This window comes from Sphaerisporangium fuscum, from assembly GCF_018531465.1.
GTDB classification, from domain to species: Bacteria; Actinomycetota; Actinomycetes; order Streptosporangiales; family Streptosporangiaceae; genus Sphaerisporangium; species Sphaerisporangium fuscum.
This window is the reverse complement of the sequence record NZ_JAHDTF010000056.1, coordinates 1-40,822: the sequence shown is the minus strand read 5'-3', so window position 1 is coordinate 40,822 and position 40,822 is coordinate 1. Positions and strand designations below refer to the sequence as shown.

At 72.8% G+C, this 40,822-nt stretch carries 24 protein-coding genes; 8 read left to right on the top strand and 16 right to left on the bottom strand.

The features are described 5' to 3' along the window. Positions 1 to 111: 111 nt before the first annotated feature. Both KIK05_RS44520 and KIK05_RS44515 read right to left on the bottom strand, forming a co-directional pair. Positions 112 to 1,299, bottom strand: coding sequence for a hypothetical protein (locus KIK05_RS44520; RefSeq protein WP_250564493.1), 1,188 nt, complete (start codon positions 1,297 to 1,299; stop codon positions 112 to 114). Between the two features lie 177 nt (positions 1,300 to 1,476). Further along, the gene (locus KIK05_RS44515; protein ID WP_214416980.1) at positions 1,477 to 2,151 is read right to left on the bottom strand and encodes a YoaK family protein; all 675 of its coding nucleotides are present in this window, start codon (positions 2,149 to 2,151) and stop codon (positions 1,477 to 1,479) included. A 111-nt stretch (positions 2,152 to 2,262) separates the two neighbouring features. Between KIK05_RS44515 and KIK05_RS44510 the strand changes: the two genes are divergently transcribed. Further along, on the top strand, positions 2,263 to 3,522 hold the full coding sequence (locus KIK05_RS44510) for an NsdA family TPR-like regulatory protein (protein WP_214416979.1): 1,260 nt from the start codon (positions 2,263 to 2,265) through the stop codon (positions 3,520 to 3,522). A 16-nt stretch (positions 3,523 to 3,538) separates the two neighbouring features. Here KIK05_RS44510 and KIK05_RS44505 read toward each other — a convergent pair whose 3' ends face one another. The 3 genes from KIK05_RS44505 to KIK05_RS44495 all read right to left on the bottom strand — a co-directional run bounded on the left by KIK05_RS44505 (position 3,539) and on the right by KIK05_RS44495 (position 8,839). Then, positions 3,539 to 6,328 (bottom strand): helix-turn-helix transcriptional regulator, encoded by a 2,790-nt coding sequence (locus tag KIK05_RS44505; RefSeq protein WP_214416978.1) that lies wholly within the window; start codon positions 6,326 to 6,328, stop codon positions 3,539 to 3,541. A gap of 209 nt (positions 6,329 to 6,537) precedes the next feature. Further along, complete coding sequence (locus tag KIK05_RS44500; RefSeq protein WP_214416977.1) at positions 6,538 to 8,301, bottom strand: 2-isopropylmalate synthase; 1,764 nt, start codon at positions 8,299 to 8,301, stop codon at positions 6,538 to 6,540. 187 nt (positions 8,302 to 8,488) lie between these two features. Then, entirely contained in the window at positions 8,489 to 8,839 is a 351-nt protein-coding gene (locus KIK05_RS44495; protein WP_214416976.1) for a hydroxyisourate hydrolase, read from the bottom strand. Positions 8,840 to 10,012: 1,173 nt separating this feature from the next. On the opposite strand from KIK05_RS44495, the gene KIK05_RS44490 reads away from it, so the two are divergent. The 3 genes from KIK05_RS44490 (at position 10,013) to KIK05_RS44480 (ending at position 14,431) form a co-directional block, all read left to right on the top strand. After that, positions 10,013 to 13,102: an AfsR/SARP family transcriptional regulator gene (locus tag KIK05_RS44490; RefSeq protein WP_214416975.1), complete on the top strand. Its 3,090-nt coding sequence runs from the start codon at positions 10,013 to 10,015 to the stop codon at positions 13,100 to 13,102. A gap of 140 nt (positions 13,103 to 13,242) precedes the next feature. Beyond that, positions 13,243 to 13,740, top strand: coding sequence for a MarR family winged helix-turn-helix transcriptional regulator (locus tag KIK05_RS44485; protein ID WP_214416974.1), 498 nt, complete (start codon positions 13,243 to 13,245; stop codon positions 13,738 to 13,740). 235 nt (positions 13,741 to 13,975) lie between these two features. After that, complete coding sequence (locus KIK05_RS44480) at positions 13,976 to 14,431, top strand: SPW repeat protein (RefSeq protein WP_214416973.1); 456 nt, start codon at positions 13,976 to 13,978, stop codon at positions 14,429 to 14,431. A gap of 47 nt (positions 14,432 to 14,478) precedes the next feature. On the opposite strand, the gene KIK05_RS44475 is transcribed toward KIK05_RS44480, so the two are convergent. Genes KIK05_RS44475 through KIK05_RS44445 form a run of 7 tightly spaced genes read right to left on the bottom strand, consistent with a single transcriptional unit; the run spans position 14,479 to position 21,988 of the window. Next, entirely contained in the window at positions 14,479 to 16,503 is a 2,025-nt protein-coding gene (locus KIK05_RS44475) for a helix-turn-helix domain-containing protein (protein WP_250564492.1), read from the bottom strand. A 56-nt stretch (positions 16,504 to 16,559) separates the two neighbouring features. Continuing rightward, positions 16,560 to 17,351, bottom strand: coding sequence for a 3-hydroxybutyrate dehydrogenase (locus tag KIK05_RS44470; RefSeq protein ID WP_214416971.1), 792 nt, complete (start codon positions 17,349 to 17,351; stop codon positions 16,560 to 16,562). An 11-nt stretch (positions 17,352 to 17,362) separates the two neighbouring features. Next, positions 17,363 to 18,367: a branched-chain amino acid ABC transporter permease gene (locus tag KIK05_RS44465; RefSeq protein ID WP_214416970.1), complete on the bottom strand. Its 1,005-nt coding sequence runs from the start codon at positions 18,365 to 18,367 to the stop codon at positions 17,363 to 17,365. Next, the gene (locus KIK05_RS44460; RefSeq protein ID WP_214416969.1) at positions 18,364 to 19,227 is read right to left on the bottom strand and encodes a branched-chain amino acid ABC transporter permease; all 864 of its coding nucleotides are present in this window, start codon (positions 19,225 to 19,227) and stop codon (positions 18,364 to 18,366) included. The genes KIK05_RS44465 and KIK05_RS44460 overlap by 4 nt, the downstream gene beginning before the upstream one ends. 19 nt (positions 19,228 to 19,246) lie before the next feature. Continuing rightward, positions 19,247 to 20,491 (bottom strand): ABC transporter substrate-binding protein, encoded by a 1,245-nt coding sequence (locus KIK05_RS44455; protein ID WP_214416968.1) that lies wholly within the window; start codon positions 20,489 to 20,491, stop codon positions 19,247 to 19,249. 23 nt (positions 20,492 to 20,514) lie between these two features. Next, positions 20,515 to 21,243 carry an ABC transporter ATP-binding protein gene (locus KIK05_RS44450; protein WP_214416967.1) on the bottom strand — a complete coding sequence of 243 codons (729 nt, stop codon included), beginning with the start codon at positions 21,241 to 21,243 and terminating at the stop codon, positions 20,515 to 20,517. Further along, positions 21,230 to 21,988, bottom strand: coding sequence for an ABC transporter ATP-binding protein (locus KIK05_RS44445; RefSeq protein WP_214416982.1), 759 nt, complete (start codon positions 21,986 to 21,988; stop codon positions 21,230 to 21,232). The genes KIK05_RS44450 and KIK05_RS44445 overlap by 14 nt, the downstream gene beginning before the upstream one ends. Before the next feature lie 404 nt (positions 21,989 to 22,392). Between KIK05_RS44445 and KIK05_RS44440 the strand changes: the two genes are divergently transcribed. Beyond that, positions 22,393 to 23,784, top strand: coding sequence for a tannase/feruloyl esterase family alpha/beta hydrolase (locus KIK05_RS44440; protein WP_214416966.1), 1,392 nt, complete (start codon positions 22,393 to 22,395; stop codon positions 23,782 to 23,784). Positions 23,785 to 23,827: 43 nt separating this feature from the next. On the opposite strand, the gene KIK05_RS48620 is transcribed toward KIK05_RS44440, so the two are convergent. After that, complete coding sequence (locus KIK05_RS48620) at positions 23,828 to 24,490, bottom strand: helix-turn-helix transcriptional regulator (protein ID WP_284681627.1); 663 nt, start codon at positions 24,488 to 24,490, stop codon at positions 23,828 to 23,830. 356 nt (positions 24,491 to 24,846) lie between these two features. Next, the gene (locus KIK05_RS48615; RefSeq protein WP_214416965.1) at positions 24,847 to 26,790 is read right to left on the bottom strand and encodes an ATP-binding protein; all 1,944 of its coding nucleotides are present in this window, start codon (positions 26,788 to 26,790) and stop codon (positions 24,847 to 24,849) included. Between the two features lie 129 nt (positions 26,791 to 26,919). On the opposite strand from KIK05_RS48615, the gene KIK05_RS48610 reads away from it, so the two are divergent. Next, on the top strand, positions 26,920 to 36,597 hold the full coding sequence (locus tag KIK05_RS48610; RefSeq protein WP_214416964.1) for a LamG-like jellyroll fold domain-containing protein: 9,678 nt from the start codon (positions 26,920 to 26,922) through the stop codon (positions 36,595 to 36,597). 57 nt (positions 36,598 to 36,654) lie between these two features. Here the strand turns inward: KIK05_RS48610 and KIK05_RS44425 are convergent, their stop codons facing one another. Next, a complete protein-coding gene (locus KIK05_RS44425; RefSeq protein WP_214416963.1) occupies positions 36,655 to 37,287 on the bottom strand; it encodes a response regulator in 633 nt (210 codons plus the stop codon). Then, positions 37,284 to 38,477, bottom strand: coding sequence for a sensor histidine kinase (locus KIK05_RS44420; RefSeq protein ID WP_214416962.1), 1,194 nt, complete (start codon positions 38,475 to 38,477; stop codon positions 37,284 to 37,286). The genes KIK05_RS44425 and KIK05_RS44420 overlap by 4 nt, the downstream gene beginning before the upstream one ends. A 170-nt stretch (positions 38,478 to 38,647) precedes the next feature. Here KIK05_RS44420 and KIK05_RS44415 point away from each other — a divergent pair, with 170 nt between their 5' ends. Beyond that, positions 38,648 to 39,748, top strand: a complete 1,101-nt coding sequence (locus tag KIK05_RS44415; protein ID WP_214416961.1) for an ABC transporter permease — start codon at positions 38,648 to 38,650, stop codon at positions 39,746 to 39,748. Next, complete coding sequence (locus KIK05_RS44410) at positions 39,745 to 40,452, top strand: ABC transporter ATP-binding protein (protein ID WP_214416960.1); 708 nt, start codon at positions 39,745 to 39,747, stop codon at positions 40,450 to 40,452. Before KIK05_RS44415 ends, KIK05_RS44410 begins: the two co-directional genes overlap by 4 nt. The last annotated feature ends 370 nt before the right edge of the window (positions 40,453 to 40,822 follow it).

Below are 40,822 nucleotides of genomic sequence, written 5' to 3'. Positions count from 1 at the left end.
ACCCCCCGGCGGCGCTCGCGCGGCGCCGCGCCCGCCCGCTCATGCGGCCTCCGCCGCCCGGGCGGGAACCGGCCGGCGTGTCGCCGGCGTCCGCGCGTCCCCGTCCCCCGCTCATCCGGCCTCCTCGATACGGCCGACGGCCTTCTGGTACTCCGCCACCGCCACGGTGGAGCGGCGCAGGTCGCAGGGGGCCGTCCAGAGCAGGTCGCGGGCCGCGCCGTACAGCCCGGCGAGCGCCATGTCCTCGGCGTGGCCGAGCCGGGCCGCCTTGGCCTGGTAGGCGATCAGCCGTCCGCGCAGCTCGTCGCGGCGGCCGATGAGCCCTCCGATGGACCGGGCCGCCTCGTCCGCCTGCGCCAGCGCCTGCTCGACGCCGCGCTCCAGCTCGGCCAGGCGCTCGGCCAGCTCCAGCCAGCGGCCGTCGAGCGTGCCGAGCGCGGCCAGCCGGTCGCGCAGGGCGGGCGCCTGGCCGGGGAGATCGGGAAGGACGGGTGAGGCGATCTTGACGAGGACGCGGTCGCGGACCCGGCGGGCCTCCTCCTCGGCCTCGGCCACCTGGTCGATGCGCCCGGACAGACGGGCGGCGCGCTCGGCGTACTCCTGCCTGATCCGCCCGGCCTGCTCCAGGACGCCGCGGCGCGCGGCGACCGCCCGGGAGAGGGCCTCCAGCTCGCCGCCGAGCCCGCCGGAGCCGAGGGGGTCGGCGGTGACGGCGCGGCGCAGCCGTTCGGCCTCCCCGTCGAGGCGGTCGAGCTCGGGGTCGGACATGCCGAGGTCGGCGGCGAGGGCGCGCGCGGCGCGGCGGCCGGCGTCGGCCTCGTCGAGCGGCGGCAGCAGGGCGCTCCACGCGGCGTCGGCCGCGGCGACGGTCTCTGCGACCTCGCGGTACGCCTCGTCCATGCGGGCGAGGACCGTGTCGAGGGTGACCCACTCGCCGACGGGCCGCAGCAGGGAGCGCTTCTCGACGGGGACGTCGTCGGGCTTCAGCTCCACCGACGGCCCGGCGATCAGGTCGGTGAGCCGCCCGAGGTCGGGCCGGGAGGCGGCGCGCAGCTCCTGGGCGTGGTCGAGCACGCGCCGGTAGGCGTCGAAGAGCCACCACAGGGCGGCCAGCCTGGCCTGCGCCCGTTCCCAGCGGCGGCCGGTCTCGCCCGTGGGGGTCATGCCGGACAGGAGCCGGTGGGCCTGGTGGCCCTCGAGGTCGAGGAGGTCGCCCGAGATGCGGTCGCGTTCCTCCATGCGGCGGCGCAGGGCGTGGTCGATGCCCTCGAGGCTCATCGGCCCGGCGGCCCCACGCATGCCCAACCCCTCCACGCCTCCCCTGTGCGGACCAGACCGTCTACATACACATTCTTTCCACATTTCAGGGACTCGCGTGCCGCCCGGCGGGCCCGGTATGGCGGGTATTCGATCACATACCGATCACGCCCTCGTCACGGAACGAGTCGCCGGTGACGTCATCGCAGGTAGAGGGGGCTATGCGGCCGGATGGGCGGCGTAGGCGACGGCGGTCAGGGTGGCGCAGGCGGCGACGAGGAGGAGCACCCACGGGACCCCGGCGGGGCCCAGGAGCAGGGCCCCCAGGCAGGCGCCGAGTATCAGGCACAGCACCGACACGGCCCGGCGGGCCTCTCCCCGGGCCGCTCCCCCGGCCAGGGGCGACTCGGCGGCCAGGGACGCCAGGGTGCGCGTCATCACGGTGGTCGTCAGCTCCGGCACCTCCAGCAGCCGCACGGTGGCGTTGCGCGACCCCATCGCCGCCGCCAGCAGCGCGATCACCGCGTAGCGCTCCGGCGCGGTGGCGAGACCCGCCACGGCCGCGACCACCGCCGCCACGCCGAGCGCCGCGCCCTCGCCCGACGCCGCCACCACGAACCGGGCCCGGCGCGAGCGCAGGCGCAGGTGGACGCGGCCGGCGAGGACGGCCCCGGCGAGGAAGCAGCCCAGCGACACCAGCGAGGCGACGGCGGAGAACCCGGGGGCTCCGGCGGCGGCGAACCCGAGGACGAGCACGTTCCCGGTCATGTTCACGGTGAAGACGTGCCCCAGCGCGAGGTAGCTGACCGCGTCGATCGCGCCGCTCAGCACGGTCATGACCAGGAGCGCCGGGGGCAGCGGGTCGCGCCCGGCGCGTCGGAAGAGCGGCGTCATGACTTCTTCCTCCCCTATTCATCTGGGGGATATCGAGGACGCCGGCGGCGGCGAAGGATGAAAGGCGGGCGGGAAGGCCTGAGGCTCACCCGCGTGCCCGAAGGAGGGGCGATGATCGACATAGAGATCCCGCTGTGGGCCGCGCGGCTGCGGGCGTTGCGGCGGGGCAAGTTGTGGACCCGGCAGGATCTGGGCGAGAGGCTCACCGCCGCCGCGGACGAGGACACCCGCGACCGCCTGCCGTCCGGCGCCGATCTGGCCGAGACGGTCCGCCGGTGGGAGGCGGGCGAGCGGCGGCCCGACGAGCGGTGCTCGGAGCTGTTGTGCCGCGTCTTCGAGACGGGTGAGGCGGAGCTGTTCGGGGACACCGGCGAGCCGGCCGGCACGGCGCTGTGGCACCACGTGACGGGCGTGCCGCTGATCCCGGGCCGGTTCACCCCCGAGGAGGAGGAGAGCACCGGCCGGGCGATCGAGAACCCGGCGCGGGCCGACGAGCGGACCGTTGACTACTTCGGCGCCGTCCTCGACGCCTGCGGCCTGTCCGACCGTCCGCCGGCGCACCTGGTGCGCGCCCTGTCGCCGGTGTTCGAGGTCCTGCAGAGCTTCCGCGCCGACGCCCGGCCGGCCGTGCGCCGGGCGCTGGTCATGCTCTCCTCGGAGGACGCCGAGGCCATCAGCCGCATGGAGTACGAGTCGGGCGACCTGGATGAGGCGCTGCGCTGGTCGGACCGGGCCCGGCGGGAGGCGGAGCGGGCGCAGGAGGAGCGGCTGGTGGCGTACACCCTCGCCGGCCGGGCGGGCCTCACCGGGCCGGGCAGCGACCCGGAGGAGGTCGTCGAGATCGCGGTGGCCGCGCGCGAGCGGCCGGTGCGCGAGCACGCCGCGCCGTCCCCCCGGCTGGAGGCGATCACCCGGCTGCGGGAGGCGCAGGGCCACGCGCTGGCCGGCGAGGAGGACATGTGCCACCGCCGCCTGGAGGAGTCCGCCGAGCCGCCGGGGGCCGAGCCGGAGGAGGGCGGCAGGTGCGCCTTCGACTACTCCCCCTCCCTGCACGACGTGCTGGCCGCCGAATGCATGCTCGACCTCGGTCACCTGGAGGACGCGATCGAGATCCTGGAGCGCGAGCTGGGCGCGGCCCGGTGGGGCCGCGCCACGGCCTACGACCTCGCCCGCCTCGCCCACGCCTACGCCGACGCCCATGAGAGCGAGCGTTCGGCGCAGGTCGCGCGGCGGGCCCTCGGTCTGGCCAGGCAGACCGGCGCGGCGCGGGCCCTGCGCGAGCTCCGCCTCACGCGAAGCGGCCTGCTGTCGGGTCACCGCCCCCGCACTGTGATGGCGAGGGCGCCGTGGGGGCCGCGCTCGGTGGCCTGAGGCCGCCGGGGCGGTCTCAGGCCGGCGTGGTGGAGCTGCCGAGTTCCAGCGTGGACGGGAGCTCCGCGCGGCTGGTGATGTCCAGCTTGCGGTAGGTGCGGGTCAGGTGCTGCTCGACCGTGCTCACCGTGACGTACAGTTTGTCGGCGATCTCGCGGTTGGTGTACCCGGCGGCCGCCAGCACCGCGACCCGCCGTTCGGCGTCGCTGAGGACGGCGGTGACGTCGGCGGTGTCGGACGCGGCGGGTGGCGCGGCGGCGGTGTCGCTGTTGCGGCTGAGCGTGCGGGCGAGCGGTTCGGCGTGGCACTCCTGGGCGACCGCGCGGGCCCGCCCGCCGATCATCCCGGCGCGCCGGTACTCGCCGAGCGCGTGGAAGGCCTCGGTGAGGTCGACCAGCACGCGCGCCAGCTCGTACCGGTCGCCGCCCGCCTGCAGCAGGTCGCCGGCCTGGCGCAGCAGCATGGGACGGTGCCGGGGCTCGCTGATGGCGGCGAGCAGCCGCATGGCGATGCCGTGCACGCGCGGCGCGCCGTTCCCGCAGCGCCTGATCTGGTCCTCCACCAGCCGGCGGGCCTGGTCGGGCCTGCCCAGGCGCAGGCACGCCTCGGCGGCCTCGGTCCGCCACGGGATCAGCCACGGCACGTCGAGGTCCCAGCGTCCCATCAGCTCACCGCAGCGCTGGAAGTCCCGCAGGGCGAGCTGGGGGTGGTCGGTGGCCAGGCTGTAGCGGCCCCTGGCGTGCAGGTAGTGCAGGCCCCAGCGGGTCTGGAACATCGCCTCGGGCACGGGCTGGTCGAGCAGCTCGTTGACCGCGTCGTGGTTGCCCATCGCGGTGGAGGCGATCACCAGGCTCGACAGCGGTCCGCCGACGGCGACCCCCCAGCCGCTCAGCGGGATGGTGTCGAGCGCGAGGCGGCCGTGGAACTCGGCGCCGAGCATGTCGCCCTGGCGCAGCGCGATCTCCGCCCGGATGGCCGACAGCCGGGCCTTCCTGCTCGGCGCGTGCCGGGAGGAGGCCTCGTCGATGAACATGTCGCACCAGGGGGCCGCCTTGTCGGGCCGCCCGCCGTAGGTGAGCGCGAGCAGGGCGCTCTCGACGGTGTCCATCGACATCTCGTCGAGCCGGGCGGTGCGCAGGATCCGCTCGACGACCGTGACGATCTCCTCGCGCGGGCCGCGGGTCAGCACGGCGGCCAGAGTGATCGCCGACTCCAGGCGCCGGTAGGCGGCGACGGTGAGGATGGCGGCGCGTGACTGCTCGGCGGTGACCTGGGGCAGGTGGGCGAGGAACGGCGCGTACGAGCAGCGCAGCCACGGGCGGGTGACCACCAGCTCGGTGACGGTGTCGGCGTCCAGCTTGTCGGCGGGCTTGCCGAGGTGCTTGAGCACCTCCTGGGCCTCCTCGAACCTGCCGTGCCACAGCAGCGCCTTGGACAGCACGACGGCGTCGGCGCCGCGCAGGTGCCCGCGGTGCAGCGCGTCGGTCAGCTCGGGGAAGCGCCCGGCCGGCGTGCTGGGGTTGATGCGCCACTCCGCCCGCATGAGCGCGGTGGTGATCCTCACTCGCTGCTGCTCGTCGGGGCAGACCCTGCGGGCCAGGCGGAGGTACTCCACGGCGGGCTCGACCCGGCCCTCCCGCAGCGCGTGCCTGGCGGCCTCCTCCAGCACGTCGACGGCCCACGGCTCCTCGACGGGGCCGGCGTGCAGGAGGTGGTCGGCGATGACGCCGGCCTGGCCGCCGCCCTCGTAGGCCAGCAGGGCCGCGCGGCGGTGCAGTTCGGTGCGCTGATCGGCGTCCAGTTCGGCGAGCACGGCGGCGCGCGCGGCCTCGTGACGGAAGCGGCCCGCGGCGAGGACCCCGGCCGCTGCGAGGGACTGCAGTTCGCGGGAGACGTGCTCGGGGGTGACGCCGAGCAGCCGGTCGAGCGAGTCGGGACGGCCGAGCACCCCGAGCCCGCAGGCCACCCGCAGGACCTTGGGGTCGGCCCGGTACAGGCAGGACAGGACCGCCTGGCCGTACCCCTCGCCGGGGACGAGCTCGGACGGCGGCTCGCCCAGCGCCCGCATGGCCGTCTGGTAGTCCTCGACGAGCCCGCTGACGAGCAGCGGGTTGCCGCCGCTGTAGGAGTACCACTCGCCGGCGAACCGCTCGGCGGGCTCGTTGCCGAGCTGGGCGGCCACGACGCTCATCACGCCGGCCTGCGAGAGCGGGGAGAGCTGGACGCGGCGGCAGTGGGGCTGCCTGACCAGCTCGGTCAGGAACGACGCCTCGGCGTGACGGGCGTGCGTGGAGTGGCTGAACACCGCGACGATGGACGCGAACCGCACCCGCCGGGCGAGATAGGCCAGGCAGAGCAGGGAGGCGCGGTCGGCGTGGTGGACGTCGTCGACGACGATCATCAGGGGGTAGCGCTCGGAGAGCTCCAGGAGCACGGTGCACAGGGCGTGCACGATCTGGGCGTCGACCTGCCGCAGGGTGTCGGCGTCGGGGCCGGCCGAGATGGTGGTGCGGGCGCCTTCGCTGAGGAGCGCCATGGCGCGGTCGCGCTCCTCCATCACCAGCGGGGCGTCCTGGATCAGCTGGCCGAGGACGCCGAGCGGCAGGTCGCGCTCGGCGAGCGAGCCGGTGGCTGAGATGGGCAGGGCGCCGAGCTCGGCGGCCTGCTCGGCGAAGGAGTGCAGCAGCCTGCTCTTGCCGGTCGCGACGGGTCCGCTGACCAGGGCGACCCGGCCCTTGCCCATGATCGCGCTGGCTAGTAATCCCTCCAAGGAGGCCAACGCCTCATGCCGATCGATCAGGCTCATCACGAGCCTCCCTTTTTCCCGACGAAAAACCCATGCCGCCGCGGATCAGAAAAGCGGCCGATAGCCAGCCGAGGGGCACGGGCCCGATGAATCGGGTCCCGTCCACCGTTTTCTGAGCTGAGCTCGCCGCACGATCGTGGCGCCTTTCCCATTAGCCGGACTTGTCCGCTTTGACGATCGTCACGCTAATCCGCGCCACCTTCGGCTCTTTATCGCGCGGCTATCGCCGGCGTGCCGGACGGGCGGGGCGCGGGCACGCCGCACGTCGCCGTCGCGAGGTACACGCGGGTGACGGCGGCGCGCACGGCCGGCAGGCAGGCCGCCGCCGCGTCGGGCCCGGCGCCCGCCCCCCACGCCGTCTCGCCGTCCACGCGGCACTCGGCGTACACGACCACGCGCTCGTCCGCCTCGCGGCCGGCGGCCGCCGGGGCACCCGCGGCGTGGTGGACGGCCCGCACCTCCACCCCCCAGTCGGCGAGCGCGTCCGCCACTCCGCGCACCAGGGCGGCTCTGGCCTCGCCCAGGTCGAACGGCTCGCCGTCGACGTGGAGCTCGGCCGTGACCAGCCGCCCCGCGAACACCAGCGGGACGGGCAGGGCGGGGTACTCGAAGTACTCCCGGGCGAACAGGCCGCCGATCTCCTCCGGCGCGATCTCGCCGCCCTCGGCGTCCGCCCGCGCCTGCACCACGCGGGCGAACTCGGCCTGCATCGCGCGCGGCGGGTTCATGCCGTGCCGCGCGCTCAGGACGTACGCGACGCCGCCCTTGCCCGACTGGCTGGTGATGCGCACCACCGCCTCGTAGGCGCGTCCGACGTCGCGCGGGTCGATGGGGAGGTAGGGCACGTCCCAGGGGAGGCCGGTGGCCTCGGCTCCCGCCCGGTCGCGGGCGTCGAAGCCCTTCTTGATCGCGTCCTGGTGCGACCCGGAGAAGGCGGTGTGGACGAGGTCGCCGCCGTAGGGGTGGCGGGGGTGGACGGCGATGCCGTTGCAGCGCTCGACGGTCCGGCGGACGGCGTCGAGGTCGGAGAAGTCGACTCCGGGGTCCACCCCGTGGGTGAGCAGGTTGAGCCCGAGGGTGACCAGGCAGACGTTGCCGGCCCGCTCCCCGTTGCCGAACAGGCAGCCCTCGACGCGCTCGGCCCCGGCCAGCAGCGCGAGCTCGGCCGCCGCGACGCCCGTCCCCCGGTCGTTGTGGGGGTGGACGGAAAGGCAGAGGTGCTCCCGGCGCGAGAGGTTGCGGTCCAGCCACTCGATCTGGTCGGCGAAGACGTTCGGCAGCGCCCGCTCGACGGTGGTCGGGAAGTTGAGGATGATCTCGCGCCCGGCCTCCGGCTGCCAGACGTCCATCACCGCCTCGCAGACCTCCAGCGAGAAGTCGAGCTCGGTCTCGTTGAACAGCTCCGGGGAGTACTGGAAACCGAGATCGCAGTCACCGAGCAGTTTGTCTGCATATTTCATGACAAGGTGCGCGCCCTGCACCGCCAGGTCCTTGCACTCGTCCCGGCTCGTCCCGAACACCAGCCGCCGGAACAGCGGGGAGGTCGCGTTGTAGAGGTGGATCGTGGCACGCGGGGCGCCCTCGAGGCTCTCCACCGTGCGCCTGATCAGCTCGTCGCGGGCCTGGACGAGAACGGAGACGCGCACGTCGTCGGGGATCAGGTCGCGCTCGACGAGCGTGCGCACGAACGTGAAGTCGTCCTGGCTGGCGACCGGGAAGCCGACCTCGATCTCCCGGTACCCCATGCGCACCAGCAGCTCGAACATCTCCAGCTTGCGGTCGGGGCTCATCGGCCGGGCGAGGGACTGGTTGCCGTCGCGCAGGTCGGTGGACAGCCAGCGCGGCGACGCCGTGACGGCGTTGTCGGGCCAGCGCCGGCCGGCGAGGGTGACGGGCGCGGGCGGGCGGTACCGGGAGGCCGGCGAGCCGGCGGCGGTGTGGGGGCCCCGCGGCGCGGGGTTCGCGGTTCTCACTGTCGGTTCCCTTCTGTGCCCGGCCGGCGGGACACCTCCCGCGGGCCGGGGTACGGACCGGGCGTCCCCACTCCGCCTGTTCTCCGCGCGTCGCCCTCATCGATCCGGGCCGTACACGCATACAGCGTCCGGCCAGGGAATGTCCGGGCCGGCTCGTGCGGAGAACAGGCGTACCCAGTCCTGCGGATCATGAGATCCGGAAATGGGTCGAATAGGAGTACGGGGAGAGCATTACCTGGATCTGATAGGCGTCGGTCTCGTCCTGCATCCGAAAAGTGACGATTATCTCGGGATAGGCGGCGGTCAGGCCCAGACCGACGAAGTAGTAGTCACTGTCGAAAACGATCCGATATAGACCGCGTTCAAGCTTCTTGTCCCGCCACTCGCTGATCCGGCCCTCGCTGTCGGTCTCCGCGTCGGCGAGATCCTGCCATCCGCCGATGCCGTCGCGTTCCAGGCGCGCCCGCACACCCGCGGCCGATCGGCCGTAAACGCCGTCAAGTGCCTGCGCCGTAATGCTCATCTCGTTGAAACCCATCTGCCGGGCCCGCCGTAACGGACAGCTCCACGCATCCCTGTGAACGAACGCGCCGGTCGCCTCCGCCCTCCCCGCGCGACGCGCACGCGGTCCGGCGTCCTTCCGTCCCTGCACCGACGCGTACGGGACCGGGGCAAGGGTGCCGACGCACGCCCGGTCCCGGCTTGCGCGCCAGAGTGCCGGACCCCGCTATCGATCCGCTTTCGCACGCCTATCGCCGGCCGTCCCGCGGCCCTGACGGAAGCACGTCTTCGCAGGTCAGACCGCTTTTCACCGAGTATGGCGCGCGGAGGCGAACCCTTCACCGCTGGAATATCGACAAGTGAGCAAATGCCAGGGAATAGCGGGATGAGCTGGGAAGATGGCAGGCCAGAAGAGATCCGATAAGGAGTGAATGGCGGCGCTTTCTACGTTGACGGTGCTTCAGCCGATCGGCCGAAGAAAGCCCCGACGCAAGAAGAGGTCGAGAAATGATCGCTCCCGCCGCCAGCAGCGTCTTCCGGGCCGTCCTCCGCGCCGCCACCGACATCGCGGCCCCCCGCGCGGGACGGTCGGCGGGCACGCCGTGGGGCTGACGGCCGGCCGATAGCGCACCCTCGGCGAAAGCCGCCATCCCGGAGAACGGCACCCGTCCCGGCGGAAACCTCTCTCGTCCCTCGCGCCGCCGGAAAGCCCGACCCGGCCGCCCTCCGACCCGAAAGCCGGTCCTCCGGCCGGAAAGCCTCCTCGCCCTCCCGCCCGAAAGCCGAGCCCTCGCCGTCCCGTGAGCGGAAAGCCGCCGCCCCCTGCCGCCGGTCCCGCTCGTTCCTCTCCCGCTCCCGCTAATACCGCAGAACATCTCTCGCCGAACTACGCCAAAAGCGACATATCACCAATCAGGCAGCCCGGCCGCCATCACCAGAGGTCACAGGCGATTGACTATGCCGGTCACAGGAAGTATTCGTAGACTCTATATAGCTCGGAACCACTTATAGTAGTACTATCCAGACATAAGTGACATCGCTATATGTGACCGGGCTGCGGCCGAAAGTACACGCGGGCGGTCGTGTGTCATGGTACAGCGGAATGCCATACGGGGCGGATCTCTCCTGGAACCGCGCATCTGTTGCCTCTCGCATCGGAGGATTGAGCAAACTTCCGGACGGCCCGCGAGCTTTTTGCGAGGAGAAGCAGGTGGAATTCGGAATTCTGGGGTCCCTTGAGGCGTCCGCCGGCAATCATCGGCTCGACCTCGGCGGAATCAGGCAGCAGATCGTGCTCGCGGTCCTTCTCCTCGACGCCAACAGGGTCGTCACCATCGGCAGGCTCATGGAGGCGATCTACGGCGACGAGCCGCCCACCACGGCACGCGCCCAGGTTCAGATCTGCATTTCCTCGCTGCGGCGCCTGTTCGCCGCCAACGGAAGTCCCGACATGATCTCCACCCAGTCGCTGGGTTATTCCATCAGGGTGGCGGCCGGCCAGATCGACGCCCAGCGGTTCGAAAGTCTCGTGCAGCGGGCCCGCACCGCGCGCGAGGCCCGCAACGTCAACGAGGCGATACGGCACTATCGCGAGGCGCTGGCCCTGTGGCGGGGGCCGGCCCTGGACGGCATCGACAGCAGGCTCGTGCAGGCGGCGGCGAGCAGGCTCACCGAGGACCGCATCACCGCCAACGAGGACTGCATCCAGCTGGAACTCGACCTCGGCCGGCACCACGAGCTGGTCGGCGAGCTCACCGAGCTGACCGAGGAGTACCCGCTGCGCGAACGGCTGCGCGGCCAGCTGATGACCGCCCTGTACCGCTCGGGCAGGCAGGCGGAGGCGCTGCAGGTGTACCGCAACGCCCGCCGTACCATGATCGAGGAGCTCGGCATCGAGCCCAACGAGCGGCTCCAGCAGCTCGAGCACGCGATCCTGACCTCCGACGAGAGCCTCGACCCGCCCGCGCCGCCCGGCAAGGTGGAGATCCCGGCCCCGGTCAGCGTGCCGAGCGTGCCCGGGATGCTGCCCACCGACATCGCCGACTTCACCGGCCGCACCAAGCAGATCGAGGACATCCGGCAGCGGCTGATGCTGGTCACCGAGGACCACTCCCGGTTCGCCGTGCCCGTCATCGTGATCGTCGGCAAGCCCGGCATCGGCAAGACGGCCATCGCCGTCCACGCCTCCCACACCGTGGCCGACCGCTTCCCCCACGGGCAGCTCTTCGCCGACCTGCACGGCGGGGCGCCCCGCCCCGCCAGCACCATGCAGGTGCTGGAGCGCTTCTTACGCGTGCTCGGCGTGTCCGGAACCGCGATACCGGACGATCTGGAGGAGCGCGCGGAGATGTACCGCGCCCTGCTGGCCGACCGGCGGATCCTGATCGTCCTCGACGACGCGGGCAGCGAGAGCCAGGTGCTCCCCCTGCTGCCCGGCAATCCCGCCTCCGCCGTCGTCATCACCAGCCGCAGCCGCCTGGCCGGGCTCGCCGGGGCCGTCCACGTCGATGTGGACGTTCTGGACTCCGACCAGTCGGTCAACCTGTTGTCCCGCATCGCCGGCATCGAACGGGTGCAGTCGGAGATCGAGGCCGCCGAGGCGCTCGCGGAGCTGTGCGGGCACCTGCCGCTGGCCCTGCGCATCGCGGGCGCGCGGCTGTCGGCCCGCCCGCACTGGAGCGTCGAGCAGCTGGTCAGCCGCCTGGAGGACGAGACGCGCCGGCTGGACGAGCTCAAGCACGGCGAGATGGGCATCCGGGCGAGCATCTCGCTGACCTACGACAGCGTCGGTGAGGACGCGCGCCGGCTGTTCCGCCGCCTGACGCTCCTCGACTCCCAGATCTTCTCCGGCTGGGTGAGCGCCGCCCTGCTCGACCAGCCTCTCGCCGACGCCGAGGACCTGCTGGACGACCTCGCCGACGCGCAGCTCATCGAGACCACCGGCCCCGGGCACGGCGTGCACAGCCAGTACCGCTTCCACGACCTGATCCGCGTGTTCGCGCGCGAACGCCTCGCCGCCGAGGAGTCCCCCGCCGAGCGCAACGCCGCGCTCAGGCGTGTCCTCGGCGGGCTGCTGTTCCTCGCCGAGGCGGCGCACCGCCGGGAGTACGGCGGCGACTACGTGCAGATCCACAGCGAGGCCGAGCGCTGGCCGCTCCCGGGCCGGCTGGTCGACCAGCTCGTCGCCTCGCCCCTGCAGTGGTACGAGCGGGAGCGCATCATGCTCGTGTCCGGCATCCGCCAGGCCGCGCAGGCGGGCTTCGTCGACCTGTGCTGGGATCTGGCGATCAGCTCGGTGACGTTGTTCGAGTCGCGTGTGTACCTCGACGACTGGCGCGAGACGCACCAGATCGCGCTGACCGCCGCCCGGCAGGCCCAGGACAAACGCGGGCAGGCCGCGATGCTGTACTCCCGGGGCACGCTGTACACCACCGAACAGCGGTACGGCGACGCGCGGTGCGACTTCGAGGCGGCGGTCCAGCTGTTCGGCGAGGTCGGAGACAGCCAGGGCGAGGGGCTCGTCATCAAGATCATGGGGTTCCTGGACCGTCTCAGCGGCCACTTCTCCGACGCGGAGGCGCACTACAAACGGGCGCTGCAGATCTTCCGAGATACCGGCGACCAGGTGGCGTCGGCGTACGTGCTGCACAACCTGGCCCAGCTCCGCCTGGAGTTCGACGATCTGCCGGGCGCGCAGCGGCTCCTGACGGAGGCGCTGGAGCTGAGCCACAGGAGCGGCTCCCGGCGGGTGGAGGCGCAGGTGCTGCACCGGATCGGCCACACCTACCTGCAGTCGGACCAGCCCGCCCTGGCGGCGGAGGTGTTCGACGAGGCGCTGACCGTCGTCAGGAACAGCGGCGATCCGACCGGCGAGGCCTACACACTGCACGGTCTCGGCATCGCCCGGCTCCGGCGAGGGGAGCTGGACGAGGCCGACAGCGCGCTGCGGGGGGCCCTGCTGCTGGCGAGCACCTCCAGCGAGCAACTGGTGGAGGCGCGGGTGCAGCTCGGGCTCGGCGAGCTCGCCCTGGCCAAGCAGGACTCCCTCGAGGGGGTGATCCACTTCGAGCAGGCGCTGTCGCTGTTCCGCCAGATGCACATGCCGCTCCACGAGGCACGCACCCTGATCATGCTCGCCGAGTCCCATCGAGCGGCCGGGGACGAGGCGGCCGCCCAGGACGCGATCTCCCACGCGGTCGCCCTGACCGACAAGATGGACGCCCCCGTGGCCCAGCAGCTCAAGAGCCAGCTCACCGATCTGCTCGACGCCCCGGCGTGGAAGGATCTGCCGTCCGCGTAGGGGCCGGGCTCAGCATCGCCGTCGCAGGACACCGGGCCCGGCACCGCGGGGAGGGAGGCGCCGGGCATCCCGATGGCATGACCAAGCCCTCGGGAGGTTATGTCACTCTTTGACGCACTCGGCGGTTGGGAACGGTCTCGATGACGCGGCATGCCGACCACATCGGCCCTGGAAACGATCTTGAGGCGATCACCTCCGCGCTGCTGACGGCCTCACGGGTGCTGGTCGCCGTCTCGGCGCGTTCGCTGGCCTCGGTGGAGGACAAGGTGACCCTGCCGCAGTTCCGCATGCTCATGGTCATCGGCCGGGGCGAGACCAATCTGGTCGCGCTGGCCGAGCGGCTGGGCGTCAATCCCTCCACCGCCATGCGGATGGTCGACCGCCTGGCCGCCGCGGAGCTCGTGAGCCGGGTCGTCAACCCCCACAACCGGCGTGAGAGCCTGCTGCGGCTGACCGGTCAGGGGCTGCGCATCACCGAGGAGGTGATGGCCCGGCGCAGGAACGAGATCGCCGGCATAGTCGCCCGCATCCCGGTCTCGCAGCGGCAGGCCCTGATCACCGCCATGCAGGCGTTCAGCGAGGCGGGCGGCGAGGCCTCCGCGCGGACGCCCTTCCCGCTGGGCTGGCCCGAACCCTGAGGTCACCGCCACCCTCCCCGGACCGGCCGTACCGCGTCCCCCCGACAGCACCCCCAGCATGGCGTGTCGCCGACGCCGAGGTCGTGCCGGAGCTCGTCATACCCGTCGCCGTATGGTTCAGCCTCCGGCGCAGGTCGCCGGAGACTGTTCCGGACACCGCCTTTCCCAAACTATTGCACTGTGCCGGAATCAGCCTGACTTATAGAGGGAAGGGGGAAATTGTCCAATTCTCTGGATGAGAAAGGTGGTGAACGAGATGGCTACTCGCTCGCCGATGGACCTTGAGCGGCACCCGGACATCGCCGCGATGCGCGCCCACTACGACCTGGCGGCCGAGATGCCGGTCGCGCGGGTCGTCAGTGGCCTGACATTCCTAAGCGGCCTGTATCTGGCCATCTCGCCGTGGGTCGTCGGTTTCTTCGGGCGTACGACGCTGACCGTCAACAACTTGGTCCTCGGGGTCGCCCTGGCGCTTCTCGCCGCCGGGTTCGCATCCGCGTTCGGCCGCACCCACGGCTTCAGCTGGGTGACGCCGATCATCGGGGTCTGGACGATCGTCGCGCCCTGGGTGCTGCCGGAACATGGAGCGACCACTGCGCAGACCGTCAGCAACGCCACAATCGGCGCCATCATCACCGTGTGCGGTCTGGCCGGCCTCGGGGTCGGCCTCCTGTCGCCCTATCGGCGTTGATCCCGTCCTCCGGCGTGGGCCGTGCCCCGGCCCGCGCCGGAGTACGTTCACCGCCCTTCGGATCCGGGACGCAGCCGGTTGAGGCGGAGGGCGAGCTGGATCTCCAGGGCCCGTTCCGGGGACTGCCAGCCTTCGCCCAGGAGCCTGCCCACACGGTCCAGGCGCTGGGTGACGGTGTTGACGTGGATGTGCAGGCGCTCGGCGGTTCGCGACAGATTGGAGCCGGTGCCGAAGTACGCCTCCAGCGTCTGCACGAGCGCGGTGCCGCGCCGCCGGTCGTACCCCAGGACGGGGCCGAGGACCGAGTCGAGGAAGCCCTCGACGTCCCGGTCGCGGCCGATGAGCAGGCCGACGAAGCCGAGCTCGCCGGAGCCGGCCCCCTCCCCGGCGCGTCCGAGCGCGACCAGGGCATCGGCGCAGCGCCGCGCCTCGGCGTAGGCCCCGGCGACGGTGGCCGGGCCCTGGACGGGACCCGCCGCGCCCGCCGTGACCGGCGCTCCCAGCGACGCCCCGAGCTCCCTGGCGACCCGCTGGGCGGCGGCGCCCGGGTCGGCGCCGGGCAGGAGCAGGATCGTCTCCTCGCCCCGCGCCGCCACCAGGCCGTGCCGGGCGGCCGCGTCGGAGGACGCCCAGAACGCCGCGCGCCCGTTCACGGAGCCGGCGTCGGGCGACTCCCACGTGGCCGCCCGGCCGTGCGCCGGGAAGTCGGGGCGTCCCCGCCGGGCCGGATCCCCGTGCTTGGCCACCACGAGGACGTGCGGGGCGTCGAGGTCCACCCCGAGGAGGCGTGCCCGGCCGTACAGGGCGTCGGAGTCGACGGCCCTGCCGGTGAGCAGGTCGTCCAGCAGTTCCCCGCGCACCCTCCCCTCGGCGGCGGCGGCCGTGCGGCGGAAGAGCAGGAGCAGCGCGGTGACCACGGCGGCGCGCTCCAGGATGCGCTGGTCGGTGCCGGAGGCGCCGTCGGGCGCGCGTTCCGGCGCCCGGTGGTCGGCGGCCCCCTCGCCGGGATGGCGCCCGCCGTCGGCCGCGGCACCGGTGCGGTGGACGAGGGTGCCGAGGATCTCCGGGCCGGAGGCCACCGAGGTCACCCACAGGTCACCGCGCCGCACGGTACGGCCGAGCCCCCGGGACGCCGCGGCGGCCCCGGCCACCTCCGCCTCGTCGAGGTCGCCGGCGTTGCCGACGGCGGCCAGGCGGCGGCCGCCGGCGTCCAGGACGATGAGGGCGCCGCCGAGGATGTCGGTGACGACGGCCGCGACGTCCTCCACACCGCCGCCCCGGACGACGAGCTCGGTCATCCGGTCGTGGGCCTGGGCGGCGCGCTCGACGGCGGCGCTGCGCGCCTGCATGAGCCGGTTGGCCGAGCTCAGCTCGCCGAGCGCCGTCCGGGTCTCCTCCAGCAGCCGCGCGTTGTCCAGGGCGACGGCGGCGTGCGCGGCGAGGGAGCCGAGCAGCGCGATCTCCTCCTGGGCGAACGGCCGGGCGCCGCGGTTGGCCGCGAACAGCACGCCGATGATCTCGGCGCCCAGGCGCATCGGCACGCCGAGGATGGCGACCAGGGCCTCCTCCTGCACGGCGACGTCGATGTGCCTCTGGTGGCGGAACCGCTCGTCGGCGAAGTAGTCGGCGCTGGCGTAGGGGGTGCCTGTCTGGGCGACGAGCCCGCCCAGCCCCGCGCCCATGGGGAGCCGGAGGGTGCGGAAGGCCGCCGACACCGAGCCGTCGGTGACCCGCATGTAGGTGTCGCCCCGCTCGGCGTCGTGCAGGGTCATGTAGGAGACGTCGGCGTTGAGCAGCCTGCGTGCCCGCCGGACGATGGCCTCCAGCACGGCGTTCACGTCGCGCAGCCCGGCGAGGTCGCCGGCGGTCTCGAACAGCGCCGACAGCTCCGCCTCGCGGCGGGCCCGCCGTTCGAGCAGGGCGCGCACGCGCAGCGCGGCGAGCTTGGCGCGGTCGAGCTCGGCGAGGACCTCGGGCGGCGCGCCCGCCGCGCGGGCCTCGACCAGCGGCGCCTCGAACTCCACGGCCGGGGCCTCCCTGGCGAGGAGTTCGAGAAAGGCGGTGCAGGACATGGGGTTCATTGTCCCCTTGATCACGTTCGCCCCCGAATGCCGTCCCTTCGGTGCGCTCAGTGCGCCGTCCAGCCGCCGTCCATGACGAGGGACGTCCCGGTGATCATGGAGGCCTGCGGCGAGCAGAGATAGGCCACCGCCTCGGCGACCTCGTCCGGTTCGATCAGGCGCCGGACGGCGGCCGGGGCCAGCATCACCTGCTCGACCACCTCCTCCGGCGAGAGGCCGTGGAGGCGGGCCTGGTCGGCGATCTGCTCCTCGACCAGGGGGGTGCGCACGTAGGCGGGGTTGACGCAGTTGGACGTCACCCCGTGCCCGGCCCCCTCCAGGGCGATCACCTTGGAGAGCCCCTCCAGGGCGTGCTTGGCGGTGACGTAGGCGACCTTGTACGGCGAGGCGCGCAGGCCGTGCACCGAGGAGATGTTGACCACCCGCCCCCAGCCCCGCTCGTACATGCCGGGCAGCGCCCGCCGGGCCAGGCGGAACGGCGTCTCCACCATGATCTTCATGATCGCGGAGAAGACCTCGGGAGGGAACTCGGTGATCGGCGCGACGTGCTGGAACCCCGCGTTGTTGACCAGGATGTCCACCTCGCCGCAGTCGAGGGCGTCCACGGCGGCCAGATCGGTCAGGTCGGCGGCCAGGGCGGTGCCGCCGATCTCGCCGGCGACCTCCCGCGCCGCCTCCTCGCGGACGTCGAGGACCACGACCCGGGCCCCCGCGCCGGCGAGCCGCCGGGCGCAGGCCCTGCCGATGCCGCTCGCCGCGCCCGTCACCAGTGCACGCCGGCCGGTCAGATCCACCTCGGCAACCTTCCCTGGGATCACGCTCGTCGAACTCACAGCCATCTCCTCCCCCGCTATACCGGCGAGCCGACACCGGAGGACGGGGCCGGCGCGCCGTCCTCCGCCGGGGCCGCCCCCCGGCCACCGGGGCGCACCCGCAGCAGGTCGCGGGCGGTGCCCCAGACTCCCCTCCGGAACACGAGCACGATGACCACGAAGATCGCGCCCGTGACGATGCCGATGCCCTCGAAACCGGTGGTGACGAGGTAATCGTTGAGCTCGACGACCAGGGCCGCGCCGACGGCGCCGCCCCACAGGGTGCCGATGCCGCCGAGGACGACCATCATCACGACCTGCCCGGAGGTGGTCCAGTAGACGTTCTCCAGCGAGGCGAACCCGTGGCCGATCGCGAACAGCCCGCCGGCCAGCCCGGACAGCGCGGCCGACAGGACGAACGCGGCCAGCTTGTAGCGCTCGACCGGGTACCCGAGCGCCCGCGCCCGCGCCGGGTTGTCCCTGATGGCGACCAGGACCCGCCCGAACGGCGAGCGGACGATCCGCCACACCACCGCGAACCCGGCCAGCACCAGGGGCAGCCCGGCGTAGTAGAAGAAGAACGCGTCCGACAGGTCGAGCCCGAACAGCTCCCGGGGCACGCCCTGCAGGCCGTTCTCGCCTCCGGTCAGGTCGCGCCACTGGTTGACCACGAAGTAGACCATCTGGGCGAAGGCCAGGGTGACCATCGCGAAGTAGATGCCGCGCAGCCGCACCGACAGGTAGCCGATGGGCAGCGCGAGCACCGCGGCGAAGAGCGCGCCACCGAGCACCGCGACCGGGAACGGCAGGCCCGCCCTCATCGCGAGCAGCCCCGCGACGTACGAGGCGCCGCCCCAGAAGGCCGCGTGCCCGAACGACAGCAGCCCCGTGAAGCCGAGCAGCAGGTCGAGCGCGGCGGCGAACAACGCCCAGCAGGCGATGTCGAGCGCGACCGGCGGGTAGATCATCCAGGGCAGCGCCAGGGCGGCGAACAGCCCGGCGACGAGCAGGACCGGGCGCGCGGCCAGCCGGGAAAGGATCACGACAGCGACTCCTCGCGTCCGAACAGCCCCGCCGGCCGCCACAGCAGCACGGCGGCCATCAGGATGAACACCAGCGTCTGCGACAGGGCGGGCACGTACAGGTTGCCGAGGGCCGACACGATCCCGATGCCGAACCCCGCCGCCACCGAGCCGAAGATCGACCCCAGCCCGCCGATGACCACGACGGCGAACACCGTGATGATCAGGTCGGCGCCCATCAGCGGGTTCACCGCGCGCATCGGGGCCGCCAGCACTCCGGCGAGCCCGGCGAGCGCGATGCCGAAGCCGAACACCGGGGTCACCCAGCGGCCGACGTCGATGCCGAGCGCGCGGGTCAGCTCGGGCCGCTCGGTCGCGGCCCGGACGATCACCCCGACGCGGGTGCGGGTCAGCACCAGCCACACCACCGCGCAGACGACCAGCGAGAACACCAGCACGAACACCTGGTAGGCCGGGTAGCCGAACAGGCCGAGGTCGACCGTGCCGGACAGCAGGGCCGGGCGGGGGTAGGGCTGGGACTGCACGCCGTACTCCCGCTTGACGAGGTCCTGCAGGACCAGCGCGAGCCCGAAGGTGAACAGGAAGTTGTACAGCGGGTCCAGCGGGGCGAGCCTGCGGACGAACAGCCGCTCCAGCAGGGCGCCCACCAGGCCGAGCACGACGGGCACCGCGACCAGCGCGACCCAGAAGTTCACGCCGAACGAGTCCAGCAGCACATAGGAGCCGAACGCGCCGAGCATGTAGAACGCGCCGTGGGCGAAGTTGACCACGCCCAGCATGCCGAAGATGACGGCGAGCCCGAGGGCGAGCAGGGCGTAGAAGGCGCCGCCCACCAGGCCGTTGAACGCCTGTTGCAGCACGGGGGTCTCCGGAGGGGGATCAGAGCTTGCAGGCGGGATCGGCGGGCTGGAAGGCCTGGTCGGCCGGGATCGTCTTCAGCACCTTCTCGTAGTCCCAGGGCTCCTTCACCTCGCTCGACGGCTTGACCTGGGCGAGCCAGACGTCGTGGAGCAGCAGGTGGTCCTGCGCCCGGATGGTGGCGTTGTGCGCGAAGGCGTCCTGGAACTTGTAGCCCTCGAGCTGCTTGACCACGGCGTCGGCGTCGTCGGTGCCCGCGCGCTGCACGGCCTCCAGGTACTGCGCGGCGGCCGAGTAGTTGGCGGCGTGCGGGAAGGTCGGCCGCTTGCCGGTCTTGGCCTGGAACTTGTCGGCCCAGGCGCGGTTCTCGGGCGTGGCGTTCCAGTACCAGGCGTCGGTGAACTTGGTGCCGGCGAGGGCGTCGGAGCCGAGCGAGTGGATGTCGGTGATGAACATGAGCCCGACCGCCAGGCCGATGCCCTTGTCGCGAAGCTTGTACTCGTTGTACTGCTTCACGAGGTTCACCAGGTCGCCGCCCGCCTGCATGGTGCCGAGCACCTCGGGCTTGGGGCTGAGGCCGGGGGCCTTGAGCAGGAACGTCGAGAAGTTGTCGTTGGGGAACGGCGCCGGGTCGCTCTGGATCACCTTGCCGCCCGCGCCGGTCACCGCCGTGGTGAAGCTCTTCTGCATGTCCTGCCCGAAGGCGTAGTCGGGGTAGACGATGTACCAGTTCTTCGCGCCGTCCTTGGTCACCGTGTCGCCGGTGCCGTGGGCGAGCATGTAGGTGTTGTAGCCGTAGTGGAAGGTGTACTTGTTGCACTGCGCGCCGTCGAGCGCGGTGGTGGCGGCGCCGATGTCCATGAAGAGCCTCTTCTTGGCCTTGGCGACGCCCGCGACGGCGAGCGCCGCCGCCGAGGAGGGCACGTCGAGGACGATGTCGGCGTGCTGCCGGTCGTACAGTTCCTGAGCCTTGGAGTTGGCGACCTCCGGCTTGTTCTGGTGGTCGGCGGACACCACCTCGATGTCCTTGACGACCGCCTTGTCGCCGTACTTCGCCTTGTAGTCGTCGACGGCCATCCTCACGGCCTCGACGCTGTTCTTGCCGGACAGGTCGGCGTAGATCGCCGACTGGTCGTTCAGGACGGCGAGCACGACCTTGCCATCACTGATCTTCTGCCCGCTCCCCCCGCCGCCGGGCCCACCGGCGCATCCGGCCACCGTCGCTCCCGCGGCCACCAGAGCGGCCGCTCGCCCAAAAGCCTTCATCCAACGCTCCTTGCTGGGGGGTCTCAGATACCGAGGTACTCGAGGAGTTCGTGTTCGCGGCCGCGCATCTCGTCGTTGTCCAGGGACTCGACGATCCGGCCCTCGGCGAGCAGGTAGTGGCGGTCGGCGACGGTCGCGGCGAAGTGGACGTTCTGCTCGATCAGCAGCACCGTCGTCCCCTGGCGCTTCACCTCGCGGAGGATCTCGCCGATCTGCTGGACGATCAGCGGGGACAGGCCCTCGGTCGGCTCGTCGCACAGCAGCAGCCGGGCGCCCATCCGCAGCACGCGGGCCAGGGCCAGCATCTGCTGCTCGCCGCCCGACAGCTTCGTGCCGGGGAACGAGCGCCGCTCCCGCAGCCGCGGGAAGGTCTCGTACACCCGCGACAGCGGCCAGGGGTCCGGGCCCGCGACGGGCGGCAGCGTCAGGTTCTCCTCCACGGTGAGCGTGGAGTAGATGCCGCGGTCGTCGGGGACGTAGCCGAGGCCCCGCCGCACCCTCCGGTGGGCGGGCAGCTTGGTGATGTCGGCGCCGAGCAGCGAGATCTCGCCCCTGTAGCGGCCCTGGAGTCCCATCAGGCAGCGCAGCAGGGTCGTCTTCCCGGCGCCGTTGCGTCCGACGAGCGTGACGATCTCTCCCTGGCCGACGTCGAGGGACACCTCCCGCAGGACCTGCGCCTCGCCGTACCAGGCGGACAGGCCGCGCACGCCGAGGACCGGAGCCGTGTCGATCAGGGGGTCAGTGGCCGGCATGGGCGTCTCCGAGGTAGGCGCTGACGACGCGGGGGTCGTGGCGGATCTCGGCGTACGGGCCCTCGGCGAGCACGCGGCCGCTCTGCAGGACCGTCACCCGGTCCGCCAGGGTGGACACGACGTTCATGTTGTGCTCGACCATCACGACGGTGCGGCCGGCGCGGATCTTCTTGACCAGCTCGACGGTCCGGTCGACGTCCTCCACGCCCATGCCGGCCGTCGGCTCGTCGAGCAGCAGCACCTTGGGGTCCAGCGCGAGGGCGAGGGCGAGTTCCAGGGCGCGCTTGTGGCCGTAGGCGAGGACGCCCGCCGGAGTGCCCGCGTGCGCGCCGAGGCCGACGTGCTCCAGCAGCTCCAGCGCCCGGTCGCGGAACCGGTCGAGCAGCCGCTCCGAGCGCCAGAACCGCCAGGTCAGCCGGGTGGCGCCGGCGAGGGCCAGCTCGAGGTGCTCGCGCGGGGACATCTGCGGGAACAGGCTGGTGATCTGGAACGACCGGGCCACCCCCAGGCGGGCGACCCGCTCGGGGCTCAGGCCGGCCAGGTCGCGGGAGCCGAACATGATGCTGCCCGCGCTCGGCGCGAGGAAGCCGGTCAGCAGGTTGAACAGCGTCGTCTTGCCCGCGCCGTTAGGGCCGACCAGGGCGTGGACGCTGCCTTCGGCCACGTCGAGGTCGACGCCGTCGACGGCGCGGAACCCCCGGAACTCCTTGGCCAGTCCCCGGGCGCGCAGCACCGGACCGTCCATCCCGCCTCCTCTCCCGCGAAGGTTTCCTTCAGGTCTCCGCCGCGTCGCCGGGCGAAGTCGCTGTGACGCGGAACACTAGGCGAGCCGTCAGGGCCGTTCCATGTGGCCCTGACACACATTCGCCGGGGCACGGGCGGAGGGTCTCCACATCTTCCGCAGGTCGGAGCGGGGTCCACGCCCGCGGGCCGCCGGTTGTGTGGCCCGGCCACGTACGACCGGACGCGCCGGGGCGGGCTTCGGCGGAGCGCCCCGGACGTCCCCGCGGGCACGGCGCGCCCGCCATGGTGTCCGGGGAGGACATATCGGCGGGACGAATTGTGGGCGCCGGGAACGTGGCCCAGCTCACAGCCGGTGAGCACCATTGCGGCATTCACCGCGTCGCCCGTCATCCCTGAGGAGTCCCCATGCGATCCATCCGACGACGCCCGGGCCGGCTGCCGGGCCTGGCCGCGGCCGTCCTGGCCGGCACGTCACTGCTCGGGCCCGTGCCCGCCGCGCAGGCGGCCCCCGCCCCCTGCCCCGGTCTCGATCGGATCAGGGTGCCCGGGGCGGAGAAGCAGATCGCCGCGTGCCTGGACGACCTCACCACGGCCGGGACCGTCGCCTCCGGGCACTCGGTGGCCGCCGACTTCGCCGGGCTCACCTCCGCCGGCGCGAAGAACCCCACCGGCGTACCGGGCGCGCAGCTCGACGGCTACTTCCCCGACACCTCGACGTTCAACACCGCCCATGGCTGGAACCACGACAGCCAGTTCGTGATCCGGCTTCCCGAGCACTGGAACGGCGGCCTGGTGGTCGCGGGGACGCCGGGGGTCAGGCGGCAGTACGCCAACGACTACGCGATCTCCGACTGGGTCCTGGCGCGCGGCTACGCGTACGCGGCGACCGACAAGGGCAACAGCGGCGCGCAGTTCTACAAGGACGGCGTCAGGCCGGGGGACGCGCTGGTGGAGTGGAACGAGCGCGTCACCCAGCTCACCCGCGCCGCCAAGGCCGTGGTCGCCCAGCGCTACGGCCGCCCGCCCCGCCGGACCTACGCCGCGGGCATCTCCAACGGCGGCTACCTGGTGCGCTGGCAGCTGGAGAACCACCCCGAGCTGTACAGCGGCGGCGTCGACTGGGAGGGCACCCTGTGGCGCGAGGACGGCCCGAACCTGCTGACGTCACTGCCGGCGACGCTGCGGGAGTACCCGAAGTACGCCGCCACCGGCGACGCCGCCGCGCACGACGCGATCATCGCGGCGGGCTTCGCCCCCGGCTCCGAACCGCTGTGGGACTACCACTACAAGGTGTACTGGGACCTCACCCAGCGGATCTACCGCGAGGAGCTCGACCCGTCCTACGACGGGGCGGCCGAGGCCGGCACACCGTTCTGCGCGCCGGGGACCCCGGCCTGCGACGCCGACTACGACTACGCCGCCCGCCCGAAGGCGGTGCACGACGCCGTCGGCCGGATCGCCCTCACCGGGCGCATCGGCCGGCCGCTGATCACCCTGCACGGCACGCTGGACACGCTGCTGCCCATCGGCGAGGACTCCGACGTGTACGACAAGCTGATCCGCTCACGGGGGCGCGACCGGCTGCACCGGTACTACCGCGTCGAGGGCGGCAACCACGTCGACGGCCTCTACGACGCCCACCCGGACCTGCTGCGCCCGATCCTTCCCTGCTTCCGCAGCGCCTTCACCGCCCTGGAGTCCTGGACCACCCGGGGTGAGGCCCCGCCCGCCGACGCCACCCTCCCCCGTCCCGCCACCGGCGACCTCGCCAACACCTGCTCCCTGCCCACCGGCTGAGCCGGCCACGGGCGAGGCGGCCGGGCCTGCGAGCGGGGTGCGGTCAGATCGGTTCGCCCTGCCGCAGCAGATCCGCCAGCTCGGTACGGGAGGCGATACCCAGTTTGGGGAAGGCGCGGTAGAGGTGGTAGCCGACGGTGCGCGGGCTGAGGAAGAGCTGGGCGGCGATCTCCCGGTTGGACGATCCCCGCGCGGCGAGGAACACCACGTGCCGCTCCTGCGGCGTCAGCCCGCGCAGCGCTTCCGGCAGCGGCTCACCCGGGCTCGCCTCCCCTGCCGCGCTCAGTTCGGTCGCGGCGCGCTCCGCCCAGGGGGTCGCGCCCAGTTGCTCGAACGCGGCACGCGCGGCCCGCAGGTGGGCGCGGGCATCGGACCTGCGCCTGGTACGGCGGAGCCACTGCCCGTAGGCGAGCTCGGTCCTGGCCCGCTGGAAGGTCGCCGGGGAGGGGCCGTGCAGGTCGAGCGCGCCGGTGAACAGCGCCTCCGCCTCGCCGTTCGCCGCGACCAGCGCCCGGCACCGCAGCGTCACCGCGCGCACCCAGGGCCGGCGCGTGTCCTCCGCCCACCGCTCCAGCAGGGCGAGCGGCTCGACGGCGGCGCCGGGCAGGTCCGCCTGGACGGCCGCGTCGACCAGGTCGGCCGCGCAGTAGACCGCGATCACCGGGTGGTGCGCGGGGCCGGCGACGACGCGCTCGAGGTGGTCCATGGCGGCGGCCGCCCGGCCCCGCCCCCGCTCCAGCTCCAGCAGGCCGAGCGCCCAGGTGGCCAGCGCCGCGCTGGCCGCCGCGTCCTGGCCGGCGCATCCGGCCAGGCTCGACTGCGCGTGGGCCCGGCAGCGCTCCTCGTCGCCGCTCATCGCCGCGATCAGCGCGACAAGGCCGCTCAGGTGCCCGACGCGGTGGGCCTGGCCAAGGTCACCCGCGAGCTTCAGCCCTTCGGTGGCCCGCCTGAGCGCTTCCGCGCTGCGGCCGCCCAGCAGGAGGGCCTGGGCCCGGAGCTGCAGGGCGTACGGCAGGAGTCCCATCAGGTCCCGGTGGCGGCAGCCGGCCACCAAGGAGGAGGTCAGGCGCAGCGCCGCGTCGGCGTCGGCGGCCACCAGGCCCAGCGAGATGGCGGTGATGGCTTGCCGGGTGGCCAGGGACGGTGTGTGCTCGACCAGCTCGCCGATGGCGGCGAAGCCGCTGAACGGGCCACCGGCCATGATCTTCGCCAGCGTGGGCAGCGACCGGGCCAGCGGAGCCGGCCACGTGACCTGGCCCCCTGGCCCCGCCCCCCGCGAGGGAACGGCGCACCCTCCGGCGCCGCCTGCCGAGGGTCCGGCGGACCCCCCGGCTCCACCTGGGGCGAGAGAACGCGCGAAGCCTCCGGCGCCGGCTGCGAAAGTACCGGTGAACCCTCCGGCGCCGGCCGGACGGCGGCGGCGATCTGAGCGGCGAGCCCCTTGTCGCCGCTGTAGCCGGACAGGCGGACCGCGTCGGCGATCATCGCGATGGCGGTGGCGGGGTCGTCCTCCCCTATCCCGGCCGCCGAGTCCAGCAGCATCCGCGCGGCCCTGGCCGGCGAGCCGACCTCGGACTCCACGGTGGCCAGCACGCGGGCGGCCGAGGCCAGGGTCGCGGGTTCCGCGCTCAGCTCCGTGGCGCGGACCGCCAGGTCCGCCGCCCGGCGCAGCTGGCCGGCGTCGGATGCGGCGAGCGCGGCGGCGGCGTAGCGCCGGGCCCGGGGTTCGGGGGCGGCGGTCAGCTCGGCAGCGCGTTCCAGCGCCGACGCCGTCGCGATGGCCTCCAGCTCGCGCGCGATCTCCTCGTCCGGCGCCAGTGCGGCGGCGGCGAGATGCCAGGCCCGCCGCTCGGGCGACGCCTCGGCCAGGGCCCGGTGCGCGGCGGCACGGGCGAAGACCGGCGCGGACTGGTAGGCGGCGACGAGGACCAGCAAGTGCCGGGGGATGAGCCCGGCGGGCCGCACCTCGACCAGCTGTGCGGTCTCGGCGGGCTCCAGATCGGCCAGCGTCGCCCCGCCGGCGGCGAGAGGCCGGGAGGCCGGGACCGACCCGGCGACGGGAAGCTCCGGCCAACAGACCGGGACCGACCCGGCGGCGGGAAGCGCCGGGCGAGAGGCCGGGATCGACCCGGCGGCGGTGAGAAGTTCGGGCAGGGAGGCCGCCGGGTCGGCGGCGGCCAGCAGGAGGAGGACGCGGGTCCGCTCGGGCAGCGAGCGTAAGCGCTCGCCGTACAGCTGGTCGGCCCGCCGCGACCGTGCGCGCCAGCCGGTGTAGAGGCCCAGAGGCGACAGCCTGCCCTCGGCCTGCGCGGGGCCGGCCCCCGCGGCCAGCTCGCGCAGCGCCAGCGGATTGCCGCAGGCGTCGCCGACGATCCGCTCACGCACCTGCGGGACGATCCCCGGCCCGCACTCGGCGACGATGTCCAGCGCCGCCTGCCTGTCGACACCCGGCAGATCCATCTCGTCGCCCCCCTGCAGGGCGGGAAGTTCGCCCTCGGCGGCCGAGAGGATCACCACGCGGGCGGCGGCGAGGCGGCGGACGCAGAAGGACAGGACGGCCGAGCTCTCCCGGTCCAGCCAGTGCGCGTCGTCGATCAGGCAGAGCACGGGCCGCCTCCCTGCCAGGTGGCGCAGGAGGTCCCAGACGGGCAGGTGCGGCGAGGGCGGCCGGGCGGGTTCGCCGGACGCGCGGTCGCCGGGCACCGGGGCCGGTGGGCCGTCCGGCTGCTCGCCCAGGTGGCCGAGGACGTCGCGCTGCGGGGCGGGCAGGTGCCTCCAGTGCGGGCGGGTGGTGGCCAGCAGCATGTGCAGGCCGCTGTACGGGAGGTGGGTCTCGTCCGGGACGCCGCAGGCGCGGAGCACGATTCGATCACCCGCGATCTCGGCCGCGAAGTCGAGCAACGCGCTCTTGCCCGCCCCGGCTTCCCCGCGTACCACCAGGGCGCCGCTCTCACCAGCGAGAAGTCGTGTGATCCTTGCCTGCTCCGCGATGCGTCCGTGCAGCACGAGGCGACAGTACCTGACTCGTAGTGGATCTCATACCTATCCGGGAGCCGCCGGACGCCCATGATCCACGTCATCCGTACGGATGTGGGACGGACGGGGCCGCGGTTACGGTCGCCGCCGGAGGTCGGCATGAGGAATCGCTGGGGCACCCGTCTGTGCGCGGCACTGACGGTGGTCACCCTTGTCATCAACGTCGCGGGCCAGGGAGCCTACGCGGCCCCCAAGGAGGCCACGCTCCCCGGGCAACGGCTGGGCTCGGCGGCCGGCCGCGCCCACCAGGTGACGGCGGACGCGACCCGGGCGCGGGCCGAGACGCCGGAACGGGCCGCCGCCAAGCCGCCCAAGGGGACCGCGCCCCGGGAGGAGCCGAAGCCGCCCAGGCCCGTCTCCCGTCTGTCGAACCCACCGCAGAAGGTGGGCGCGGCGAGCGGCAGACCCGGCAACGGGGAGGTGCGGGGGTTCGACGCCGGGCAGAGCCGGGTGGCGCCCAAGCTGGGTGACGCGACGTCCAGGGTCTTCCAGAATGCCGACCACACCTACACGGTGCGCACGTACTCCAGGCCGGTGCGCTACCGGACGGCCGCCGGGGAGTGGGCGGACATCGACCTGAACCTGACCAGCGCGGGCGGGCGCTGGCGCCAGGCGGCCAACGACGTGGGGATCGAGGTGGCCGACGACGCCGCCGACCCCAGGTTCGAATCGCTCACCCTGGACGGGGAACACAGCCTGTCCTTCGCCCTCCCGGCGACAAAAAGCGCCAAAGCCAATATCTCCGGAAATATCGCTAAATACAGCGGAGCGCTGCCCGGGACGGATGTCGAGGTCGAGACCACCTGGAACGGCTTCAAGGAGTCGCTCGTCCTGACCTCGCGCCAGGCCGCGACCGGCCCCTGGGACTTCTCCTTCCAGGCCGAGGGCCTGACCCCGCGGAGCTCGGCCCAGGGGGTGGAGTTCGCCGACGAGCACGGCGCCGCCCGGATCACCGTCCCCCCCGGATTCATGCGCGACGCCAAGGGCGCCCGCTCCGACGCGGTCCGCTACACCCTCGCCGGCGGCGTCCTGCGCGTCAGCGCCGACCAGAAGTGGCTCCACGCGAAGGACCGCGCGTTCCCGGTCGTCGTCGACCCGTCCTCCTACGTGCGCACCACCAGCAACGCCGCCTCCGACACCTACGTCGACAATCACTCCGGCGCCAACCATTCCGGCAGCGACCAGCTCCTGGTCGGCTCCCAGGACGGCACCAAGCGCAACAACGCCTACATCAACTTCAACCTCGCCTCCCAGATCCCCCATGCCTACGTGACGGGCGCGGCGCTCTTCCTCTACAACACCCTGTCGAACTCCTGCTCGGCCAACCCCGTCACGGTGAAGGCCATCACCAGCAGCTGGAACGTCGGCACGATCGCCTCCTATCCCGGCGTGACGCTCGGCGACACCTGGGGTTCGGCCGCCTTCACCGGCGGCGTCACCTGCGGCGGCGCCGCCTGGGCGTGGATCGGGATCAACAGCACGGGCCTGTCCACCCTGTCGGACTGGGCAAACGGCGCGGGCAATTTCGGCCTGGCGCTGACCGCCGACGGCTTCAAGGAGTTCGCCAGCGCCGACTCGGCCAATCCGCCGTACCTCCAGGTGGACTACACCCCCTGGCGGGCGCTCTACGTGATCGACTCCGGCGCCGCGATCGACCCGCCTGTGACGGCCAACGGCTTCGGCAGGCTCCCCGTCACGGTGATCAACAACGGGATGAACTCCTGGCCCGCCGGCACGGTGAAGCTGGGCTACAAGGTGTACACGACCGGCGGCGCCTTCGTGGGCGGCTCCACCGCGGCCGCCGGCCTGCCCGGCACGATCGGCAACAACGGCTCGGCGAAGCTGAGCGCCACGATCGACCCGCTGAACCCAGGCTCGTACGAGATCTGCTGGGACATGGTGACGAACGGGCAATACTTCTCCGACTGGGGGGTGCCCGTCTGGTGCGTGAGCCTGACCGTGGCCGACGTGCCGCCCCAGATCGACTCGATGTGGCCGGGCAGCGGGTACGTGGAGTCCACACTGACGCCGGAGTTCACGGTCACCGGCCATGACCAGGACGAGTGGCCCGGCGGTTCGCTGAACTTCATCTTCAACGTCTGCCTGGTGTCCGCCCCCGGGACCTGCCCTGCGACCGGCCTGGTGAAGGGCGATTCCAACACCGGTGAGCAGACCGCGAGCTGGACGGTGCCGCAGGGCAAGCTCAAGTGGGGCGAGCAGTACATGTGGGACGCCCTGGTCACCGACGGCAAGAGCTCCAGCCCGGCGACCGCCTGGAGCACGTTCCGCACCGTCGTGCCGCAGCCCCTGGTCTCCTCGCACGTCTCCGACGGCGCGGGCACGTCCGCCGTCAAGGGCATCGACCCGCTGACCGGCCAGTACTCGGCCACCACCACCGACGCGAGCCTCACCACCGCCGGTCCCGCGCTGGCGGTCACCCGCTCGTACAGCAGCCTGAACTCCCGCCCGGGGATGTTCGGCGTGGGCTGGACCACCGCCTACGACATGAAGGTCGTCACCGACCAGGACCTCACGGGCAGCGTCGTGGTCACCTACCCCGACGGGCGGCAGGCGCGCTTCGGCCGCAACCCCGACGGCACGTACGCGCCGCCCGAGGGCCGGTCGGTCAGTCTGGTGAAGACCGACCTGGCCTGGTTCCTCCGCGACAGGTCCGGCGGCGCGTACGTGTTCGACCCGAACGGCCGGTTGACCGCGATCTACGACGACGACCAGCACGGCGAGTACCTCACCTACAACGGCGACGGCACCCTCGCCAAGGTCGTGAACAAGGTCAGCGGCCGCGGCCTCTACTTCACCTGGAGCGGCGGGCTGGTGACCTCGGTCGCCACCGACCCGGCGCAGGGAGCGCCCGCCTGGACCTACACCTACCTCTACGGCCTGCTCGCCCGTGTCTGTCCCCCGGGCACGACGACGTCCTGCACGAAGTACACCTACAAATCGGTGTCGCACTACCGGACGGCCGTCGTGGACGCCGCCCCCGCGATGTACTACCGGCTCCACCAGGACGCGGCCAACGAGGTGCGGCTGTTCACCGGCCAGGACGACGGCGTGGCGGTCAACCTGGCCTACGGCGCGGCGGGCGCCCCGGCCGGGACCACCGACGGCTCGGCGACGTTCAACGGCACGAGCTCCTACCTCCGCATGCCGTACAGCATCACCGACGACACCACCTACGCGGCCGTCGGGATGTGGTTCAAGACCACCAAGGCCGGCGTGCTGTACGGCGCGCAGTCGGACACGCTCGAGGACTCCCGGGGCCCGCTCCCCTGGGGCTTCCTGCCGATGCTCTACGTCGGGACCGACGGGCGGCTGTACGGCCAGATGGCCGACGACGGCAGCTGCGGATCCATGAAGTCGACCGCGGCGGTGAACGACGGGACCTGGCACCACGTGGTGCTGACCTCGAGCGGAACCTGGCAGGTCCTGTACGTGGACGGGTCACCCGTGGCCAGTCGCTCCAAGCAGATCATGGCGACGCGCCTGCCGTACGCCAGCGTCGGGGCGGGCTACGTGACCACCTCGGGCTGGTGCCCCGCCGCGCCCGCCGACGCGCGCGGCCACTTCACCGGCCAGATCGACGACCCCGCCTTCTACACCCACCCGCTCGGTCCCACGGCCGTCGCCGCCCAGTACGCCGCCGGGCAGCCCACGGCCGGCCTCGAGACGGTCAACCTGCCCTCGGGCAAGCTGCAGACCACACTCGCCTACGACACCCAGAACGACCGCGTCGCCTCGGTGACCGACGCGGGCGGCGGCCAGTGGCGGGTCCACCTCGCCCAGACGCAGGCCGACGCCGCGTACTACCCGAACGCGGTCCTGGGCGCCCGGCCGCGCGAGTACTACCGCCTGGCCGAGTACTCCGGCACCCGGGCGGCCAGCGCGGCGTACGGCGACGGGCGCGACACCGACGCGACCTACCACAACGTCACCCTGAACCAGACCGCGCCCATGTTCCTGGCCACCGGCGACACCGCGGCCGGGTTCAACGGCTCCACCTCCTACCTGGAACTCCCCGACGGCGAGATCAAGGGGGGCGGCGACCTGTCGGCGGAACTGTGGTTCAAGACCGCCAAGCCCGGCGTCCTGCTCGCCTACCAGGCCCAGGCCATCACCGACCCGGCCGGGCCGCAGGCGAACTACACCCCCGCGCTGTACATCGGGACGGACGGCCGGCTGCGCGGCCAGTTCTGGGACGGCGCCGCGATCGCGCCGATCACCACGAGCTCGGCCGTGACCGACGCGAGCTGGCACCACGTCGTCCTGACGGCCTCCGGCGACACCCAGTGGCTCTGGCTGGACGGCTCCCAGGTCGGGGTCAGGTCCAAGGGGCCGGTGTCCACGATCGCGCAGACCCACGTCTACGCCGGCGCCGGCTTCATCGCGGGCGCCTGGCCCGCCAAGCCCTCGGACATCCTGGGCCACTTCAACGGCACCCTCGACGAGGTGGCGATCTACTGGAGCGGCCTGAACACGGACGCGATCGAGGCGCACTACCACGACGTCGCGACGTTCGGCATCCCCGCCACCACCGTGCTCGCGACCGACCCCGGCACCAAACCCATCGTCTACACCTTCGACCCCCTGCACGGCGGCCGTCCGACCTCGCTGTACGACGCCTCGGGCGGCACCACGCGCTACGGCTACGACCTCAACGGCAACCTGGCCTCGGTGACCGACCCGGACGGGCACACCACCCAGCTGTTCAACGACGACCGGGGCAACCCGGTCATGAAGGTGACCTGCCGGGGACCGCGCTCCTGCCAGACCTCCTACTTCACCTACTACCTGAACTCCAAGGACCCGCTGGACGCCCGGAACGACAAGCTCACCGGCGCGTTCGACGCGCGGGCCACCGCCGGGAACGACGCGGCGCACCGCACCGGTTACACCTACGACAGCTCGGGCGACCTGCTCAGTGTCACCACACCACCCGTCGCCGGCTCCGCCACCGGTCGCACCACCAAGTACGCCTACACCGACGGCACCGAGGCCGCCGTCGACGGCGGCACCGTCCCCGGCGGGCTCCTCGCCTCCGTGACCACCCCCGGCGGCAGGACCACCAGGTACGGGTACCGCCAGAACGGCGACCTCGCCCAGGTCGTGGACCCGGCCGGGCTCACCACCAGGTACGACTACGACGGCGCCGGCCGGCCCACCTCCTCGACCCAGGTCTCCGACGCCTTCCCGAACGGCGTCACCACCTCCATGGGGTACGACGCCCTCAACCACCTCACCGCAACCGTCGGCCCCGCCACCACGGACGTGATCGGCGGCGTCAAGCACCTGCCGTGGGTCATCTACACCTACGACGCCGACGGCAACGTCACCCAGGTCGACCGGACGGACCCCGCCGGCAAGGACGTCACCCGCACCACGGTCTACACCTACGACTCCGCCGACCGCGTCTCGTCCGTCAAGGACGCCGCCGGCAACACCACCGTCTACGGGTACGACGCCTACGGCAACCTCAGCAGAACCGTGGACGCCACCGGCGCCGATCACCGGCGCGTCTACGGGCCGACCGGACTGCTGCTGACCACCAGCCTGGCCAACTGGGTGGGCGACCCGCTGGACGGCGAGTCCCCCAAGGAACTGGTCCTCGAATCCCGCGCCTACGACCCCGCCGGGCGGCTGGCCACGGTCACCGACGCCATGGGGCGCACCACCCGGTACCACTACTACGACGACGACCTGCTCGAATCGGCCTGGGCCGAGGGCTTCCACAACGCCGACGGAACCACCCGGGACATCCCGCTCCAGCGGAACACCTACGACGGCGCGGGCGACCTCGTCCAGCGGGTCACGGGCAACGGCAAGAGCACGACCGCCTACACCGTCGACGCCGCCGGCCGGATCACCGAGGCCCTGCTGGACCCGTCCGGCATCAAGCGCAAGACCACCTACGGCTATGACGACGACGACCACCTGATCTCGCTGGTCCAGGCGCAGGACGGCGCCTACTCGTGGACCACGTTCGGTCTCGACGCGATGGGCCGGCCCCTCTCGCGGAAGGTCTTGAACGGCGACGGGTGGCTCGCCACCTCGTGGACCAGGGACCAGCGCGGCCTCCCCCTGACGATGACCGATCCCCGCGGCAAGGTGACCGACTACACCTATGACGAGGCGGGCCGGCTCACCACGACCAAGGCGCCGGCGGTGTCCGTCGAGCACCTGGGCGGCGCACCGTACGACGTGAGACCGACGACGCGCACCGGCTACAACAGCTTCGGCGACGCCGTGACGAGCGAGGACACCGAGGGTTACCGGACCACGACCACCTACGACGGCATGAGCCGGCCGCTCGTCGTCACCTTGCCGCCGTACACGCAGCTCGGCGCCGGTGCCACGGTCACCGGGAGCTCCACCACGAAGTACGACGAGCTGGGCCGGGTGACGAGCGTCACGGACGCGCTCGGCCACGGCGAGACCTACACCTACGACCAGCTGGGCGACGTGGTCGCCGCCACCGACGCGGCGGGCGGACGGTCGCGGTCGGGCTTCGACGCGGCCGGGGAGTGGATCTGGACCCGGGACCAGGCGGGCCGGGTGACCGGGGCGACGTACGACGACCTCGGCCGCCGCGTCTCCAGTACCGTCATCGACCGCACACCGGCCTCCGCCGGGTACACCACGGGCTACGAGTACGACGACGCGGGCAACCTGACCTACGTCACCATGCCGTCGGGCGCGCGGACCCAGTTCGGCTACAACGCGGCGGGCGAGGTCGTGGCCGACGTGGACCCGCTGACCCGCGCCCACTGGTACACCCGCGACCACGCCGGCCGGGTGACCAAGGTCCTCAACCCGGACGGCACCAGCCGCACGCTCACGTTCGACGGAGCCGGGCGGGCGACCGCGGCGGCCGACCTCGACGCGTCGGGCGGGCGGCTGCGGTCGACGACGGTCGAATACGACGCCGGGGGCAACCCGATCACCGTGGACACCCCCGGCGGCGGGGTGACCACCTACGAGTACGACGCGCTGAACCGGCTGACCGGCCAGCACGAGAAGACCACCTCGACGCACACGATCACCACGTCGTTCGGCTACGACGCCGCCGGCAACCGCACCCGCTTCACCGACGGCGACGGCGAGGCGACCGTCTACGCCTACAACCCGTGGAACCTCCAGGTGGCGATGCTCGTCCCGGCGACGGCGTCGTACACCTCGGTCGCCGACCGGCGGACGATCACCGACTACGACGCGGCCGGCCGTCCCGTCAAGGTCACCAGGCCCGGCGGGGTCACCGTCGTCCGCGCCTTCGACGAGCTGAACCGGCTCACCGGGGAGACCGGCGCGGGCGCCGAGACCGCCACGACCGCCCACAGCTTCGGCTACGACGCCGTCGGCCGGCTCACCTCGGCCGGTGACGACACCTTCGGCTATGACGACCGCGACCATCTCGTCAGCACGGCGGGGCCGTCCGGCACGGCGTCCTTCACCTACGACGCCGACGGCCGCATGCGCACCCGCACCGACAGGGCGGGCACGGCCACCTACGGCTACGACGGAGGCGGCCGGCTGTCCACGGTCCGCGACCCGCTCACCGGCGGGACCGCGACCTACTCCTACGACACGATGGACCAGCTCAAGACGGTGGACTACGGCGGCATCACGCGCTCGTTCGAATACGACGCGCTGCACCGGCCGACCTCCGACACGCTGAGGACCACCGCGGGCGTGGTACCGGCCGCCATCGCCTACGGCTACGACGACGCCGGCCGGCTCGCCGGCAAGACCACGACCGGTACGGCGGGCGCCGCGGCCAACACCTACGGCTACGACCTCGCGGGCAGGCTGACGTCGTGGAACTCGGTCGGCTACGAGTACGACGACGCGGGCAACCGCACGAAGGCCGGCACGACCGTCGCCGTCTACGACGCCCGTGACCAGCTGGTCTCCGACGGGTCGGCCTCCTACGCCTACTCGGCTCGCGGCACCCTGAGATCCAGGACGCCGGCCGGCGGGAGCGCGAGCGCGACGAGCTACGACGCGTTCGACCGGATGATCACCGATGGTGCCGCCACCTACGCCTACGACGGGCTGGACAGGCTCGCCTCGGCCGCGGGCACCGCGTTCAGCTACTCGGGCCTGGGCAACACCCCGGCCGCGGCGGGCGCGGAGACCTACGGCAGGGACCCGGCGGGCGGCGTCGTCTCCGTCGCGGGCCTGTACGCCTACACCGACCGGCACGGCGACCTCACCGCCACCTTCACCGGCGCCGGCGCGCTGGCCGATTCGGCCGCCTACGACCCGTACGGGAAGGTCGTCGCCAGCTCGGGCACCAAACGGGGCATCGGCTACCAGGGCGGCTGGACCGACCCGGGCACCGGCAAGGTCAACATGGCCGCCCGCTGGTACGACCCCGGCACCGGCGCGTTCTCCAGCAGGGACACCCTCGAGGTGAATCCGGTGCCGTCGGCGAACGGCAACCGCTTCGCGTACGCGGGCGGCGACCCGGTCGACCACGTGGACCCGACCGGCCACTTGTACTGCAACGTCGAGTGCGAGATCCGGCTCTTGGGAGAAGTGCTCCTGAACGGCGGCGAAGCGTCCGCCGGGGAGGCGGCCGCGGCCGCGCGCAGCATGAGGGTCTGCGGCCGTTTCATGATCTCCTGCATCGTGGCCGGGGCGCTCCTGATGATGCTGGGGGGACGGCCGGCCACTTCCACCGACATCGGCAACGACTTCGACACCAGCCCCTGGTCCGCACCGTGCGACTGCGGCACCGGCACCTCCTCACCGAGGAATCCGGGCAAGGCGAGGTTCGCGGGCGGGTTCAGCCTGTCGGAGGAGCCGGTGCGGGTAAAGCTCCCGCCGCCTCCGCCGCCCACGCCGCAGCAGCTGGCCGACAAGGCCGCGAAGACGCGCGCGACCAGGCCGGGTCCCATCGACCACGACCGGCTGCCCGGCCCGGCGGGCACCTCGCTGACCGACGCGCTCGACAAGGGGCTCAACCACAGCGTCGACAACGCCATCGGCAAGATCCTGGACAGGGTCGGCGTGGCCTTCACGCCGATCGAGGCCGGAGCGGGTGACGGGCAACCCAACGGCGGCCTCGACCCGGCCCCGCACGTCGTCGGCGGATGCTCGGGAGTGTTCGGTGCGGACGCGATGCAGGAGTGCCGCGTCGACCCGGGACCGGGCGTACCGCCCGACCCCGAGGTGCAGCTGGACCCCTGCCGTGGGGTGACCGGTGTCGGCGCCTCCTGCGGGGAGGACGAACTGGATCCGGAGGCCGCGCGGTACGGCGGCGGCTACGGCCAGTGGCGTGTGGGCGAGGAGGACGCCGAATGGGTCACGCTGTGGCGCTTCGCCGACAAGCGCACCTTCGAGGCCGTGGTGCCGAAGCTGTGGCTGGGGCCGGCCGATGTCCTGCAGGAAGAACTGCGGTTCTTCCGGGGGAACGGTGACACCGCCTACCTGGAGTGGCGGGGGCAACAGCACATGACCGGACGTGGCCTCGACCGTTCCCCGTTCATATCCCTGGCCGAAAGCTTCACCGTGGCCTCCTACTCGCCGGACCCGGACCTGAAGAACATCGTCCGCAATGCCCCGCACCTGGGCCTGTTCAGGGTCCCCGTCACCAAGCTCTACTTCCCCAGCCGCTTCAACGAGCTTTCCAGCAAGGAGACCGAAGTCCTCTACTTCGGCCTGGGCCTGGAGAAATACCTGGTCACCTGGTTCGACAACCCGCTGCACGGCTACCCCGGACGGCCGGACGACGACGACTTCAGCTACGACGACCCGTGGTGACCGCCGCCGCCACGGCCTCCGGCCGCCCGGCCGGAGGCCGTGCGCGTCCGGGGTGTGTCAGTGGGAGCGGATCAGGCCCTTGCGGACGGCCGCGGCGACGGCGGCGGTGCGGGAGTCCACCCCGAGCTTGCCGTAGATGTGCACGAGGTGGGTCTTGACCGTGGTCTCGCTCAGGAACATGGCCCTGCTGATCTGCCGGTTGCTCAGCCCGTCCGCGACGTACCGCAGCACCTGCAGCTCCCGGGTGCTGAGCGTCGTGGCGGGGGCGCGCACCCGGTCGACCAGGCGGGAGGCCACGCCGGGCGCGAGGGTGCTCTCCCCCACCGCGGCCGACCTGATCGCCGCGTGCAGGTCCGCGGGCGGGGCGTCCTTGAGCAGGTAGCCGATCGCGCCCGCCTCCAGCGCGGTCAGGATGTCGGCGTCGGTGTCGAAGGTGGTCAGCACCAGGACCCGCGAGGCGCCCTCGGCGACGATCCGGCGCGTCGCCTCGCTGCCGTGGATGCCCGCCCCCAGTTGCAGGTCCATCAGCACGACGTCGGGCGTCAGCTCGGCGGCCCGGGCGACGGCCTCCTCGCCGGTGGCCGCCTCCCCCACCAGTTCCAGGTCGTCCTGGCCGGCCAGCATGGCGCGCAGCCCGGAGCGGACCACGGGATGGTCGTCGGCCAGCAGGATCCGGATCGGCGCCCTCAACGGGTCACCTCCGGCCGCGCCAGGGGCAGGGTGAGCGCGACGGCGGTCCCCTCGCCGGGGACGGACTCCACGTCGAGGCCGCCGCCGAGGGCCGACGCCCGCTCCCGCATGGCCCGCAGCCCGTACCCGGTCCCCGGCGGGGTGTCCGGGTCGAAGCCGCGGCCGTCGTCCACCACGTCCAGCACCACCGCGTCGCCGAGGTAGCTCAGGGTCACCCTGGCGTTCGCGGCCCCGGAGTGCCTGCCGACGTTGCCCAGGGCCCCCTGGGCGACGCGCAGGAGCGCGAGGTCGTAGTCGGACGGCAGCTCCACCGGGTCACCGGAGACCTCGAAACGGACCTTGGTGGGGGTGCGCGCCGCCGCGGACTCGCTGATCCTAGACAGGGCGGCGACGAGGGAGGAGTGCTGGAGGGCGGGCGGCGCCAGCGCCCGCACGAAGTCGCGTGCCTCCTCCAGGTTCTCCTGCGCGGCCTGCTCGGCCTCGCGGATGTGGGCCCGCGCCGCGTCGGGGTGGACGGTCAGGTCGCGCCCGGCCGCGCGCAGCAGCAGGATGATGCTCGACATCCCCTGGGCCAGGGTGTCGTGGATCTCCCTGGCGAGCCGTTCCCGCTCGGCCAGCCGGGCGGCGTCACGCTCGGCCAGCACCAGCTTCTCCCGGGTGCTGACCAGGTCGTCGATGAGGCGGCGGCGCTGCTCGCTCTCCGAGTAGAGCGTCTTGTACACCAGGGCCAGCAAGGTGGCCACGATCGCCCCGATCGTCGGCCCGACCACCACCGCGGGCGACAGGCCGCCCGTGTGCCAGCCGGCCGAGCCGATCGCGAAGGCGGTGAGCACGACCAGGCCGGGCAGCGCGGCCCGCAGCGGCAGCAGGTGCAGGTAGGCGAAGAACAGCGGGAAGGCCAGCCACACGAACTCCTGCGCGAACAGGGCCAGCGCCACCCAGCCGAGAGTGATCGCCGACAGCCAGATCCGTCCGAGGACCAGGTGGACGGGCCCGCCGAAGTCCGGCATCCGGCGTTCGATCCCCAGCCCGACGGCGTAGGCGAGGCCGAGCAGCGCGCCGGTCGCGGCGACCGCCGGGCGGTCCTCGTAGGCGACCTGGACGACGGCGATGACGAGCAGGACGGCGAAGGTGCCGTGGATCGCCCATCGCAGCAGCCGAAGAGCGGGAGGAAACGGAAAATCAAGCATTTCTCGCTCAGGGTAGTCGGCCGTCGACGCCGAGGAATCCTTCAAAAGGTTGATTCCGGGCCGACCGAAGGAGCGGTGCGGGACGGAGCCTGCCGACGACGCGCGACGAGGGCCGGCGGGCCCAGGCTGAGTCCGTCCGCAACCACCCCATCCTCAAGGAGAGTCGCGCCGTGTTCGTGGCGCTCAGAGAACTACGTTTCGCCAAGGGACGCTTCGCCCTGATGGGCGCCGTCGTCCTGCTCATCACCCTGCTGGTGACCATGCTGTCGGGGTTGACCGCCGGCCTCGCCCGGGAGAACGTCTCGGCCGTCGCCGACCTGTCGGCCGACCGCGTCGTCTTCTCCACGGGGAAGGGGCCGGACGGCGAGCCCGCCGAGCCGTCCTTCTCCGACAGCCGGATCGCCGAGCACACCTGGCAGGCATGGAAGGAAGTGGACGGCGTCGTCGCCGAACGGCTCGGCGTCGGCATGGGACGGCTCACCCTGGGCACCGGCGACCAGCGGGGCACGGCGGTGGCCGTGTTCGGCGTCGAACCCGGCGGCGCGTCGGCCCGCGGGGCGGGGGCCGCCGTGGAGGACGGCAAGGTGGTCCTGTCGGCCGCGGTGGCCGAGGAGACCGGGCTGGCCGCCGGTGCGCGGGTGAACCTCCTCGGCCGCGAGTTCACCGTCGCCGGGGCCGGGACCGCGGCGTCCTACAGCCACGCCCCGGTCGTCTGGATCACCATCGGCGACTGGCGGCGGATCGCCGCGCCGCAGGACGGGGACGTCGCCGCCACCGTCCTCGCCCTGCGCGTCGAGGGCGATCCCGGCCTGGCCTCCACCGACGCCCGCCTGGGCACCACCACCGTGACCCGCGACGCCGCACTGACCGCCATCGGCTCCTTCTCGTCCGAGAACGGGTCCCTGCAGCTCATGCGGGGTCTGCTGTTCGCCATCTCCGCCCTGGTCATCGGCGCGTTCTTCGCCGTGTGGACGATCCAGCGGCGGGGGGACGTCGCGGTGCTCAAGGCGCTGGGCGCCGGCACCGGCTACCTGCTGCGCGACGCGCTCGCCCAGGCCGTGATCGTGCTGCTCGCCGGGGCCGGCGCGGGCGGCGCCATCGGGGCGGGGCTCGGCGCCCTGGCCGAGGGCGCCGTCCCGTTCGTCCTGTCGGCCGCCACCACGCTCGTCCCCGTCGCCGTGATGATCCTCCTCGGGACGGCCGGGGCGGCGCTGGCCATTCGCAAGATCACCTCCGTCGACCCGCTGACCGCGCTGGGAGCCTCCCGATGAGCCTCGAACTCACCGACGTCGTCCTGACCTATCCCGACGGCGAGCGCACGCTGACCGCCCTCGACCACGTCGGCCTCACCGTCGCGCCGGGGGAGTTCACCGCCGTCGTCGGCCCGTCGGGGTCCGGCAAGTCCAGCCTGCTCGCCGTCGCCGCCACCCTGATCACGCCCGCGTCGGGAAGGGTCGTCGTGGCCGGGCACGAGGTGAGCGCCGCGAGCCCCGCCGTCCGGACCCGGGTCCGCCGGGAGCACATCGGCATCGTCTTCCAGCAGCCCAGCCTCCCGGCCTCGCTGACCGCCCTGGACCAGCTCGTGGTGATGGCGCATCTGGCGGGACGCTCCCCGCGCGAGGCCGCCGCGCGGGCCCGCGAGCTGCTGGCGGCCGTGGACCTGTCGGGCAAGGAGCACAAGCGGCCCCACCAGCTCTCGGGGGGCGAGCGGCAGCGCGTCAACATCGCCCGCGCCCTGATGAACCGGCCCGGGGTGCTGCTCGTCGACGAGCCGACCAGCGCCCTGGACCACCGGCGGGGAGAGCTGATCGTCTCGCTGCTGGCCGGCCTGACCAGGGACAACGGGCTGGCCACCGTCATGGTCACCCACGACCTCGCCACCCTCGGCCTGGTCGGCACCGTCCTGACGATGGCCGACGGCAGGCTCGGCGCGGCGGACGCCGTCCCCGCGGGCCGGGCCGCGACGCGACCGTGAGGGGCATCGGGCCGGGCCGGTGCGGACGGGGCGGCCCTCCACGCCGGCGGCCGGCATCGCCGTCCCGCCCGGCTCGGCCCGCCGGACGCGATCTTCACCCTGTATCGAGGCCGGCCCGCCGCCTTCAGTTGGGACGCCAGCTGATCCGCCCATGGCGCGCCGCCATGACGGACGCCTCCTCCATGCCGACACTTTGCGTGGTCATTACCTGACCCTTCGTGTTCGACCTCGAGGAGGACATCGTGACACTCATCGATCGGCGGGGCTTCGGCAGGCTGGCCGGGCTCGGCGCCGTCGGGTCGGTCGTGGCGGCGGCCCCCGCCGTCCCGGCCACCGCGGCCCCGGCGCGGCCCGCCGGCGCGCCGCACGA

Excerpts from the sequence above, each read along its gene's own strand:
- KIK05_RS44515 (WP_214416980.1), bottom strand. The coding sequence starts at position 2,151 with ATGACGCCGCTCTTCCGACGCGCCGGGCGCGACCCGCTGCCCCCGGCG.
- KIK05_RS44450 (WP_214416967.1), bottom strand. The coding sequence starts at position 21,243 with ATGCCGGCCACTGACCCCCTGATCGACACGGCTCCGGTCCTCGGCGTG.
- KIK05_RS44470 (WP_214416971.1), bottom strand. The coding sequence starts at position 17,351 with ATGGCTGTGAGTTCGACGAGCGTGATCCCAGGGAAGGTTGCCGAGGTG.
- KIK05_RS48610 (WP_214416964.1), top strand. The coding sequence starts at position 26,920 with ATGAGGAATCGCTGGGGCACCCGTCTGTGCGCGGCACTGACGGTGGTC.
- KIK05_RS44495 (WP_214416976.1), bottom strand. The coding sequence starts at position 8,839 with ATGGGTTTCAACGAGATGAGCATTACGGCGCAGGCACTTGACGGCGTT.
- KIK05_RS44505 (WP_214416978.1), bottom strand. The coding sequence starts at position 6,328 with ATGAGCCTGATCGATCGGCATGAGGCGTTGGCCTCCTTGGAGGGATTA.
- KIK05_RS44445 (WP_214416982.1), bottom strand. The coding sequence starts at position 21,988 with ATGGACGGTCCGGTGCTGCGCGCCCGGGGACTGGCCAAGGAGTTCCGG.
- KIK05_RS44475 (WP_250564492.1), bottom strand. The coding sequence starts at position 16,503 with ATGTCCTGCACCGCCTTTCTCGAACTCCTCGCCAGGGAGGCCCCGGCC.
- KIK05_RS44440 (WP_214416966.1), top strand. The coding sequence starts at position 22,393 with ATGCGATCCATCCGACGACGCCCGGGCCGGCTGCCGGGCCTGGCCGCG.
- KIK05_RS48620 (WP_284681627.1), bottom strand. The coding sequence starts at position 24,490 with ATGGACCACCTCGAGCGCGTCGTCGCCGGCCCCGCGCACCACCCGGTG.
- KIK05_RS44480 (WP_214416973.1), top strand. The coding sequence starts at position 13,976 with ATGAGAAAGGTGGTGAACGAGATGGCTACTCGCTCGCCGATGGACCTT.
- KIK05_RS44510 (WP_214416979.1), top strand. The coding sequence starts at position 2,263 with ATGATCGACATAGAGATCCCGCTGTGGGCCGCGCGGCTGCGGGCGTTG.
- KIK05_RS44410 (WP_214416960.1), top strand. The coding sequence starts at position 39,745 with ATGAGCCTCGAACTCACCGACGTCGTCCTGACCTATCCCGACGGCGAG.
- KIK05_RS44420 (WP_214416962.1), bottom strand. The coding sequence starts at position 38,477 with ATGCTTGATTTTCCGTTTCCTCCCGCTCTTCGGCTGCTGCGATGGGCG.
- KIK05_RS44485 (WP_214416974.1), top strand. The coding sequence starts at position 13,243 with ATGACGCGGCATGCCGACCACATCGGCCCTGGAAACGATCTTGAGGCG.
- KIK05_RS44455 (WP_214416968.1), bottom strand. The coding sequence starts at position 20,491 with ATGAAGGCTTTTGGGCGAGCGGCCGCTCTGGTGGCCGCGGGAGCGACG.
- KIK05_RS44520 (WP_250564493.1), bottom strand. The coding sequence starts at position 1,299 with ATGCGTGGGGCCGCCGGGCCGATGAGCCTCGAGGGCATCGACCACGCC.